The sequence below is a fragment of the Cyclobacterium sp. 10D3-21 genome (assembly GCF_055809755.1).
In genome coordinates this window covers 2,652,884-2,710,554 of record NZ_CM147924.1, presented here as the reverse complement: position 1 = coordinate 2,710,554, position 57,671 = coordinate 2,652,884, and the positions used below count along the sequence as shown (strand labels likewise).

The 57,671-nt window shown below is 37.3% G+C and carries 47 protein-coding genes (2 of these 47 running past the window's edge); 20 read left to right on the top strand and 27 right to left on the bottom strand.

The features are described 5' to 3' along the window. The 4 genes from AC0L7T_RS10960 to AC0L7T_RS10945 form a co-directional block, all read right to left on the bottom strand. Nucleotides 1-726, bottom strand: the 5' portion of a protein-coding gene (locus tag AC0L7T_RS10960; protein WP_473342676.1) for a dipeptidase. It extends 519 nt beyond the left edge of the window; 726 of the gene's 1,245 nt are visible here — the first part of the coding sequence; its start codon is at nt 724-726; its stop codon lies beyond the left edge, outside the window. 134 nt (nt 727-860) lie between these two features. After that, a complete protein-coding gene (locus tag AC0L7T_RS10955; RefSeq protein ID WP_473342675.1) occupies nt 861-2,228 on the bottom strand; it encodes a hypothetical protein in 1,368 nt (455 codons plus the stop codon). Between the two features lie 306 nt (nt 2,229-2,534). Then, nucleotides 2,535-2,747 carry a hypervirulence associated TUDOR domain-containing protein gene (locus tag AC0L7T_RS10950; protein ID WP_473342674.1) on the bottom strand — a complete coding sequence of 71 codons (213 nt, stop codon included), beginning with the start codon at nt 2,745-2,747 and terminating at the stop codon, nt 2,535-2,537. Nucleotides 2,748-3,056: 309 nt separating this feature from the next. Continuing rightward, nucleotides 3,057-5,186, bottom strand: a complete 2,130-nt coding sequence (locus AC0L7T_RS10945) for a catalase (RefSeq protein ID WP_473342673.1) — start codon at nt 5,184-5,186, stop codon at nt 3,057-3,059. A gap of 494 nt (nt 5,187-5,680) precedes the next feature. Here AC0L7T_RS10945 and AC0L7T_RS10940 point away from each other — a divergent pair, with 494 nt between their 5' ends. Further along, the gene (locus AC0L7T_RS10940; protein WP_473342672.1) at nt 5,681-6,685 is read left to right on the top strand and encodes a DNA topoisomerase IB; all 1,005 of its coding nucleotides are present in this window, start codon (nt 5,681-5,683) and stop codon (nt 6,683-6,685) included. A gap of 150 nt (nt 6,686-6,835) precedes the next feature. Here AC0L7T_RS10940 and AC0L7T_RS10935 read toward each other — a convergent pair whose 3' ends face one another. After that, nucleotides 6,836-7,711, bottom strand: a complete 876-nt coding sequence (locus AC0L7T_RS10935) for a DUF808 domain-containing protein (RefSeq protein WP_473342671.1) — start codon at nt 7,709-7,711, stop codon at nt 6,836-6,838. Between the two features lie 228 nt (nt 7,712-7,939). Between AC0L7T_RS10935 and AC0L7T_RS10930 the strand changes: the two genes are divergently transcribed. Next, nucleotides 7,940-8,101, top strand: coding sequence for a DUF1328 domain-containing protein (locus AC0L7T_RS10930; protein WP_473342670.1), 162 nt, complete (start codon nt 7,940-7,942; stop codon nt 8,099-8,101). Between the two features lie 447 nt (nt 8,102-8,548). Then, nucleotides 8,549-9,070, top strand: a complete 522-nt coding sequence (locus AC0L7T_RS10925) for a DUF421 domain-containing protein (RefSeq protein ID WP_473342669.1) — start codon at nt 8,549-8,551, stop codon at nt 9,068-9,070. A 194-nt stretch (nt 9,071-9,264) separates the two neighbouring features. Here AC0L7T_RS10925 and AC0L7T_RS10920 read toward each other — a convergent pair whose 3' ends face one another. The 5 genes from AC0L7T_RS10920 to AC0L7T_RS10900 form a co-directional block, all read right to left on the bottom strand. Beyond that, a complete protein-coding gene (locus AC0L7T_RS10920) occupies nt 9,265-9,717 on the bottom strand; it encodes a ferritin-like domain-containing protein (protein ID WP_473342668.1) in 453 nt (150 codons plus the stop codon). Nucleotides 9,718-10,112: 395 nt separating this feature from the next. Continuing rightward, nucleotides 10,113-12,647 (bottom strand): ATP-binding protein, encoded by a 2,535-nt coding sequence (locus AC0L7T_RS10915; protein ID WP_473342667.1) that lies wholly within the window; start codon nt 12,645-12,647, stop codon nt 10,113-10,115. Nucleotides 12,648-13,118: 471 nt separating this feature from the next. Next, nucleotides 13,119-13,556: a response regulator gene (locus tag AC0L7T_RS10910; protein ID WP_473342666.1), complete on the bottom strand. Its 438-nt coding sequence runs from the start codon at nt 13,554-13,556 to the stop codon at nt 13,119-13,121. Nucleotide 13,557: 1 nt separating this feature from the next. Further along, on the bottom strand, nt 13,558-14,073 hold the full coding sequence (locus AC0L7T_RS10905) for a pyridoxamine 5'-phosphate oxidase family protein (protein WP_473342665.1): 516 nt from the start codon (nt 14,071-14,073) through the stop codon (nt 13,558-13,560). A gap of 277 nt (nt 14,074-14,350) precedes the next feature. Next, nucleotides 14,351-15,175, bottom strand: coding sequence for a glucose 1-dehydrogenase (locus tag AC0L7T_RS10900; RefSeq protein ID WP_473342664.1), 825 nt, complete (start codon nt 15,173-15,175; stop codon nt 14,351-14,353). A gap of 184 nt (nt 15,176-15,359) precedes the next feature. On the opposite strand from AC0L7T_RS10900, the gene AC0L7T_RS10895 reads away from it, so the two are divergent. Continuing rightward, nucleotides 15,360-17,195, top strand: coding sequence for an alpha-amylase family glycosyl hydrolase (locus AC0L7T_RS10895; RefSeq protein WP_473342663.1), 1,836 nt, complete (start codon nt 15,360-15,362; stop codon nt 17,193-17,195). 133 nt (nt 17,196-17,328) lie between these two features. Here the strand turns inward: AC0L7T_RS10895 and AC0L7T_RS10890 are convergent, their stop codons facing one another. From AC0L7T_RS10890 to AC0L7T_RS10855, 8 genes are all read right to left on the bottom strand, one after another. Further along, nucleotides 17,329-17,790, bottom strand: a complete 462-nt coding sequence (locus AC0L7T_RS10890) for a response regulator (RefSeq protein ID WP_473342662.1) — start codon at nt 17,788-17,790, stop codon at nt 17,329-17,331. Nucleotides 17,791-18,614: 824 nt separating this feature from the next. Next, nucleotides 18,615-19,112, bottom strand: coding sequence for a ferritin family protein (locus AC0L7T_RS10885; protein ID WP_473342661.1), 498 nt, complete (start codon nt 19,110-19,112; stop codon nt 18,615-18,617). A gap of 242 nt (nt 19,113-19,354) precedes the next feature. Then, complete coding sequence (locus tag AC0L7T_RS10880; protein ID WP_473342660.1) at nt 19,355-20,383, bottom strand: helix-turn-helix domain-containing protein; 1,029 nt, start codon at nt 20,381-20,383, stop codon at nt 19,355-19,357. A 713-nt stretch (nt 20,384-21,096) separates the two neighbouring features. Beyond that, a complete protein-coding gene (locus tag AC0L7T_RS10875; protein WP_473342659.1) occupies nt 21,097-21,543 on the bottom strand; it encodes a response regulator in 447 nt (148 codons plus the stop codon). Nucleotides 21,544-21,552: 9 nt separating this feature from the next. Then, nucleotides 21,553-22,119, bottom strand: coding sequence for a helix-turn-helix domain-containing protein (locus AC0L7T_RS10870; RefSeq protein ID WP_473342658.1), 567 nt, complete (start codon nt 22,117-22,119; stop codon nt 21,553-21,555). Between the two features lie 280 nt (nt 22,120-22,399). After that, a complete protein-coding gene (locus AC0L7T_RS10865; protein WP_473342657.1) occupies nt 22,400-22,591 on the bottom strand; it encodes a hypothetical protein in 192 nt (63 codons plus the stop codon). A gap of 78 nt (nt 22,592-22,669) precedes the next feature. Beyond that, on the bottom strand, nt 22,670-22,831 hold the full coding sequence (locus tag AC0L7T_RS10860; protein ID WP_473342656.1) for a DUF1328 domain-containing protein: 162 nt from the start codon (nt 22,829-22,831) through the stop codon (nt 22,670-22,672). A 145-nt stretch (nt 22,832-22,976) separates the two neighbouring features. After that, nucleotides 22,977-24,260: a PQQ-dependent sugar dehydrogenase gene (locus tag AC0L7T_RS10855; protein ID WP_473342655.1), complete on the bottom strand. Its 1,284-nt coding sequence runs from the start codon at nt 24,258-24,260 to the stop codon at nt 22,977-22,979. A gap of 482 nt (nt 24,261-24,742) precedes the next feature. Here AC0L7T_RS10855 and AC0L7T_RS10850 point away from each other — a divergent pair, with 482 nt between their 5' ends. From AC0L7T_RS10850 to AC0L7T_RS10810, 9 genes are all read left to right on the top strand, one after another. After that, entirely contained in the window at nt 24,743-26,584 is a 1,842-nt protein-coding gene (locus tag AC0L7T_RS10850) for an FAD-dependent oxidoreductase (RefSeq protein ID WP_473342654.1), read from the top strand. A 44-nt stretch (nt 26,585-26,628) separates the two neighbouring features. Then, nucleotides 26,629-28,602, top strand: a complete 1,974-nt coding sequence (locus AC0L7T_RS10845) for an SGNH/GDSL hydrolase family protein (protein ID WP_473342653.1) — start codon at nt 26,629-26,631, stop codon at nt 28,600-28,602. A 45-nt stretch (nt 28,603-28,647) separates the two neighbouring features. Next, nucleotides 28,648-29,739, top strand: a complete 1,092-nt coding sequence (locus tag AC0L7T_RS10840; protein WP_473342652.1) for a sulfatase-like hydrolase/transferase — start codon at nt 28,648-28,650, stop codon at nt 29,737-29,739. Between the two features lie 196 nt (nt 29,740-29,935). Beyond that, the gene (locus AC0L7T_RS10835; RefSeq protein WP_473342651.1) at nt 29,936-30,190 is read left to right on the top strand and encodes a hypothetical protein; all 255 of its coding nucleotides are present in this window, start codon (nt 29,936-29,938) and stop codon (nt 30,188-30,190) included. A gap of 415 nt (nt 30,191-30,605) precedes the next feature. Beyond that, the gene (locus AC0L7T_RS10830) at nt 30,606-31,502 is read left to right on the top strand and encodes a diacylglycerol/lipid kinase family protein (RefSeq protein WP_473342650.1); all 897 of its coding nucleotides are present in this window, start codon (nt 30,606-30,608) and stop codon (nt 31,500-31,502) included. Nucleotides 31,503-32,116: 614 nt separating this feature from the next. Continuing rightward, the gene (locus AC0L7T_RS10825; RefSeq protein ID WP_473342649.1) at nt 32,117-32,476 is read left to right on the top strand and encodes a hypothetical protein; all 360 of its coding nucleotides are present in this window, start codon (nt 32,117-32,119) and stop codon (nt 32,474-32,476) included. A 131-nt stretch (nt 32,477-32,607) separates the two neighbouring features. Then, nucleotides 32,608-33,693 (top strand): efflux RND transporter periplasmic adaptor subunit, encoded by a 1,086-nt coding sequence (locus tag AC0L7T_RS10820; protein WP_473342648.1) that lies wholly within the window; start codon nt 32,608-32,610, stop codon nt 33,691-33,693. Between the two features lie 25 nt (nt 33,694-33,718). After that, nucleotides 33,719-36,946, top strand: coding sequence for an efflux RND transporter permease subunit (locus AC0L7T_RS10815; RefSeq protein WP_473342647.1), 3,228 nt, complete (start codon nt 33,719-33,721; stop codon nt 36,944-36,946). Beyond that, nucleotides 36,936-38,366 (top strand): TolC family protein, encoded by a 1,431-nt coding sequence (locus tag AC0L7T_RS10810; RefSeq protein ID WP_473342644.1) that lies wholly within the window; start codon nt 36,936-36,938, stop codon nt 38,364-38,366. The genes AC0L7T_RS10815 and AC0L7T_RS10810 overlap by 11 nt, the downstream gene beginning before the upstream one ends. A 337-nt stretch (nt 38,367-38,703) precedes the next feature. Here the strand turns inward: AC0L7T_RS10810 and AC0L7T_RS10805 are convergent, their stop codons facing one another. The 4 genes from AC0L7T_RS10805 to AC0L7T_RS10790 all read right to left on the bottom strand — a co-directional run bounded on the left by AC0L7T_RS10805 (nt 38,704) and on the right by AC0L7T_RS10790 (nt 45,982). Next, complete coding sequence (locus tag AC0L7T_RS10805) at nt 38,704-40,380, bottom strand: SusD/RagB family nutrient-binding outer membrane lipoprotein (RefSeq protein ID WP_473342643.1); 1,677 nt, start codon at nt 40,378-40,380, stop codon at nt 38,704-38,706. Between the two features lie 13 nt (nt 40,381-40,393). After that, nucleotides 40,394-44,065 (bottom strand): SusC/RagA family TonB-linked outer membrane protein, encoded by a 3,672-nt coding sequence (locus AC0L7T_RS10800; protein WP_473342642.1) that lies wholly within the window; start codon nt 44,063-44,065, stop codon nt 40,394-40,396. A gap of 189 nt (nt 44,066-44,254) precedes the next feature. Further along, complete coding sequence (locus AC0L7T_RS10795; protein ID WP_473342639.1) at nt 44,255-45,250, bottom strand: FecR family protein; 996 nt, start codon at nt 45,248-45,250, stop codon at nt 44,255-44,257. 60 nt (nt 45,251-45,310) lie between these two features. Beyond that, the gene (locus AC0L7T_RS10790; RefSeq protein ID WP_473342638.1) at nt 45,311-45,982 is read right to left on the bottom strand and encodes a sigma-70 family RNA polymerase sigma factor; all 672 of its coding nucleotides are present in this window, start codon (nt 45,980-45,982) and stop codon (nt 45,311-45,313) included. 607 nt (nt 45,983-46,589) lie between these two features. Here AC0L7T_RS10790 and AC0L7T_RS10785 point away from each other — a divergent pair. The 7 genes from AC0L7T_RS10785 to AC0L7T_RS10755 all read left to right on the top strand — a co-directional run bounded on the left by AC0L7T_RS10785 (nt 46,590) and on the right by AC0L7T_RS10755 (nt 52,576). Then, nucleotides 46,590-47,105, top strand: a complete 516-nt coding sequence (locus AC0L7T_RS10785; protein WP_473342637.1) for an RNA polymerase sigma factor — start codon at nt 46,590-46,592, stop codon at nt 47,103-47,105. After that, nucleotides 47,086-47,520, top strand: coding sequence for a hypothetical protein (locus AC0L7T_RS10780; RefSeq protein WP_473342636.1), 435 nt, complete (start codon nt 47,086-47,088; stop codon nt 47,518-47,520). Before AC0L7T_RS10785 ends, AC0L7T_RS10780 begins: the two co-directional genes overlap by 20 nt. A 34-nt stretch (nt 47,521-47,554) precedes the next feature. Then, the gene (locus AC0L7T_RS10775) at nt 47,555-48,055 is read left to right on the top strand and encodes a TonB-dependent receptor (protein ID WP_473342635.1); all 501 of its coding nucleotides are present in this window, start codon (nt 47,555-47,557) and stop codon (nt 48,053-48,055) included. A gap of 444 nt (nt 48,056-48,499) precedes the next feature. Beyond that, nucleotides 48,500-50,068, top strand: a complete 1,569-nt coding sequence (locus AC0L7T_RS10770; RefSeq protein ID WP_473342634.1) for an FMN-binding glutamate synthase family protein — start codon at nt 48,500-48,502, stop codon at nt 50,066-50,068. A 193-nt stretch (nt 50,069-50,261) separates the two neighbouring features. After that, nucleotides 50,262-51,191, top strand: a complete 930-nt coding sequence (locus AC0L7T_RS10765) for an NAD-dependent epimerase/dehydratase family protein (protein WP_473342632.1) — start codon at nt 50,262-50,264, stop codon at nt 51,189-51,191. Nucleotides 51,192-51,215: 24 nt separating this feature from the next. Then, entirely contained in the window at nt 51,216-51,824 is a 609-nt protein-coding gene (locus AC0L7T_RS10760; RefSeq protein ID WP_473342631.1) for an alpha-ketoglutarate-dependent dioxygenase AlkB family protein, read from the top strand. Between the two features lie 425 nt (nt 51,825-52,249). Then, complete coding sequence (locus AC0L7T_RS10755) at nt 52,250-52,576, top strand: DMT family transporter (RefSeq protein ID WP_473342630.1); 327 nt, start codon at nt 52,250-52,252, stop codon at nt 52,574-52,576. Nucleotides 52,577-52,588: 12 nt separating this feature from the next. On the opposite strand, the gene AC0L7T_RS10750 is transcribed toward AC0L7T_RS10755, so the two are convergent. From AC0L7T_RS10750 to AC0L7T_RS10730, 5 genes are all read right to left on the bottom strand, one after another. Then, on the bottom strand, nt 52,589-52,927 hold the full coding sequence (locus tag AC0L7T_RS10750) for a sensor histidine kinase (RefSeq protein WP_473342628.1): 339 nt from the start codon (nt 52,925-52,927) through the stop codon (nt 52,589-52,591). 36 nt (nt 52,928-52,963) lie between these two features. Beyond that, nucleotides 52,964-54,850, bottom strand: coding sequence for an IS1634 family transposase (locus tag AC0L7T_RS10745; protein WP_473342627.1), 1,887 nt, complete (start codon nt 54,848-54,850; stop codon nt 52,964-52,966). Nucleotides 54,851-55,003: 153 nt separating this feature from the next. After that, nucleotides 55,004-55,801, bottom strand: coding sequence for a sensor histidine kinase (locus AC0L7T_RS10740; RefSeq protein ID WP_473342626.1), 798 nt, complete (start codon nt 55,799-55,801; stop codon nt 55,004-55,006). Then, nucleotides 55,798-56,604 (bottom strand): alpha/beta fold hydrolase, encoded by an 807-nt coding sequence (locus AC0L7T_RS10735; RefSeq protein WP_473342625.1) that lies wholly within the window; start codon nt 56,602-56,604, stop codon nt 55,798-55,800. Before AC0L7T_RS10735 ends, AC0L7T_RS10740 begins: the two co-directional genes overlap by 4 nt. A 484-nt stretch (nt 56,605-57,088) precedes the next feature. Then, a protein-coding gene (locus tag AC0L7T_RS10730; RefSeq protein ID WP_473342624.1) for an FAD-dependent oxidoreductase crosses the window boundary here: on the bottom strand, nt 57,089-57,671 show its final stretch. The gene runs 1,442 nt beyond the window's last position; 583 of the gene's 2,025 nt are visible here — the last part of the coding sequence; the start codon falls outside the window, past its right edge; the stop codon is at nt 57,089-57,091.

Genomic DNA, 57,671 nt, shown 5'->3' with positions numbered 1-57,671 from the left:
TATCGGATGTTTACTCGCCTCGGCAGTTTGTAGGATGGCATCATTGGATGCATGGGCTATGTTAATAACCATCCCAAGGTTATTCATTTCAGCGATAATCTTTCTCCCTAGATCATTTATCCCCCCCCATCGACTTACATCGTTGCATGTGTCTATAAACGCATTTGTGGTATTGTGTGCGGTAAGTTGTATGGACCTTAAACCTAAGCGATAAAGTGCCCTAAGTAAATTAATATCCCCATCCAAGTCAAACCCACCTTCTAAGTCAAGAAAAGCAGCCATTTTACCTTTCTTATTGATTCGTTTAATGTCTTTAGCATTAAGCGCCAATTCAATTACCGAGTTGTTATTTTTTATCTGATCTAGCGCAAGATTTATAACACGGAATGTGTTCTTTATCTCAAACCGTCCAGGGTAATAATGCTCAGGAGTATAAACCGTGAAAAACATGGCATCTAACCCGCCTTCTTTAGCCCTTGGTAAATCAACTGTTCCGTCAGAATATCTTTGACCAATATCAGTATTCATCAGCAACTCACGGGTCATAACATGTACATGTCCGTCCATCACAAAGGCTTCACGATGCAACTTAGGCATAAATTTATCCTGAGGTGTCACTAGAAGCTTCTTACTTCTAGTAGAGTCTGCTAACAAAGAATGTAGTGGCAATACACTTCCTGCTATTGGCAGTAATGTTAAGCCTTTAATAAGATTTCGGCGTTTCATTTATATATGCTTTTATTATTTCTATTTTTTTTGCTGCAAATAATTACAATTGATTTCTCGAGAAAGGCAAACAGGCTGCCTTCAGGAAACACCTATTAAATAATTATGGTTCTTTAAATACATATGGCTCGTACCTATTGATCAAACCCTCGGATGTAGGGACGAGAAGGTGGTCGCTCTCCTGTATTGAATTGAGGGCCACGGGTTGTACGGTAGCTCATGTTCATGTACGGCGTTTCGATACGGCGACCGACTGCAGAATAGCGACCATTCTCCCAGTTGGATTCCACATAGTGGTTTGTTATTCCGGTTGACAGCAGCAAACGTTCTGCATTGAATGGTTCCTTTTTGGTCACCATCATCTCAGTAATCCAATGTGGTTGGGCATTGGAAGCATGATACTGGTCAAAAGGACCAGCCCAACCTAACATAGAGATAATCGTAGGTTCATTCTGCCCTTCGATTTCTCCGGCAAAAGTCCAACCGACATCTCTTCCTGAGATTACGGCCGCTTTCGTTCCATCGTTGTATTCTACGATACAAACATTTGCTCGATCGTTTTCTTGAAAGTGACCCGGTTTTAGTTCAAATTCTTCCGCTACTCCATCAAGCAACTGGCTGGCCCAGGAATTGCGCTCGACCCATTCCCATGTTTCTTTCCCACGAATGGACTGTACTGATTTAACACCTGTTTCGCCTCCCTTTCGCCGCTCTACAAAAGCCTGAAGCACATCAATACAATGAAAAATACCGCCCTCATCGGAAGCACCTCCAACCACGATTGAATGCTTCAATGGCGTATCCATATCGAGTTCTTTCTCAGGTTTCCGATAATAGATTGGTATAGAGGAGCCCCCATTCAAAGGGAAATTTAACTCCCGGGATTTGTCAAACATCCACTTTGCTTCATCCCAATCGTAGGAGAGATGCTTGTCGTTAAAAACTGGAACAGCGCGTTTACTCTCTTCGAACACCCTTACAACCTGTTGGTAGATCCTCCATCTTGGCAGGAGCCAACGCCCTTTAAGGTCTTTTGGGTAATCCCCATGTTCTGCAACAATGACAACACCATCCACAGCCAATTCTTTTCCGCCTAGGGTTACTGCTTCCCCAACTGTCTTAAATATTGGAATACCTTTCGCTTTGGCTACTTTCTGACCCAGAACGCTTTCATCATGTTGATCCAGGTATAAACCGACAACTTCAACCCGGGACTTGGTATATGCTCCTTGCCACCAATAACCGTCAATAAGCTTGGTTACGATCCAGTCTGCATGAGATCTTGTAGCACCCCAATAGCTAACAAGCACTGCAATTCGAGGGCGGCTTTGTGCAGGCTGCGCAAAAGAACTAATTGGAAAGCCAACCAGAGCCGTCAATCCTGCCATACTGGCCATTCCAAGCATTTCGCGCCTTGTATAGAGGGGATTAGCATCAATAGTATTTGTAATTGGAAATGAATCTCCTGTTTCGTCGGGAATTTCGACATTTTTCTTTGACATAATGTTTAAGATTTCAGTGGTTAAATCGGAATTAGAATTCCTATCATTAACGTTAAATCTAAACAATTAATTTAATATTGGTTTTATAGACTACTCCTTTGAATTGGATGTTTCGATTGAATAAATCAAAATTCTCATTTCAAAACTTGCTCCAAATACTTTTAACCCGAAATAAACAATAGCTAATTTACCCCTTGATAAAATCTAGGAATAAATTAGCTATTTCGATGTTAATAGTACTTTTAAGTCATTTTTTTGGTCCCACTGTATTGTATCACACTTTTAAAAGACCTTAAATATTGGTGTTCAGGTTTTCATTTTTAAAGCTTGCTCCTTATGGGCCGCAATATGATCCGTCTTGCTACTTTTTATTTCATATTGAGGTGCTTTCTCGCTGGCATGATGGGTATACCCCTTATAATCAAAATCAGCTGTATGCACTTTTATGATGGCCCCTGATACATGTCCAGCCTCCGAGTTCCATGTAACCTCATCTCCTATTTTAAATTTATGTCCCATTTTTAATAAATCTATATTAAATCAATCATTCGACACTATTTATCACGAACCAATGCCATAAAAATCAAAAAATATCCAATACAAGGTTGATTATTGAACCATATTACTACAATTGGATAAAGAACCAAGAAGGTAACTTTTCCATTCAGCCAACACCATTTAGCCCCTTAATTTATAAAGTATTTGGAATCAATGGTTAACAACCTTTAACAAAGGCAAAATTTCCCGAATAAGTATTTCCAATTTGAATAGAAGTGGAAAAACCCATCAGGAAACCTTGCCATTAGTACAATCTTAATCTCAAATGAACTAGACAGGAATTCCTTCAGTCTTTTTCATTCGGTCCCAATTTCTATGTTGAGCAATGGCCTTTATAAAGGCCTTAGGTTCAGCATTGATCAATACCGCTTTATCCCCCTTAAAATCCTTCACGAAGGTTTCGTTCAAAAACTTTTCCCCTTCGTTGTCTGCAGCAATGGCTTTACAGTGTTTTAAAGCTTCATTAATAAACTTTTTGAACTTGGCATTTTTCAACAAGGCGTCGACAGATGATTGCCCCCCTGGAATATAAACAGCATCATACAACACACTTTCAGTGGTGGTGATACTTGCAGCAACAGGATGATCCATATCGGAGTCACACTTGATTGTACCACCATGTGGCGCAACTATACTTACGGTAGCATTTCCAGCTTCCAAAGCAGTTTTCATGGCTTTAAAATCATCCATATTGAACCCATCACCTGCCAAAACAGCCACCTTGCGCGTAGCTATACTGTCAAATTTAGTATTGGCTTGGCTTAATGGAGCTGATTTATCAAGGTAATTCTTTTTAGGTCCCGGCTGATAATCTTCAACGTTTGCATCTGCTCCTATCGCTTGATTAATGGGTTGTTCTATTTTATCAGGGACGCTCAATCCTAAATTACCAGCAACTTCCTCAGCCAATTCATTATCAATTTGCGCAATCATCCACAACATCCTTTCTTGGATATGCTTGTGGTTACATTTTCCTAATTCGAAGGAATAGGCATTGGCCACATGACTTTTTTCCCATTCTGCTAAACTTCTATAGAAAAGAGCTGGCTGAGAAAAGAAATCATTGAAACTTTCACTTCTGGCCCTTATTTTTTTCCCATCTATTCTTTCCTCATAAGAAGAAAAGGCCCCTTCTGCAATTTTAGAGAGATGTGGACATCCACCACCTAAGGTATTGGGAAAATAAGCAGTTTGTCCTTTGGGTATTTCTGTTTGCATATGCCCGTCACGCTGGTTGTGATGGGTCTTGACCACTGGTTGGTTGATTGGTATTTGATGGAAATTAGGACTTCCCAATCTGGAAAGTTGTGTATCACGGTAAGAAAACAATCGTCCCTGAAGCAAGGGGTCATTGGTGAAATCAATGCCTGGAACAATATTTCCTGGTAGAAAGGCCACCTGTTCTGTTTCTGCGAAAAAATTCTCAGGGTTCCTGTTCAAAGTCATTTTACCGATGATTTTTACAGGAACCATCTCCTCCGGTATTAATTTGGTGGCATCCAACAGATCAAAATCAAATTTATGTTCATCTGCCTCTGGTACGATTTGAACCCCTAGCTCCCATTCTGGAAACTGTCCGGAATCAATCGCATCCCAAAGGTCTCTTCGGTGAAAATCAGAATCTGCCCCACTTATTTTTGTTGCCTCATCCCAGGTAACTGAATGCACACCTAACATTGGTTTCCAGTGAAATTTTACAAAATGAGCTTCCCCTTTTTCATTGACCAAGCGGTAAGTATGAATACCGAAACCTTCCATCATTCTAAGGCTTCTCGGAATGGCCCTATCGCTCATTACCCAAATCTGATTGTGTAAGGTTTCCGGCGTAAGCGATATGAAGTCATAAAAAGTATCATGGGCCGAGGCCGCTTGAGGTATCTCTTTGTTGGGCTCAGGCTTCACTGCATGAATAAGATCAGGAAACTTCATGGCGTCCTGAATAAAGAAGATCGGCATGTTATTGCCCACCAAATCCCAGGTTCCCTCTTCTGTATAAAATTTCACGGCAAAACCACGAACATCTCTTGCAAGATCAGTTGATCCTTTGGAACCGGCAACAGTTGAAAACCTTACAAATACAGGCGTTTTTCTATTTGTATCTGTAAATATACCTGCCTTTGAGTATTGGCTAATGCTGTCATACAACTCAAAATACCCATGCGCTCCACTGCCTCTGGCATGTACAATTCGCTCTGGAATTCGTTCGTGGTCAAAACTTGTAATCTTTTCCCGGATAATAAAATCCTCCAGTAGTGTAGACCCCCTAACTCCCGCTTTCAATGAATTGTTTGTGTCATTCACTTTTACTCCTTGCCTGGTGGTCAATGCCTGGTCTGTAGGGTCCTTTGTGAATTTCTTTAATTGTTCAGATTTTGCTGTTTGTTGTTCCTTATTTTTCATGATTGTATATTAAAAGGGTTATACCCGAAACATGCAATAAACAATCTATTTCATTCCAAAATATAATCTTGGAAAATAAGCTAGAAATTTTATTTCACCCCTCAGGTTTAAGAAATCAAATCTAGTATGGCAATAAGATAAAGTATAGCTCAAAAGATTTATATGTTAGCTCTATCAAAATCAATCTTTTGTTTTAAGTTAAATAGTCTTTTATTTATTTCAAAAAAAATTAAAAAAACAGCTTTGTTAAACAGTTTATGATTCCATTGTTCGAATTGATCTCTATGACATAAAACTTGAGAGTGGTCTTATTAAAAAGTTATTTACGTTACTATTCAATGATTTGTTTTATGATTAGTTTCCAAAAAAGGTGAGCCTATAAAAAAAATTAAATTTTAATAAACATAGTCTTCAAGAATAGGTTTTAAAATAACTGAAAAGTTAATTTCAGTTTCAATTACCCGTATAAGTTTTCAAAAGCGGAATTAATAAAAATGAAAGCAATAAAAGAAATAGACGATTCGGCCTTATGCATTTATCGAAAAAAATGGGCTAGAGGTTTCAAGTATATTGACGAGAAAGGAAATACCATTAAAGACCAGAAAAAATTAAAAAGGTTGAAAAATCTTGTTATTCCTCCTATGTGGGAAGATGTTAAGATCTGCAGGTTTGAGGAAGGTCATATACAGGCTACAGGAAGGGATAAAAAAGGAAGGAAACAATACATTTACCATTCTATCTACGAACAAAAATGCCAAGAAGAGAAATTCGATAAAATGGTCAAGTTCGCAATGGCCTTACCAGAAATACGTAAAAAAGCGTATAAGGCTTTGAAGACCAAAGAATGGAGCAAAGCGAAAGTCCTTGGGCTAATGGTTTTAATTTTGGATGAATACGGTATTCGAATTGGTAACAAGGTTTATCAAAACAGCAATGAAACGATTGGGCTAACGACTTTACGTAGAAAGCATATGAAAATTGAAGGCGAAGCGCTTACCTTTCATTTTAAAGGTAAAAGTAAAATTGATCGTAAAGTGTTGATAGACGACACAGAATTGATCACCCTGATCAAGGATTCAGCAGATCTTCCCGGATATGAGATTTTTCGCTACCAGGATGAATGCGGAAACTTTCAAGCGGTAGACAGTGATGAAGTGAACAAATTTATTACTGAAAACATGGGTGAAGATTATTCTAGCAAATACTTTCGAACATGGGCTGCTTGTCGCATGGCTGTAGAATATTATCCTAAAGCCTTTAAAGAACATCAGAAAGCCAAACGAAAGAAATTTAGTAACATCCTCATAAAAATAGTGGCTTCAGAACTAGGAAATACACCAACCGTATGCAAAAACTATTACATCCATCCTGAAATTTTCAATCAAATTGAGCAGCAAACTTTACCACAACCCAATCCATTTAAAGCCACAAGAAGCGCATACAAGCTTTCCGCAAGTGAAAAGCTCGCCTTACACATAATCGAAAAAGCCTCAGAATAAGTTTTACTAATAAAGCTTTCTGAATTTAAAATCAAGCTAAAATATTTAGTCAATAAGACGGGTTATTAGGTTAAATGCTTACCAAATTTTAAGACCCAAAATTATCCCTTAATGATAAATACCCCTTTGTTTAACTAAAATCCACATTCTTTATTTTCTAAAACGACTCCCTATTCTTTTTGCAAGAAATACAATTGGTAAAGTGATCGCTCCCACTATCAAACCGATTAAAAACTCCGTAACAATTGAAGGCCATGTTGGCATCAAATGATGAAGGAATTCAATGTTATGTGCAAAAATACCTCCTGCAACTAAAAGCAAGGCAATTGTACCAATTATAGATAGACTTTTGATTACAATTGGTAAAGCTTTCACCAACAGCCTACCGAAAAAATCAGAAATACTGTTTTCTCCCTCATTATAGGCAATCAACTTTAACCCAAAATCATCCATCCTTACGATAACAGCTACAATTCCATAAACACCCATAGTAGCTAAAACAGCAATAATAGTTACCACAGAAACTTGAATCCAAATTTGTTCCTGGACGACTGTCCCTAAAGCTATAATTATAATCTCAACCGATAGAATAAAATCAGTAAAAACTGCTGATTTAATTTTATCCTTTTCAGTCGCCAACACTTCCTCTTTGGTTAATTTTTTATTAGGGATTTCAGCTTTCTGGTGTTGGTGGCCTGCCAAATAACCATAAACCTTTTCGGCCCCTTCGTAAGCCAGGTAAAACCCTCCCAATAATAGCACTATGGTAATAACTTTAGGCAGAAATGCACTCAATAAAAATGCGGCTGGCAAAATCATTAATTTATTAAAAAATGAGCCTTTTGTGATAGCCCATAGCACTGGAATTTCGCGCGATGCGATAAAACCTGAAGATTTTTCTGCGTTGACTGCCAAATCATCTCCCAAAATTCCAGCTGTTTTTTTCGCTGCTACTTTACTCATGGTAGCTACATCGTCCATAAGTGTGGCAATGTCGTCTAGTAATGCAAAAAAACCTGAAGCCATGTATATTAGTAGTTAAATGTTATAAATGATGTATAATTAAATTTTTGATTTGATTTTTTGTACTCACCTAGTAATCAAGATGCATTCAATAAAGTTTTTAAATTCAACCCTCGATTCAATATCTAGGTTCCCACCTACTTGAATAAGGCAAACAAATAATTTTTTGAGTTCTTCCAAAAAAGGTTAACAAAGTATCTTAGCCAAAAATAACAACAAAAAAAATTTAGTATGCTTAAATGGACAATCATTTTCGTTTTGTTAGCAATTCTTGCCGCTATGTATGGCTTTGGTGGCTTAGCTAAAGGAGCAGCGGACATCGCAAAAGTACTGTGTTTTATTTTCACAGGAATGGTAATTGGATCATTGTTTTCAAATTTCAAAAGAGTTTAAATCCTAATTTGAAATGACCGAGTAAATTAAAGGTCTGTACGATTCACTTGCAACTATATAAAAAAATATGATGGAAACTTAACCAATTGAAAGCATGCAAACTTTAGTGATAATTTTTAGCTGGTAGCATGTTAATTATAAGGTGATTAATCTCATTTTAGGCAATAGAATATCTACTATGAGAAGGTATCAATTTCAGAGAAGCTCAAAAAAAACCTATTGCAAAATACGTATTTAAAGATGCTTAAGGAGTATTTCCAATTTCCAATGGGCAAAAAAGAGACATTTCTTGCTTATTCACTTGTACAATGTGTATCTTCAATTATATAACAAGTGGTTAAAAAAAGTTGGAGTATTTGATCTCAAGTAAAATCAATAACTCTGAACACCAACCCCTTTGATAGTGAAATGGTGAAATAAATTCTCTTAATCTAAAGAAAACCATAAATGGAAAGCTTGTTTGAAACTACCTGGACGTCCATTGCTTTAATGGCAATTACTGCTGTAGGAATCTATATTACCGTTATTTTACTTACTAGAATCAGTGGGAAGCGAAGTTTTTCTAAAATGTCCAGTTTCGACTTTGCAATGACGGTAGCGGTAGGATCCATCATCGCAACAACCATTCTATCTTCAACAGTTAATTTGATTGAAGGGATGTTTGGTTTAATGATCGTCTATCTTTTACAAATCTCCATAGCTCTAGCCAGAAGAATTCAATTTGTAGAAAAATTGGTGGACAATACACCATTATTGTTGATGGATGGTGAGAAGATCCTGGATTATAACCTAAGAAAAGCCAGGGTTTCTGAAAGTGATCTCCGATCAAAATTGAGAGAAGCAAATGTAACGCAATTGTCACAGGTAAAAGCAGTAATTTTCGAAACTACTGGTGACATTTCAGTTCTCCACTCCCAAGGAGACCATGCTATAGATTTGTGGTTAATGAAAGATGTAAAAAGAACCTGAATTTAAGTATACGGATAGCAATGCGAAAAGCTAACTTATTTTAGAATTATTGGCTTTGAAGAGATGTTATTTATTAAAAAGACCAAAATTAAATGTCCGTCTATTAAAAGCCAAACCAAAAAATAGAGGCCAAAAAAAACAGGCATATATTCAAATATGCCTGTATAAAAAAAATCACCCTAAATTTTGGATTGCTACTCCACTAAATCTTCCAATGTTTTTATTTGCTCCAAATCAGTTCGAATTTTTATCGCATGATTCTGGATTATTTGATCCAACATTATAGGTAAATGTTGTACTCCCAATAATTCTTCATACTCCTCCAATGCGGCTCTGTCACCTCGGATGGCTTCCTCAAGCATATCAGCATCTGTATTACCTGAAAAAAATGATTTTGCATCCATCCAGGCACGGTGTATCGTTCCGGTAAAACTACCCTCAGTATTCATTTCATCGAAATTAGCAGCCAATTCTCTCTTTAATCTCAAATTGAAATCCCTACGTTCATTTGCCCTCTTTAGAAAAAAACTTCTTAGTCCTGGATGTTCAGTATTCGCGGCAGCGGTTTCATAACCTTTCTCTGCATCTTTGTTTTTTTCTAAAATTTCTGCTAGTTGTTCGTTTAGTTTTCTATTTGTCGTTTCCATTATTTTATAGTTATAGGTTCAATACGTTTATAAATTTAAGCGTAAATACCGCATCAACTTAACTTAATAAGATACTTTATTAGCTTAGAAAAATGAAATGACATTGTATACAGTCAGAAAAAATGGCTATAAATATCAGACTTATTCTGTCCTATTGTAGTGACCAAACGATTCATTTTCTCAGTAGAGAGAATAGCCAAATGAAATGGAACTTATCGAAAAGATATGGAATTTCAATAATGAAAAAAATTATTATAAATTTAAAAAAACCAATAACTTGACTATGTAATTTGAGAAAAAAAAGCCGAATAGGTAATTGAACTCCTATTTGTAATTCCCGCTTGGCTATGATTGAATTATACCTCTAATGTAGGTGATCTTTTAAAAATGTTAGGTTAGGTGCATTTTTCAGGTAAAAACATAGTAAAGGTGGTTCCTTCCCCCTCCACGCTTTCAGTTTTAATTGCGCCATTATGGTTGTTTATTATTTTTTTGACTATGGCCAGACCAATTCCGGTACCTTCATATTCATGCCTGCTATGAAGTCTTTGGAAAACTTCGAATATTTTCCCATCCATACCTTTGGGTAGGCCTATTCCATTGTCAGAAACGGATATAGCAAAGTATCTTTTATTTTGGTTTAATTTTAAATAATGCCTTTGATTTGCCGGAACTTCCGAAGCGCTAATAACAATTTCAGGCGGCAACCCTTTCTTCGCAAATTTGATGGCATTGCTTATCAAATTTGTAAAGACTTGATGCATCTGGAATAAAATGGCGTCTATTTCAGGAAGATTTTTTACTGTGATTTTTGCATTGGCCTGCTCAATAATACTATTATTTTCCTCAATCACCTGCTTCAATATAACATTTAAATCTGTTTTTTCATATTTTGTAGCATCATCATTGGATCTTGAAAAAGCAAGCAGATCGTCAATCAGGGTTCGCATTCTACCTGCAGCAGATGTGATTTTATCAAAATGTTTTTTTCCTTTTTCTGATAGTCTTTCCTGCTCCTTTTCCATAATCACAGAAGTATACATTTGAATTTTGCGTAAAGGCTCCTGAAGATCGTGACTTGATACATAGGCAAATGATTCTAAACCCTCATTTGCATTTTCGAGTTTCGCTATCGAATCATGTAATTTTTCATTGGCATCTAATAACAAGTTGGTTCTTAAATCAACCTGACTTTCCAACTCCTTGGTGAAATTTTCTAATCTCTCCCTCGATAAAACCTGGTCAGTAACATCAGTAGCTGTTACGATTACTCCTGGAATGGCGTGGGCTATTTCTGGAAGAGGCAGGTAGTGGTAATCCATATAGAATTCTTGGTCCCTACCATCAATAGTGATGATCACCTTAGAGGCCTTGTCTTTTATAGCCAGACCTGTAGTCAAAACCTGCTGAAGTTCGCCTAGATATTTCTGATCCTTTAATTCTGGGAATACCTCCGCTAAATTTTTCCCGTCTACCTCTCTCCATTTTCTGCCCCAAAAATAATTGAGCATACGCTTATTGGCCATTTCTATCTTCAAATCTTTTCCTCTCAGGATTGCCATCGCTATAGGTGAATGCAGCATAAGATTTCGGAACTGACTTTCATTTTCTGCCAAAACATACTTTGACTCAACTAAATCAGTCACCTCATTGGTTACCAACATTACTTCAGCAACTTCTCCTTCACAAAAAGTAATGGGGTGGATAATAAAATTGAAATAGGCGTCTTTAATTCCTCCATTTATTTTGATATTGATTTTAACCTCTGTGCCACGTATCGCCTCTTGTTTACTAAATACTTCCTCAAACAAACGAGCAACCGTATTTCTAACTTCAGGCATTGCTTCAAATAATTTTTTACCAACAAAGTTCTTAGCGTCCCTATCCACAAATTTTAACATTGTATTATTAGCCATCTCGCTCACTAATTCCTTGCCTTTAAAAATAGCTATGCCTACAGGAGCTTTGAATACAATATCTCTAAAACGTCTTTCTTCTTTTTTTATCTGAGCATTGGCATGCTTTAACTTCTTTTCATAACGAACCTGCTCTGAAACATCTTGTAAGGTTCCATTGAAGCGATAAAAGACTTTGTCATTATTAAAACGTGTTCTTCCCAATGCACGCACTATTTTGACTTCTTTAGTTTTGTGATTAATTATGGAAAAGGTATCAGAAAATTTACTTTCCTCTGGGCCAACAAATGCTTTTTGAATATTATTCATCACTCGAGCTTTGTCTTCTGGGACTATGGCCTCGAAAGCATTTTCCATAGTAACGGAAGCTCCTTTTGAAATACCCAACCAATCCATTAATCTGTCATTCCCTTGAAAGGCATCAATAGCTGGGTTGTAATCCCAGGTTCCCATCTCTGCTGCATCTATTGCAAAGGCCAGTTGATTTTCACTTTCTTGTAATTTTTTTAGGTTCAATACCGCCTCGGTAGTTTCTATGCAGGTAATTAAAATCCCATCTGTTTCTTCCTTATCGCCAATCAGAACACTATAACTAAATGTCCAATATACATCTTCCATTTTCCCATTGCGGTAAATGGAAACAAGCTGATTTTCATGCCAGGTTGCTTTTCCTGTTTGCCATACGCTATCTACCTCTTTTTTTAAAGTTTCAATAAGTTCAGGAAAGGCATCTTCAAATTTTTGACCTACAATAAACGGATGCTTCCCATCTTTGCCAAGGCTAGGCCTGTACGCGTCGTTGTAAAAACAGTAATACTCTTTTCCCCAAAGAATGAAATTTGGAAAGGCCGTTTTAAGCATACTACTAACTGACATCCTTAAAGACAATGGCCAATCTTCGGGAATGCCTAATGGATGATTCATCCAATCTTTATCACAAATAACCCTACCCATCTCTCCTCCATTTTGTAAAAATTTTGGCGTAGATTGATCCTTTCTAAATTCATCTTTCATATATTTTGACATTAATAATTCATCAATTACTACTGACAAATCCCGATGAAAACTATTCCTTCAAAATAAATCTTTTAAATACATTAGCGCATTGTGCTGCTATTAAAAATAAGCGAATACATTGTAGAAATTTCATATAATTATTTCAAATGATGGGAGATGAAAACAAGATTCATACACTTGTTTACTAAATAATTTACAATCAGACCTCATTGAAATAAATTGCTGCTGCCACAATCTTTAAAACGTACAATTTGAGTCAAAACAAAAATGGTGTTTAACACAGGAGGTATATTAAATTCCAACTGATTTGGATAAATAGCTCTATTGCCAAAAATATAAATTATTATTTAGCAGACCCCAATTATCTATAATTTAGAATACTACCTTTAAAACTAATAATTTGCATGAAATTTATGGCTAAAGAGTTCTATTTTAATCGTTCAAATTGATCGTTGGCCTTGGTATATATTACAATATTATAACAAATTGGTCTTGAGCATTTGTGTTCCCTTTGGTGTCCATTATGGAATTCACAGACTTATCCAACAATTTTTTCAGATGATTGAAAGAAATAGGTTTTTGGATGTATTGGTTAGCGCCATTTTCTTTCAATAGATCTACTACATTGTTATTATACGTGGTAGAATATATTATAATTTTAATCTCAGAAAATTCAGGAACATTGCGAATATTTGTAAGACATTCAAATCCGTTTTTAAGAGGCATGTATAGATCGAGATAAATGGCATCTGGTAATGGAGTATTGGCATAGAGGCCTTTCATTAATTCAACTCCATTGTCAAATTGACTTACTAACTTTTCTATGGGTAATTTCTCCAAACCCTCCAAAAATATTTCCCTATCATCTCTATCGTCATCGGCAATAAATAGCCGGATTGGTTCCATATCAATTTTTATTTAATGGGATGTTTAAATCACCCTGTTCTCCTAAATCTGCATTATCACCCGTTATGGCACTAATTCCAATTTTCAATAAACTAATAAACTTCCCACTTTCCGTATCCCAATATTGAGCTTCTTTTGGAATTATTTTAATAGCTGTCAAATTGGGATCATCAACACCATCAAACCAGGCATCATCCACACTTTTATAATATTGCTCCAAAACTGCCTTATCTCTATAAATAACGGCTTGGCCAAATACCGTCAAAAACCTCATCTCATTCGGTTTGGCATAAATCAATTGTATATTATTGTTTTTACTAATATTCTGGTTGTGCACACTTTGGTCACTGCTCAAAAACCAAATGCATCCTGCCCTATCGACCTCCTTGGTACTCATTGGAACATTATGGGGAGGTAAGGATTTTAAATTTGTTCCCATTATAGCAAAACGTATGTCTTCCGCCAAATCTTTCAATTTGGATATGGCTTCCTCATTAAATAAGTTTTCTCTGCTCATATTTTTACTTTTTATTTACCCTAAATATAAAGCAGAAATATCTATTGGGATGCTACTATTGAATCAGAAATTAACTCAAAAAAGATAACCTTCTTAATCCTTTAAAGCTTTTAGCTCAAACAAATTTTGTATTGATAATAATAGTCTCTCAAAAGGTTATTTATGGTAATGTGGCCCTTCGATTCCAAACATAATTTGTGCGGCTTAATGCAGCTAAATCAATGACCATCAATTTCCTGAAAAATACAAGCCAATTTCAACAAAGCCGTTTCAAAGTTCATCCATTTGAAGAAAACCCAGGATAACAGCTCATACCCCCATCAACAAAAATCGATGTTCCATTTATATATTCGGATTCATCAGACGCCAACCAGCTTGCCACTTTACCGATCTCATCGGGCACTCCAATACGCTTGTAAGGAATGAGCTTAAGAAGTTTTTCCAAACCTTCTTCCGAGCTCCAGGCCTCTTCATTAATCTCTGTTTTTATTGCGCCGGGGGCAATACTATTGCATCTGATTTTGGAGGGTGCATATTCCTGGCAAATACTTTCCATCAACATTAATAACCCTCCTTTCGAAGCTGCATAATTTGAGTGTCCCGCCCAAGGGATTTCTTCATGTACGGAACTGATATGGATGATCTTGCCAAGCGAATTTGAAACATCAGGACGCATTCCCCTCCTTAAAAATTCAATTATGGCCTCTTTTGCACATAAAAATTGTCCTGTTAGGTTAACACCAATAACTTTTTTCCAATCTTTCAAAGGCATTTCGTGTAATTTGTGATCGATTTGAACACCAGCATTTGCTACCAACACATCCACTGTGCCAAAGTGGTCTATTGTTTTTTTAAAAAGATTTTTCACATCCTCTTCTTTACTAACATCACCTTTTAAAACAAGTGTGTCTCCACAGTCAGCATTATTATTGATCCAATGGGCAACTTCCTCGGCTTCCACTTTACTTTTCCGGTAATTGACCACCACATTTGCTCCCTCACAGGCCATTGATTTGGCTATGGCACTACCTATTCCCGCACTTGACCCTGTTACAATACATGTCTGATTTTCAAGCCTTTTATTAATTTTGTTCATGTTCATTTTACTAGGTGATTTTAAAAAACCAATTTACTTCAGTCCAACAAATTTTGTTGATCTTAAAAAGTAAAAAATGGACGCATTCCTTTCAAAGTAAAAAATATATTTTAGAGATAAAATTTTATCTTTTAGAAGCTTATTCCTCTTTAAATTAAACTTTATTTTACGTAGTTAATCTAATCAAATAATGGAAACAGCTACAATAAATAATGATAAGGCTTTATTGGACGGAATGGGTGCAATTCCCTCCCCCAAGGAAGGTACAACATTCCGTGTTTGGGCACCGAATGCAGATAATGTCTCCGTGGTAGGGGATTTTAATAATTGGGATGAGGATCAACACCCCATGAACGCTGAAAATAATGGCTATTGGGCCATTCAAATCCCATCGGCCAAAATTGGTGCAGAATATAAATTCGCATTGAAATCTAATGGCAATAGTGTGCTAAAAAATGATCCCTATGCGAGGCAAATGACCCATAGCAATGGCAATTCTGTGGTAGCAAGTAGAACCTTTAATTGGCAAAACAATTCTTTTAAAATACCCAGCCTAAACCAATTGGTTATTTATGAGATGCATATTGGCACCTTTCACCAAAAACTCAATTCAGGGGAACCAACCATTGGAACATTTAAAAGCGCCATTGATAAATTGACATTCCTCAAAGAAATGGGTATCAATGCCATTGAAATTATGCCAATAGCAGAATTTTCAGGAAGTATTTCTTGGGGATATAACCCTTCCTCTCCCTTTGCTATCGAGACGGATTATGGAACTCCTGAGGATTTCGCGTCTTTTGTAGATGCTGCCCACAAACATGGCATGGCTGTATTAATGGATGTGGTTTATAACCATTTTGGTTCCTCCGATTCTGATTTATGGCAATTCGATGGTTGGAATGAAAATGACAATGGTGGCATCTATTTCTATAATGATTATCGGGCAGAAACTCCATGGGGACATTCAAGGCCAGACTATGGAAGGCCAGAAGTTCGTCAATACATAAGGGACAATGCCTTAATGTGGTTGGAGGATTACCGCTGTGATGGTCTGCGGTGGGACGCAACTTCTTATATCCGTTTTGTAGAGGGAGGAACCGGATACGAAAGGAATGAGATTTTTGAAGGTAAAAAAATGATTCAGGATATTAATGGTGAAATAAGGGCCAAATATCCAGAAAAAATATTGATTGCAGAGGACCTAAATGCAGACACAATAATTACGCAAGACCAATGCTTTGATGGGCTTAATTTTAATGCTCAATGGGATTCTCATTTTGTCAACAAAGTACGGAATATTTTGATCCACCTGGAGGACGAATCGCGAAATTTACAGGAGGTTGTCAATGCTTTGACTTTTAAATACAACAACGACGTATTTGAGAGAATTGTCTATACAGAATCACATGATGAAGTAGCCAATGGAAATTCTCGAATACCTGAAGAAATTCAACCTGGAAAGGCTGATGGAGAATTTGCTAAAAAACGCTCTATACTTGGTGCAACACTGATATTTACATCTCCTGGAATCCCTATGATATTTCAAGGTCAGGAATTTTTAGAAGACGGTTATTTTAATGACAATCAGGGTCTTGACTGGAAAAAGGCATCTCATTTTGAAGGAATTGCAAAATTGTATCAAGACCTAATCAAAATGAGATTGAGCCAGGAAAAAGCGTTCCAAGGATTACAAGGTCAAGGCATAGAAATTATCCATTTTAACCAAGAAAATAATGTGCTGGCTTACCTCAGAAGCCATGATGAATACCCTGAAAACCCAGTTTTGGTTGTTTTAAATTTCTCTAATAGGAGGTTTGATCATTATGATATAGGTATTCCATTTGGAGGATCCTGGGAGACCAATTTTAACAGTAGTTTTTCAGGATACGATGAAGACGCTTTCTATACAGCTCACACTGATTTAAAGGTATCGCATGATGAAGATTATGACAACCAACCTCATAAATTGACCTTTTCAATTGCTGAATATGGTGCATTAATTTTTACCAGAAAAATGGAATAGACAATCTATTAATCGCTTAAACCACGTCAAATCAGCTATTTAATTGCTGTTTTCGGAGTGGTTTAAGCGATATTTCAGCCACAAACCTGCGCTCTTTAAGGGTTAAAATTGAAAGAAATGTTATTTTTTCAAATTATGCTTGAATAACGAAATTATGTCTTTTAAGCGCTGAACATGGGTCCTTCCAATCTGTGTCTAGGGTACTTTTTAGGATATGCACCATTTCCGATTGACTATATGGTTTTTGAATATATCCGTTTGCACCTAGATTATAAGATTTATCAACATCAGAAGGGTTAAAGGAAGTTGAAAAAATAATGATACAAATATCTTTCAAACGGACATTATTCCGGATATTTTCCAAACACTCAAAACCATTCATTAAAGGCATGTTGAGATCAAGAAATAAAATATCAGGCAATTCAGCGTACTCATCATTTAAGTATTCCATAAGTTGGATACCACCATTAAAAATAATTGTTCGGACATTAACATTTATAGAAGCTATCGCATCTTGAAATAGCTCGCAATCGTCTGAATCATCATCCGCTAAAATGAGCAAATTTTGATTGAATTTTTTTATTAAATCGGTCATTATAAATAAATTATCCCAAAGTTATTCTTATTAGAACAAGGTAATATCCTGAAAACAAATTTAACAATACTTTGGAGTAGCTTAACTTCAAAAATAAGACCAAAGTATAATGCCTCTTTGCGTTAAAAAAACACAATATGAAACTACCTTTTAACGATTGAATATCATAACCTTTCACAAATCTCGCAGAACAAATTACCTGTCAACTATTTACATTCCAAGATACCCTGCATGACATCTTAAGGGAACAAATGGTTAAGAAATACAATGGGTAATGTAAACATTAAATCCTTTTGAACTTCTCTACTCCTGTTTTTTAATCCGGAAGAACTTAGTAGAAATAGAAAAACAGCCTAAAGTTGCCTTCTTGTTTTTAGAAAAACAAAAAAGAACTACTGAAAATAATCAAATAGCAATATCCCAAATCCTTAAACGGATACCCATTCAATTTATCAGCGATTTTTTTTACGAAAGCTTGTCTTTAATCCGAAATATACAAAAGACCTTCTATTACCTGCTGAAATCACTTAAAAAAATCAGCCACTTCGTTGCAGTTTTGTATTCTACCTTACGGTAGACAGTTTCACCATAGCGATGTTATGCTGAAACCTCCAAACAACCTGATTTTCTAGCGATTACAACATTTCCCATAAACACGGAAAATCCTATTACATAATCCGGGTTTAATCTTGCATGCAGAAGACATTCAAGGTGCTGAGGATTAATTCCCTAGACTTTAAAAACATAAAAATTTGTGAATAAAAAATTAACCTAATGACACATTTCAATCATTTATTAAACTGAAAAATAAGTTATACAATTAATTATTTTGAATAACTAATATGGATTAAAAGATCCCTTAACAACCAAGTCATTTCAATATGAAGTTGAAGAATTTCAGCAATTAAATTTAAAGACTCGTTTGAATTAAGGTAGATAAAATCATCTTTTAAATATTTACGTATAGCTTTAATAATCAAATGATGATCTCCTAGTAGGTTTCTAACGAAATATTCTGAATTATTTTTATTGGAATCAAATTCATTTAAATGAGCATTTTTTAATCCTTTAGTAAGTGTGCCCTGAAAATTAAAATTTAGTTTTCTGATCTGTTTATTAATAATATTAATAGCCTTTTCTAAAACTTCAATATTTTTATAGAAAAAATTATTCACCTCACTTTTATTGGTTAAAACCATAGAAGAAGCGCCTAAAGTTTTGGCATAAAGAACAAGTTCATCAGCTAATAACTGTTGAAATATTTTAATATTAACTTTCACGCTTAAATCAGTAAGCTGAATATCAGTTTCTGTTGTTTTCATTTCAAATTTTATTAAAACCAATGAATAAACTTCTTCAACCCTATTTTTTCAATAGATTATTTTATCCTAAACTGACATAATTCCGCTATTATTTGATGGAATAATTTCCGTAGAAAGTCATGAAGTTCTGTGGTAAACCTGAGTTTAATCCGGGGTTTTATTGGCTCAAAAAAGCCGTCTAATATCTAGACGGCTTAAGGTTGGTTGTTCGTAATTATAATAGTTGGTCTGTTTTTAATATCTTAAGCCGACAGGCTCATCAACTGTTGTTTTTCCTTATACTCTTTTGGACTGCAATTGTATTTTTGTTTGAAAATTTTCGAGAAATAGCTCCTGCTAGTAAAGCCAACGCTGTACACCACTTGTGAAATATTGAGGTCTGAAGTTTTGATAAGCTCCTCTGCTTTCTCTACCCTTAACGCTCTGATATAATCGCTCACAGTAGTTCCATGCATGAGTTTGAAACCTTCTTGTAATTTCCCAGGAGACAATCCGGATTGATGACTTAATTCTGAAATACAATGTTGTGTTTCAGGAAAGCTTTGAATTGTTTTAGAAATTTCGCGCACCGCACCCAATTCTCTATTTGTTAAATTCCCTTTATTCAAGGCTTTATTTTTCAGGTCATCGGCATGCTGCTGAATTTCATAGGCAAGGATCAAGTGAACCAAACCTTCAATCATTAAACTTCTTACAATCCCACGCTGCTGTATGGCTTCGAGTTGTTGAATTTTATCAGCAATTTTCAAATTGTAGGACCCTATATATATTGAATTATGTGATTCCTTTTCTCCTAGAAATGACTTCTGAATCCTATAATTCAAATTGTGTTTTTTCAGAATCTTATGATTTGAAGAAGTCTTTACAACAATTAGAGAAATCTTAATATGTTCACCCTTAGAAAAATGCAGGACATTTTCTTCAAAAGCTTTATTCGTGAGAATACCTGTCTGAAAATTCTCGAGAACCTTTTTACCTGACTGACTACCGAAACTATGGATTACTTTTCCCCGCAAACAGTACGCAAAACAAATAGGGGGATTTTCACCTGTCCCTGCGCGTAAAACAAAGTCTTGTGAAAATTTTACATCAAATTCCAAAAGTGAAATGCCACTCTTGAAAGTAATACCTCTAATCCGGCCACGACCAAATTCATTGTCAATATCCAGAATATGTTCTTTTACTTTAATACTGAGATTTCCACTAAAATTTTGTTGCAATTGATCGAACATATTTTTAATGGCTGTTGAAGAAAGGGATATAGTAGTCATAATGTCATTAATAGGGTTAAACATTAATTTTTTGAGCCTCGACTCAAGTAAATTGGTTTATCAATTCAAACAATGATCAAGTGGTAAACTCCCCTTAAATCAAGCTCTATTTAGGATAGTAAAAGCATTTATTTTTTGACCGCTCTCAATCACAAATAGATCCGTTGATTGTTTATCTCAAATCCTTCAACAAATATCACAAAGTCGGCACAGAATAAGTTACACAACTTTGGGTTTGCGTTACAAAATTTCATGTTCCAAGTAAAAATTAGGTAGTTCTCAACCTATTGCAGGTTTAAAAACCTCATGCTTCACGAGCTCAAACCGACTAATAAACAATTAAACATCAATACATTAACACCTAAAAAAATAATATATATAGTGCTTTAGGCAACCCAATTTATTCAAATCTCTGAGCAGAAAGTTGTATCTCTAGAGCTATACTAAATCGAAACATGCCTGTCCTTACTATATCTGTTTCATCACAACGGATCTGTAACCCTATCGACAAATGGTTTTAATTTTTGATGCAATACTTTCTGAAAAGGAAAGGAGATCTAATTGAATAAGTCAAGTTTTAGGCTTTAACCGTTTTATTCAATCTGATTGTTCCAAGAGAATATTAAAAAATGATTTCAGTATGGTTGGTAAAAAAATCAAGCAATATATCCTTTAAAATCACTGCTTACAAGATCTTTGTTTAATCTTAAAGGTTAAAACCTAAACAAAAAAGTATTTCGATTCATATTAGAAGTATGGTACTGCCAATTTAAATGCAACACCCTTTCAATCACTTCCTTAAGTTTACTAAAGCTGGTTGGTTTATTTATATAAATATTGGCTCCATTAACAAAGGTTTCTTCAATATCCTGTTCAGAGGAAGAGGTAGAATAAATGGCTATAATAAGGTCTTTCAATGCCGCATTTTGTCTAATTTCCTGCAAACACTGCATGCCATTCTTGGCAGGCATATTTAAATCTAGAAATATTAAATTTGGTTGCACAACATCAGGCAGAAAAAGATAATCCATTAATTCCTGACCGTCTTTAAAAAGGGATAGCTTTGTTTTTATAGACAGCTGTTTAATTGCCTCATCAAAAAGCATTCTATCATCTTCATCGTCATCAGCAAGTGCCACACTCAGATAGTTCGTTTCCATTGACAGAATTTAAGATTTGATACTTTGAAGTGTATTGGTTTTTTTTCGACGCATAATACGCTGAAAACTACTTGGAGTAAGCCCTGTTGTTTTTTTAAATTGACCAGACAAATGGGAGACACTGCTATAACTCAAACGATAAGCGATTTCCGTAAGCGTCAAATCTTCGTCACATAATAATTCCTTTACAAGGTCTACTTTTCTTAAAATCACATAATTCTCAATGGATGAATAGGTGTTTTCTGAAAAAACGGAAGACAAATAGGAATAGGTATAATTGAGCTTATCTGACAAATAACTGGAAACTTTTAATATTCGTGCATTCTCATCATTCAACATTTCGTCAATGGTGTTTTTAATACGGTCTACAAGTGTTTCTTTTTGGTCATCCAAGATTGTAATGCCATATCTTTTCAGCGCATTATTAAGTGCTTCCTTTGCTTCAACTGATAATACCTCTAAGGTGTTTACTTCTCCTAATTCTGTTGCTGAGTAGGGAATTTGAAGCTTCTCCAATTGCTCTCGCACGATGGTTTCACAAATTACCTTAAAATTATATCTTAGATAAATTTTCATTAAAAATGATCCAATTATTGTTTGTCCTCATGAATTGAAGCAAGATAATCACAAATTTCATATTAAAACGGTGAAATTTCAATAAAAAGCGATGCCATCAACTTTATGTACTCAAGTAGGTAGATATCATTTTCCATAGATTTACTACTGTTGACAGCAGAAATTAGCAGCTTGGGCTCAAAAAATCAGCACCTTGACCTTTTCAAGAGACAAAATCAAAAAAAGCGGATTCTCCATTTAAGGAAAATCCGCTTTACAAATGCGTTTTTAAAACTGACTTTTAATTGTCATCGGTTGCGTCATCAATTTCATCTTCTACTTCTTCAGCACCTTCCTCAATGGCATCACCAGTATCTTCAACTGCTTCCTCTATTTTATCGCCTGTCGTTTCTTTTTTTTCTCTGCAACTTGATAGCGACAGAAAAGAGGTGGTCATTAAGGCCAATAGCAAAATATTAATATAACGTTTCATAAATTCTAACTTTAGTTTAAGTGATTACAAAATAATATAACTTCAAAATTTGGTTTGTTAATCTTAAATAACTTTTCGTTAAACACCTTTTCGTCCAAAAATCAAGGAAATCAGGAATAAGACAACGAAAATAAAGAAGATTACCTTGGCGATAGAAGCTGCTCCTTCGGCAACACCGCCAAAACCGAATATCGCAGCAATAACTGCGATAATAATGAAAATAATTGTCCAACGTAGCATAGTGATTTTTTTAGGGTTGTTAATACTAAATGAGGCAGTTTAATACCTTCGGGTCAAAATTATCAATTAAGATTCAACACTATTGTCTCAATAAATTCAAATCTTGCTTCAATCCATTTTCAGAATATTAATTTAATTTTAATAGCTATTCTGCATTCTCGGTAACCTTAGGTGAAACTTTCCAAATAATCCCTCCATCATCGTCATTAACCAAAAGCGAGCCGTCTGGGGCTACAACCACGCATACAGGCCTTCCAAAAACTTCACTCTTCTCTTCGTTTGCAATAAATCCCGTAAGAAAATCTTCGGCCTTTGTCGGCTTCCCATTTTTGAAAGGAATAAAAATAACTTTGTATCCAGAAAGGTTCGCGCGGTTCCATGAGCCATGTTGTCCAACAAATGCCCCATTTATATATTTCGAAGGGAACTTATCAGCAGTATAAAAAGTCAAGCCCAATGATGCCGTATGACTTCCAACAGGCACATCAGGTACAATGGCCTTTGCAACCATTTCATCATGGGGATCATCTTTCCATCGGGGATCTTTAACCTGACCGTAATAACTGTAAGGCCAACCATACCACCCACCATTTTTTACACTGGTAATATAATCTGGCACCAGGTCATCTCCCAACTTATCGCGCTCATTTACAGCCGTCCAAAGCTCTCCAGATACAGGATTGAAATCCATTCCTACAGGGTTCCTAAGCCCATTGGCATAAATAATTTCCCCAGAACCATCTGGATTAACTTGTAAAATATTGGCCCTTCGCTCCTCTTTTTCCATTCCCTGCTCGCCCACATTGCTTGCAGATCCTACAGAGATAAAAATTTTATCTTTTTCTTTACTGGCAATGATATTCCTTGTCCAATGATTATTGTAGCCACTTGCAGAAAGTGAAACTATTTTCTCGGCTTCTGCTGTCAATTTTGTATCCCCTTCCTTATATGGATAGCGGTAAAGGCCATCTGTATTCGCCACATAGAAAAAATCATCAAGAACCAGCATACCAAAATTTTGGTTTAGATTTTCCAAAAAAATGTGCTGTTCGTCAACAATTCCATCGCCATCATTGTCCCGCAAAAGGGTAATTCGATTTGCGCTGTTTTTAGTATTTGATTCCGCTACAAAAATATCTTCATTGGGAGCAATATAAGTCCATCTGGGATGATCAAGGTTTTCAGCAAATCGGGTAACAACAAATCCTTCCGGGGCTTTAGGTGTCACACCTTCAGGCCAGTCAATCATTTTACTTTGATTGGTTACCGATTCCGAAACGAAAGGTGCTTCCAAAATTAAGTCACCTACAGTAGTTTCAACGGTAACACTTCCATTGTCAGCGAATTCTTTTTTTTCAGTTTCGGATAGCTTTCTTTCCTGACACCCTAAAACACTTACCATTAATATAACCAACAACCATCTTTCCATTTTTTTAATTTTTATACTTCAATTAATCGGTTCCGTTTCGAAACAGGATATAAATGTTAACCTAGATCGATTTCATTAATACGAAGAGTAACCCACCTAACTCAAAAATGTTTTGTCGATAGGTAGATCCACCATTTTCTTACACCTAATTAAATTTTAATAATTCTCAGGTCAAATAGAACAAATCGTGTACCATAATTTATGATGACAATAAATACTACAGAAAATTTAGGTAGGTTGTAGGGTCTGAAATGGTTTTAATATTTTGAGAGAATACGATGAAATTCAAAATTGATTTTAATGAATCTATAGATGGTTATTAGATAAATCGTTTAATTATGTCAGTAAAAAAGATTGATTTCGGAATGGGTTGAAATGGAATTCAATTTTCAGTACCAAGTACATGGAATTTCTTAATGGAACCTATTTATAAGCCATCATAAAAACTATCTTTGAGTTGACAATAGAAAATATCTTTGAAGATGAAACAACTTAATTGCGATATTTTAATAGCCGGAGGAGGTCCTGGAGGTATACCTGCGGCATTAGCTGCGGCTAGAATTGGTGCAAAAGTAATCCTTTGTCAGGATAGATCTGTTTTAGGTGGCAATGCTTCTAGTGAAGTTCGAATGCACATAGTGGGTGCAGATTGTAGTGGTAAGCGAGGTGAATATTTATCTGTTGAGGCCCGAGAATCCGGTATTATAGAAGAGATCCGTCTTGAAGCAAGTGTAAATAACCCCCAACGGTCGCCATCAGTTTTCGACTTGATTTGGTATGACAAGTGCCGAAATGAACCCAACCTTGAGTTAATGCTCAATACCAGGGTCTATGCAACTGAGGTACAAGACAAAACCATCAAAAAGGCTTTCGCAAGAAGAGAGTCTACAGAAGATGAATTTGAAATTGAGGCCCAGATATTCATTGATTGCACGGGAGATGGCACTATCGGTGCATCCTCTGGAGCACCCTATTTTGAAGGTAGAGAGGCCAAATCTACTTTTGGTGAAAGTTTGGCGCAAGATAAAAGTGATAAATTAAGATTGGGCTCATCGCTCATGTTTCAGGCTAAAAAATATGGGCAACCTATGCCTTTTACCCCACCAATCTGGGCCCGGAAAATAACAGAAGAAGACCTCATTCTCAGACCGCATGCTACCCCAGCCATGGACATGGATTTGGGATTAGAATATGGGTATTGGTGGCTGGAATGGGGTGGAACGCTGGACACCATTAAAGACAATGAGCTCATAAGAGATGAATTACTCGCAATATTACTGGGAGTTTGGGACCACGTGAAAAATGGGGGCGAACACGGGGCAGACAATTGGGCCTTAGAATGGTGTGGATTTCTGCCTGGAAAAAGGGAAAGCAGAAGATTTATAGGACAGTATACCTTAACGCAAAACGACATTCAAGAGGCAAATGCCTTTGAAGACGCCATCGCTTTTGGTGGATGGCATATTGATATTCATCCGCCTGCTGGGGTAGATGCGATCAATGAATCCCCTTGTATTCATCATGATGTGCCCCACCTCTATCAAATACCATTAAGAACTACCATCAGCAATACCATCTTCAACCTGATGTTTGCAGGGAGAAACATCTCCGCAAGCCACGTGGCATTTGCGTCAACGCGTGTGATGGCTACCTGCGCTGTGGTAGGACAAGCAGTTGGCACTGCTGCGGCTTTGGCCGCAAAGGAGCACATAGCTCCGGCGGATATTGTATCCAATAAGGAATTGCTAAGCAGTATCCAACAACAGCTGTTAAAAGACGATGCATTCATCCCTGGTATATCAAACGAGGATGAAAATGACATGGTGAAATTGGCTCAGATTAAAGCCGAATCCGAACAGAAAGATGGACAAGCGGTAAATATCATTAGTGGTCAGAACCGCAGTGTTCACGGAAAAAGGGGGGTTCGGTCAGATATAGCTGTCCCTGGAACCCACCGATGGATGAGTGATCCTGAGACAGGCCTCCCAGCGACCATTGAATTATACTGGAATACTTCAAAAAAGATTCGTCAGTTCCAGATAACCTTTGATACTGGAGCGCATAGAGTGCTCACTTTCAGTCTTGCCGATGAATACACAAAAAAGATGCATTGGGGAAGCCCCCAACCTGAAACCGTGAAGGATTACCAAATTGACACTTACTTAAATGGTCAGTTAAAGGAGACTTTATCAGAATCAAATAACTACCATAGACATCGCAGACATACGCTAAACGGTGAAGCTATAGACACAATTAAAATCAAGGTACTGGCCACTCATGGCATAGATCATGCCCGAATTTTCGAAATCCGGGCTTATGAATAGTTCAGAAATATATTAGCAAAAATTCAATGATAACCCCATAATTAATGTTGAAAATCTTTTCTTACCTCGCTTTTTTTGGCTTCTATTTCCTCATTTATCAAGTTTATCCACAATCCCAGCTCTCAAGTCCTATAGACAGTGCTGAGCAGTCTAACTGGAAAGGATTTGAACGTTATGATTTTAGTTTTCAAGGAAGAAAAGCTCGGTTAATTCTCCCCAAAAAGCCTCTTCAAGGAAACCCTTGGATATGGCGTGCCCGATTCCCCGACTGGCATACTGAAGCAGACAGCATTTTGGTATCCGAAGGGTTTCACCTGGCCTATATCAACACCGACAATTTATATGGGGCTCCGGAGGCCGTTAAGGTATGGGATGATTTTCACACATTTTTAACGGAAGAGAAAAAGCTACAATATAAAGTATCCTTAATGGGGGTCAGCAGAGGCGGACTATTCATATACAATTGGGCAAAGGTAAACCCAGATAAGGTTGCCTGCATTTATGCCGAAGCGCCTGTATTGGATTTCAAAAGTTGGCCTGGAGGCTTTGGGAAAAGTGAGGGATCTCCAAAGGATTGGGACAGACTTAAAGAAGTGTACAACTTTGCTGATGATGCCGAAGCAAAAGCATATAAAAATAACCCTATCGACAATATTATAGACTTACCTGCCCACAGGGTGCCTATAATGCATATGATTGGGCTTGAGGACCAGGTTGTACCTGTTGACGAAAACACCCTCCCACTTGTTCAAAAATATATAAAATCAGGTGGAATTGCCACCGTAGTAACATCGGTGGATGGAGAACAAAGTCTAAAAGGCCACCATTTCCCTATACAAACACCCCGTTTAGTAGCTGATTTTATCAAATACTATTCAATAGAAGCTTTTCCATTGGCCTCAGAAGATTACCACCAGACCATTGGAGGAATAAAGAATTCTTTGATAAAATTTTCGCATAATAAAAGTGGACGGGTAGCTTATTTGGGAGGCTCCATCACTTACAATCCCGGCTGGAGGGACAGTGTCAGCAATTACCTGCAAAACCGATTTCAAAACACGGAATTAGCATTTATTAATGCGGGTATCCCTTCGATGGGAAGTACTCCATCTGCCTTCCGATTAGAAAAAGATGTTCTATCCAAAGGGAAAATTGATCTTTTATTCATAGAGGCAGCTGTGAATGATTCGGGCAACGGTAGAACTTCCACAGAGCAACAGCGTGCTATGGAAGGCATCATTAGACATGCGAGGGAAGCAAATCCAGAAATGGATATCGTCATCATGCATTTTGTAGATCCAGGGAAAATGGCTTCTTATAACCAAGGCATTGTACCTGAAGTAATCAAAAATCACCAAGCGGTAGCGGAGCATTATAATATTCCTACGATAAATCTGGCAAAAGAGGTAACAGATAGAATCAATGCTGGAGAATTTACCTGGAAAGATGATTTTAAAAACCTTCATCCTTCACCATTTGGCCAGGGAATTTATAGCAATTCTATTATCACCTTTCTTAAAAATAACTATGATGCCAACCAAAGCCTATCGGTTAAAACTACTAACTATCCATTACCAGAAAGAATGGATGCTTTTTCCTATGATAAAGGAAAGCTAATCGATATAAATAAGGCAAAACCAGCGAAGGGATGGCACATCGATCCAAACTGGACCCCAAATGACAATGAGAAAACAAGACCTGGTTTTGTAAATGAGCCTTTTTTGATAGGAGACAAAGGCGCTAAAACCCTTAAATTTAGATTCGAAGGCAATGCTGTGGGAATCGCAGTGGCAGCAGGTCAGGATGCCGCCATTATTAACTTTAGAATTGATAAAGGTGAATGGCAGCAATTAGACCTGTTGACAAAATGGAGTGATCAGCTTCATCTGCCATGGTATTATACTTTGGCGAGTGAATTACAAAAAGCCCCTCACCTACTAGAAATAAAGGTACCTGATGGTCTAAATGACAATCACCAGCGTAAAGCTTGTAGGATTCGATACTTTTATGTGAATTAAATTGCTAATTCTGGACTAATGTTATTCTAAAAAATCTACCAAAAGATGAAAAAGACACCAATACTGATATTATTTGGATTAATTCTCAACATAACCCAAATCCAGGCACAAAAAACAACCCAAACGGAGAACATTTTATTAATAACGGTGGATGGACTTCGCTGGCAAGAAGTATTTAAGGGTGCTGATTCTCTATTTATTGATGATACAGGAATGGTCGAGAATACAGAGGAGCTACTAGAAGAATTTTGGGACAATGACCCACACAAGCGAAGAGAAATGCTGATGCCTTTCTTTTGGGGAACATTACAATCAGAAGGACAACTCTATGGCAATAGGGTTTACGGGAATTTTGTTGACAACAGCAATAACATGCTGTTTTCTTATCCTGGCTACAATGAAGTATTGAGTGGTTTTGCAGACGATGAACGCATCACTTCAAATTCAAAAACAAACAATCCAAATACAACCTTATTGGAGTATTTAAATCAAATACCCGAATACAAGGACAAGGTATTGGCCTATGGAAGTTGGGACGTTTTCCCCTACATCATTAATGAGGAACGCAGCAAGGTCCCAGTTAACGCAGGTTTTGACCTGGCTGAAGGCGCTAACCTGACCGATAAAGAAGTCATGATCAATCGTCTTCAAAATGAAATCAGAGGCCCTTGGGGAGGGGTTAGACTAGATGCTTTTACACACAATTACGCTTTGGAAGGAATAATCAAAAATGCCCCAAAAATAGTTTATATAGCTTATGGCGAACCTGATGATTGGGCACATGACAATGAATACGATCAATACTTATATTCCATCCACCAATTCGATGCCTACCTGAAAGAACTTTGGGAATATCTCCAAAATACCCCTCAATACAAGGATAAAACAACAATGATCATCACCACCGATCATGGAAGAGGAACAAATAATAAATCTTGGACAGGTCATGGATCTTCCATTCCAGAAGCCAAAGAAATATGGATGGCAGCCATAGGTCCCGACACCCCTGCAACAGGTGAAATGAAAATGAAAGGATTGTGGCATTCCTCAATGATCGCTCGTACAATTTTCAAATTATTAGGGAGAGAATACCCAGATGATAAAGCAGGTCAAATCATTGAAAAAATGATAAGGTAAGGCCTTGGTAAAAGCCTTACTATCATAAAATAACAGAGAGAAGCCAAGTGACTAAAAAGATTGAATCTTAAACGTAACTTTTCCAAATATTAGAATTCGGTAAATATTTTGACCAAAAAATATTGGCTATGGTTTCCAATAAAAACTCAACCAATCAAATAACCGTTAATTCTATTATCATAAAAGTTATTGGGTCATGCATAAATATCAAAAATATGTTCCTATCAGTTGTTCCTTTTTTGACAGATTGCAGGATTGGGCAACAAGGAAGGTAATAGTGGAAATCGTTTTCTTAGATGAAAACTTTAACAGCAATACTTTAAATACCCGAATTTGTGACATTTTCACCAAGAATAGCGAAGAATTTATTGTTTTGGAAAACGGTGAAACATTCCGGCTTGATCAACTCATAAGTGTAAACGGGTATAAGGTCACAAGTTGTGAAATATGATCTCTCAAAATGGTGCGGTTCTTTAAAATACTTTCAGTAACCGAAAGATTTCAGAATAATTATTCATGTAAGACCTTTCCCTTTTAGCTTATTTGTAATCAATACAACAATGCTATCCTCAATGGCTAAACTATCTGATTGTGGGCTACTTGTACAAGAACACTTTATTTCTTATTTACTCCTAAGTTCAAATTCCAGATTTTAATTGAGACATTTATTTAACTATATTTTGAGCTTAAATTAGGGGAACTTAGCTCCTCTCCTATTGCATATTTCACCTGTATTTTTTCAATTCATTTGCGAAAAATAATTATTTTCAAACTAAAACTAAAATTAATTGTTTGACGTTGATGAACACTAAATAACATTAAACCGAACCCGGATTTCAGCAACCTAAATAGCAAACCAAAACAACATGAAATTACTATTTATAGTCAATCCCATTTCTGGCGATGTGGACAAAGAACCCTTTATAAAAAATGCCAAAGAATTGTGCCTTAAATATGGAATTGTGAATCATTTTTTTAAAACAACTGGAGAAAATGATGAAGAAAAGGTAAAGAAAATTATTGCTGATTTTGGTCCTGATAGAGTAGCCTCTGTTGGGGGTGATGGTACGACTTTGTTTTCGGCTATTGTTTTGTTGGAGGAAAAAATCCCTTTGGGTATTATTCCGCTAGGTTCGGCAAATGGTATGGCTGTAGAATTGGGGGTCAATTCAAACCCTGTTGAAGCTTTAAAAGACCTGATAATGTCTTCCATGATCAAGGACTTAGATATGTTGAAAATAAATGACAAGTATTATTCTCTCCACATTGGGGATGTGGGAATTAACGCAGAAATCGTAGCCTCCTACGAAAAAGATTCTAGTAGAGGAATGACCACCTATGCCAAATACTTTTTGGATGAGTTATTGAAAATAGATCCTTTCGAAATTGAAGTAGAAGCAAATAATGAAAAAACGAGGGAAAAGGCGGTGATGGTAGGTATTTGTAACTCCAGAAAATACGGAACAGGTATCCCGCTGAATATTAACGGTAATCCTATGGATGGCAAATTTGAAATTATCCTGGTCAAAAATTTGAACACACAATTTTTAATCAATGCAGGTCTTTCTAAGTTCAATGATGTTTTTTATATGAAAGAAAACATCACAGCAATAAGTACAGAAAAGGCCATTTTGAAATTTGACCAACCACGATTATTGCAACTGGACGGAGAAGTAATTGGAAAATTTGATCGACTTAAAATTGAAATAATTAAAGGGGCCATTAGATTAATCACTTCGAGGGAGAATCAATATGTAGATTAAAGGCACCTTAAAAGAGAACAAATAAAATAGTGTATTTAAGATTGAAGCTGGAATGGCTTCCATCTGTAGTACATAAATCCTTTTAACCTTACTTATTCAATTTTGGAATTTTCTTCTCCTAAAGGAAGAAAATCCGCCATAAGCTTGCTGAATATTCAGTATTTATCAGAATATTTGAAATTATGGTAATTTTTTGGGTTGATTTTTTTTCTTTAAATTTTTATTGTTAATCCGCACAATTGTCTTAAAAAAGATCAACAAACTTAAAACTTAAGAGCGTTAGAGACTGAGTAAAACCCCTGGAAAATCAACTTATAAATTACTGATTATTAAATTTTTAAACAAAAAAACAATACAATTCGGCATGTATAAATTACAAAAAAAAATACTGGGCTTCACCTCATCCTATTGACTCTAAAATTTTAAAATAACCCTGTTCTATTGGCATCTTATTCATTTTAACCAAATATCTTTTCCATAAAAATTTGGTAAAAAATTAAAACATTTAAAATTTTTTTATAGGTTTGTTGATCTAAATGAAAAGTAAGAGACATTTTATAAAGGATTCTATACAGAACTCATTCCTAATAGGGGCCTCCCTAGCATCATGCTTTTTGATGCTATTTTTGAGTCCAACCTTGTGGGAAGCGGATTCTTCCGTAAAGATTTCAGAAAAATCAAATCAACAAGTCTCTTTTCTTTCCGCGAATGATATTCTAAATGATATTCACTACTTTTTACATTTACCATCTGAAGGAGATGCTCCTGAAGAACAGGAAAATGAAAGTGAAAATGAATCCAACAAAACACTAGATGAGGACAGTGAAAATTCTTGTTTAAATACTGCCTTTTATTCCAAAGCGGGTTATAATTTGAGGAAATCATTGTTTTCCCAATTTAACCTATCCATTCATAATAGATCTAAGATTTCACTCGTTATTCTCCACCATTCCTGGAGGAGCTTCCTCTCATAATTTTTTAAAAAAAATCCAAATACTTCATTAGGGTCTATACCCATGATTTATTCCAATCCCTTCGTATAAGCAGATTTTAATCTGCACAAGGGTAATTCATTTCAATTTTTACAAAAAAAATAAAATTTATTATGACGAGGATATTAATTCTTCTCTGTTTAGTAGCAATACTAGGCACCACTGCGTGTCAGCATAAAAAGGAAGCTGTACATCCAGAATCCACCTACCGTGTAACAAATCCCATAAAAATTGATACAGTAGTTTTTCAAGAATACGTTAGTCAGGTTCACTCCATACAACACATAGAACTTAGAGCACTTGAAAGGGGATATTTGCAAAAAGTGTTTGTAGATGAGGGACAGCACATTAAGAAAGGGCAACTAATGTTCCAAATTATGCCTCTTATTTATGAAGCTGAAAAGCAAAGAGCATCAGCAGAAGCAGATTTTGCTGAAATAGAATATAACAATACACAAAGTCTTGCCGACAGCAATATTGTTTCCTACAATGAATTGGCCATGTCGCGTGCAAAACTTGCCAAGGCAACAGCCGAACTAAATCTAGCAAAAGCACACCTGGGATTTACTGAGATCAGAGCGCCATTCGATGGTATTATGGGACGTTTTCAAGTAAGGTTGGGAAGTCTTTTAGACGAAGGAGAATTATTGTCAACCCTTTCCGACAATAGTAAAATGTGGGTTTATTTCAATGTTCCTGAAGCCGAATATTTGGATTATGCCTCCACAACAGGTTTAGAAAACATGCCTGAAGTGCAATTCAAAATGGCCAACAACAAAAACTTTAGCCATTCAGGGGTAATTGAAACCATTGAAGCTGACTTTAACAATGAAACGGGAAACATTGCCTTTAGAGCTACATTCCCTAATGAAAAGGGTGTTTTAAGACATGGTGAAACGGGCAATATATTAATGCCTGTACCCTTTGATGACGCATTGATAATTCCTCAAAAAGCTACTTTCGAGATTTTGGATAGAAAATACGTCTATATCGTAGACGACACCAACACTTTAAGAACAACAGAAATAACTATTGCTCACGAAGTTCCGCATTTATATATGGTAAGTGGTGGACTGAAACCGGATGATAAAATTCTAATTGAAGGACTGAGAAAAGTTAAAAACAATCAGGAGATAAAATATGATTTTCTTGACCAAAGAGAAATTTTGAAAGATTTAAACCTGCTTCATGCAGAGTAAATTTAACCTTTAAATTACTTTAGACATGTTTAGCAAGTTTATACAAAGGCCGGTTTTAGCGATAGCTATCTCCCTGGCCATCATATTCCTCGGAATATTAGCCATTACGACCAGGCCAATTTCGCAATTTCCAGAAATCGCACCTCCACGGGTGAATATTTTCATTGCCTATCCGGGATCTAGTGCAGATGTCTTGGTCAAATCAACATTGATCCCTCTGGAAAGAGCGATTAATGGTGTACAAGGTATGCAGTACATCATCTCCGATGCAACAAGTGCAGGAGAGGCTACTATACAGATAATATTTGAACCTGGAACGGATCCAAATGCGGCAGTAGTTAACGTAAAAACCAGGATAGACCAGGTGATGAACAATCTCCCGCCCCTGGTGCAAAGAGAAGGTGTAATCATTACGCCTATACAACCGAGTATGTTGATGTATGTCAACCTTTTCAGTACAGATAAAAATGCTGATGAGAAATTTCTATACAATTATGCCAATGTCAACATTCTACCGGAGCTGCAAAGGATAAGTGGAATGGGTAGGGCTACGATTCTCGGTAGCCGCCAATATGCGATGCGGGTTTGGCTAAAACCAGATAGAATGAGGGCATATAACATTTCCACAGAGGAAGTGCTGGCTGCCATTGATGAACAAAGTGTAATCGGTAGACCAGGTAGACTGGGGCAGAGTTCTGGTAAAACAGCTCAATCCATTGAATATGTATTGACCTATAAAGGTCGATTTAATCTTCCAGAAGAGTACGAAGACATCATCATTAAGGCAAATCCTGAAGGGGAAATTTTAATGCTCAAGGATATTGCAGAGGTTGAACTTGGTAGTGAATTCTTTGATATTTATTCGAACAAAGATGGCTATCCCGCCGCTTCAATGGTATTGAAGCAAAACTTTGGTAGTAATGCCAGTAAAGTAATTGACAAGGTAAAACTGAAATTAACTGAACTCGAACAGAATTTTCCTCCCGGCATGTCTTACGAGATCAATTATGATGTTTCGACATTTGTTGATGCTTCGATTGATAAGGTATTGCATACATTAGTAGAGGCATTTATTCTAGTAGCTTTAGTTGTGTTTCTTTTCCTAGGGGATTTAAGGTCAACCATTATCCCCGCCATTGCTGTCCCCGTATCTTTGATAGGTGCATTTGTTTTTATGCAGTTATTCGGTTTAACAATAAACATGATCACACTTTTTGCCCTTGTTTTAGCGATAGGTATAGTGGTCGATGATGCGATTGTAGTAGTAGAGGCGGTCCATGCCAAAATGGAAGAGGAGAATCTAAGCCCATTCAAGGCGGTTAAGAAAGTGCTCGGTGAGATCAGTGGTGCAATTATAGCCATTACACTCGTTATGACTGCGGTATTTATACCTGTTGCTTTTATGACAGGACCGGTTGGTGTTTTTTACAGGCAATTTTCCATTACAATGGCCAGTGCAATCGTCCTTTCGGGATTGGTAGCGCTTACGCTAACACCAGTCTTGTGTGCGATGATTCTTAAAAACAACCATGGAAAAAAACGAAGGAAATCTCCTATCGATTTATTTCTGGATTGGTTCAATAGGAAATTTGAAAAAATCACCGATAAATATGAAGGTTTACTAAAGCTAATAGTGAACCGAAAGGTCGTTACCTATGGTATTCTTTTGGCTTTTGGTTTTGGAATTTTTGCAGTCAATGAAAACCTACCTACAGGATTTATACCCAATGAGGATCAGGGAATGATCTATGCGATTATTCAGACACCTCCAGGATCTACTTTGGAAATCACCAATGAGGTATCGAGAAAACTCCAGGAAATTGCTGAAGAAATTGATGGTATCCAATCTGTTTCTTCTTTGGCAGGGTATGAAATTCTTACGGAAGGAAGGGGATCAAATGCAGGTACTTGTCTCATTAACCTCAAAAACTGGGAGGATAGAGAGCACTCTGTCAAAGAAATAATAGAGGAACTTGAGGAAGAAACCAAGGATTTAGGAGCTGTTATTGAATACTTCGAACCACCAGCAGTACCAGGATATGGGGCATCAGATGGTTTTTCCTTAAGAATGTTGGACAAAAACAGTACTGTTGATTATCAGGAATTTGATCAAGTAAACCGTGATTTCATGGATGCCTTAAGAGAGCGACCTGAATTAAGCGGACTGTTTACTTTCTTTGCTGCCAATTATCCTCAATTTGAGTTGACCATTGACAATAAACTAGCCATGCAAAAGGGTGTATCCATAGGTAAGGCCATGGAAAACCTGGATGTACTCATTGGTAGTACTTATGAACAAGGCTTTGTTAGATTTGGGAATTTCTTTAAAGTCTATACACAATCAGCTCCAGAATACAGGAAAATGCCTTCGGATATCATGAAATTATTCATCAAGAATGACCATGGAGAAATGGTCCCTTACTCTGCTTTTATGAAGATGGAGAAAAAACAAGGGCCTAATGAAATCACCAGATTCAACCTATACACTTCCTCCTCTATCAAGGGCGTTCCAGCACCAGGATACACTAGTGGAGATGCTATAAAAGCTATTCAGGAAGTAGCAGAACAATCCCTACCCAATGGATATGACATCGCTTGGGAGGGACTTTCCTACGATGAATCAAGGAGAGGTAATGAGGCCATTTACATCTTTATTGTCGTTTTGATTTTCGTGTATTTGGTATTGGCTGCTCAATACGAAAGTTTCATAATTCCATTGGCTGTTATTTTCTCTTTACCAATAGGCGTTTTTGGATCCTTCCTTATGCTAAAATTCATGGGACTCGCCAATGATATTTATGCACAGATTGGGTTGATAATGCTGGTTGGACTCTTGGGAAAAAACGCTGTGTTGATTGTTGAATTTGCCATCCAGAAGCACCAGCAGGGTTCCACTATACTTGAGGCAGCTATAATTGGTGCCAAGGTTAGATTCCGTCCTATTTTGATGACTTCATTTGCTTTTATCGCAGGACTTATTCCTTTGGTAATGGCTACAGGAGCTGGAGCTATTGGTAACAAAACCATTGGCTCTTCAGCTATGGGAGGAATGTTATTCGGGACCCTATTTGGTGTAATAATCGTCCCAGGGCTCTACTATATATTCGGCAGTATTGCTGAAGGTCGAACATTGATCAAAGATGAAGATGAAACACCGCTTAGTGAAGACTACGTAAAAAGGCAATCCGATTCAAGATTACTTAAGAAACTAAAGAAATTATTGTCGAAAAATGAAATAGAAAATGGTCAATAAATTCCTAATAAATACGACAACCCTGTTGCTTTGCATGCTCCTTGTTTGGGGATGTAAGATACCTCAGGCGACGACATTCGACGAAAGCAATTCAGTTCCAGATAGTTTTAACCAATCTAAAGACACTACTAACAGTGCCAATACCAATTGGAAAGCATTCTTTACTGATCCTCAGTTAATCACTTTGATAGATACCGCTCTTGCCAATAATCAGGAGTTGAACATTATGCTTCAGGAGATTGCTGTGGACAATAACGAAATCCTAGCGAGAAAAGGAGAGTATTTACCTTTTGTTAATCTAGGAGTCGGCGCTGGATTGGAGAAGGATGGCGAATATACCCGACATGGGGCTGTGGATGAAAGCTTGAATATCAGGGAAGGTCAAGCCATCCCTGATCCATTGCCTGATTTTATGGTAGGCGCCTTTGCTTCCTGGGAATTAGATGTTTGGAAAAAACTTCGCAATGGAAAAAAGGCAGCAGTAGCAAGGTATTTATCAAGTGTTGAGGGCAAAAATTTCATGGTCACTAACCTGATCGCTGAAATTTCAAGTTCCTATTATGAGCTAATGGCACTTGACAATCAGCTGGATATTATTCAAAAAAACATAGCGATACAAAAGAATGCGTTACATATAATTGAACAACAAAAACAAGCTGCTCAGGAAACGCAATTGGCGGTAAATCGCTTTGCTGCTCAGGTGCTCAACACCGAGAACCTGCAATACAAAATCAAGCAGCAAATTGTGGAAACGGAAAACAAGATAAACTTTCTAGTTGGTCGTTTCCCACAGCCCATCGAAAGAAGCTCTTCAGGTTTCAATGAAATTACGGTCAATGAAATTCATTCTGGGATTCCATCCCAATTGTTAATCAATAGACCGGATATTAAACAAGCTGAACTGGCTTTGGCTGCAACCAAACTTGATGTCGCCATTGCCCGCGCAAATTTTTACCCTTCATTCAGTATTGAAGCTGGTGTAGGATTCGGGTCATTTAACCCTAAATACCTTGTCAATCCTCAATCCATACTGTATAATTTGGGTGGTGATTTAGTGGCTCCACTGGTAAATAAAAATGCGATAAAAGCGACTTATAATAGTGCCAATTCAAGGCAGTTACAGGCTGTTTACAGCTATGAACAAACCATTTTACAAGCTTATATAGAAGTAGCCAATCAACTTTCGCAAATAGCCAATACAAGAAAAAGCTATGAGACAAAGTCTAAAGAGGTTGATTTACTCAATCAATCTATCACTATTTCAAATAGTTTGTTCCGCTCAGCAAGAGCAGATTATATGGAAGTTTTACTTACCCAAAGGGAAGCATTAGAATCCAGAATGGAGCTAATAGAAATAAAAATGAGCCAGATGAATGCTAAAGTAAATATTTACAAAGCACTCGGTGGTGGCTGGAATTAATAAGATTCATCGTTCATCTTTAATAAATCCAGTATAAGAATTAAAAAGCCACTTGAATTATCAAGTGGCTTTTTTGCTTTTTAGAAGATTAAAATCGGCTTCGGAAACAATGATAAGTCGAGATTTTATCAGCATTGTTGCAGAAAAATAAGTGACAATACCGCCAAAATCAAGTCTTCGTATATCAATAGCCATGGGTTAAAAACCCATGGCTATTGATTTCATTGTTATAATTTGAAAGAAGTAAATGGAAATTTGCAATAGGAATTCCCCACTCAAAAAGAATTCTCGGGATCACATTTCAACCGACAACTCTACCCATTATAACTTCGTGTTTTTACCAGGGTTTTGCTGAGTTCTGCAATAGCCACATTTTGGCATACGGGTGGTCCTTACTTTGTCCTGCAGGAATAAATTGGGTATCCTCAAGTGAGGAAATTGCCTGCTCATAATTGGTTAGATAATTTGGATCCAGGTTAGGAGTAGGATACATGTACCTGACCGGAATGGCCGCACCAAACTGGGTTACTGGCCCTACCTCCAGAACTGGATAACCAGTTCTTCTCCAATCAAACCAGGCTTGAGGATTTTGCCAGTTGGCTATCCATTTTTGTTCTATGATCCGCTGAGCTTTATTCGAGCTTTTAGCATAGGAAACTGCTTCCTGCTCGTAATAAGTTTCAAAATTGAAGCCCCCTGAATTCGATAAAATACCATATTTCTCCATTGAAGCAGCTATTGCTTCTTTGTAATGTGCTTCTGGATCATTGGCCCCAAGGCCACCTAAAAGAGCTGCCTCAGCCATCAGAAACTTTATTTCACTATAGGTAACAAGGTTCATGCTTACATAGCTGTCCTGGTTTTTTCTATACCTCTCGTGCAAATAGGAAATATAAGGACTTCTCTCTGGATGATACCCTTCTTCGTCATCCCCCTTATTGTATGACATGGCCTCCACAATAGGGAGTCCAACCGGTAGGCCTACATATAAATTGGTATTCACTTCTACTCCTTCAGGAGCTGGTTTAAACCTAACCGTAGCAGATTCACCAAGAATATTGGTTACCACTGAATCCATTTCTACCGTCACTTGATCATCCCATTTGTACTGCACCGGTAATACCCAACGGTATAGTCGAGGATCATTTAAGTCAATGAGCTTGTCTACAAGTGTTTGTGCAGGCTTTAACAATAAATTAGGGTTTGGACTGTTTAATGGCCCTCCTGGAGAAGCATTGTTTTCATCAGTTCCGAGAAAATCAACTTTTGCATCATCACTGTTGTGCATAAAAGTAAACTGTGAAGCCTCATTGAATTCTTTATCAAGGTCAATTCCTAAAGAACTCATATCAGATTTTTTATTAATTAACCGCATGCTGTATCTCATTCGCAAAGCATTGGCAAACCTTCTCCACTTCTGGGCGTCACCTCCATACATAATATCCGAAGTTGCATTTACTACATCTTTGGAAGGATCTAGATTTTGGAGAATAGCATCTGCTTCTTTCAAGTCTACCAATATGCCATTATAAACATCTATCTGAGGATCGTAAATAGGGAAAAACACATCGTTATTGGCCTGTAAAGCGCTGGAATAAGGAATATCTCCATAGAGATCAGTCATGAGACCATAATGAAAAGAACGAATAATCAAGGCTATTCCTTTGAAGAAGGCATTGTTTTCTTCTACTGCATTCTCATAGATAACTTGATTGTTCCTGAGTATATCAAAATAACTGTTCCAGGATTCGTGTCCCCAGCCATAGAAATTAACAACTACCGCCCCCTCATTGGTCCCCCGCTGTACATATTGCATTGCCCCAGCAATTTTTGAATTTTCATATCCCAGGTTGTGATAGGTTTTGGCTGTATTTGACAAGACATAGGTCAGAATATAATTGGATGACACCTGTTCGGGACTATTCGGGTTCATGTTTACCTCGCTGAGGTCTTCACAAGCCCAAAAAGTCGTCATCAACCCAATACAAAGTATATTTTTTAATAGATTTTTCATGGCTATTGTTCAGTTAAAATTCAGCATTTAATTTCAGTCCCAGAGAACCGGTCCATGGCATTACATTGTAATATTCCACCCCCTGTATCCATCGGTTACCAGTTTGCCTAAAGGCTCTTTCAGGATCTACCCCATTTCCTGCTTCGGTCCAAATAAAAAGATTGTTACCTACGACTGATATTGAAGCACTCCTCAGGCTAATTTTATCCAACCAACTGGTAGGCAACTGATAAGTAACAGCTACTTCCCTTAATTTGACATAAGTGGCACTGTAAAGATTTCTGTCCGGAAAAGGTCTGTGGGCATACCTGTAAGCTTGGAAAGGATTAAGCCATTGTGTAGTAGATCCACCCAGATTTTCTATATAGACGATGTTTCCTTCTGCATCGCGGCTTTCCCGTACACCCACATTAAAACTCGCATCTTGCTCTCTGAAATTGGCTTCATCTCCAGGCCATGGAAGACCTCCATAAGCTGCATTTCTTCCCCCTATCCATTTTCCAAAATAAGCTTCTGGGTTTTCTTTGACCTGGTCCTCTATTGGTCTTCCAGCATCATAGGAAACACCTGAAAGTGTTTCTTCCAGCATCCCATTGTTCCCTAAAAACATCATCGTATTGGAATAAAACTCTCCCCCCTGTCTCCAGTCTATATTGGCATATAAACTAAATTTCTTATACCTAAATGTCGGTTGGAATGACAACATGAGATCGTGATTGAAATTCCCAATCTTCACTAAATTATTAACATCCTGATCTTCCTGGTACAATCCACTTCCAGTAAGCACTGGATATCCGAAATAGGCTGACTCCTGGTCTTTAACAGTAAGCACCGGACGCATGTAGATGTCACCGATATCTCCACCCACATAGGTCCGCAATTCGGCACCACTGTAGGAGGTGAAATTAAAATAGGTTATTCCATCTGCCAGCTCCTTGATGCTTGTTCGATTTCTGGAGAGGTTCACATTTAGGTCCCACCTGAAATCTCCTGCAATGATCGGTGTAGTGCTAATTCCTAATTCGAAGCCACGGCTTTCTACCAAACCAGCATTGATCAACTTACTGCTAGCGCCAGATTCTATAGGAAGGTCTATTGGTAATACCTGATTTTTATTGGCTCGGACGTAATAGGTCGCTTCTATTCCCAATCGGTTATTGAAAAGAGAAATATCCAAGCCGGCTTCTGATGAAGTTGATATTTCAGGCTTCAAGGAAGCATTTCTTAATAGCCCTCCCATGTACATGCTCTTTGCTGTTCCCCAGTCCAATGCTGTTCCAAAAGTTGGCACCAAACTATAAGGTGCTACATCATTACCTACTTGTGCTATGCCTGCCCTAAATTTAAAAAGATCAACAAAAGAAGGCATCTCGACCATTTCTGAAACAATGGCACTTAAAGAAACTGATGGATAGAAATAAGAACGATTTTCAATTGGCAAGGTGCTGGACCAGTCGTTTCTGGCCGTAATGTCCAGGAATAACTTATTTTGGTAACCAGTAGATACAGAACCATAAATACCATAAATAACTTTCCAGAAATGTTGACTATCATAAGACACAGAACCAGGTGCCCCATTTGCTATAGTATACAACATAGGGATTACCAACTGACCGGCATTATTGTCCACATGGCTGTACTTTTGTTCCATTCTATTTGCCCCAGCCAATGCAGTTATGTTCCAATTTTCATTGAAGATTTTCTGGTAATTCATCATGAAATCCAGGTTATTCTCTTTATTGAAATTATTCCTTATATGATAACCTCCATTGATCTGATCATAATTATTATAGGCAATGATCGCCTCTTGTTGTTCTTCATAGGAATCCCTCGCATAACGCAGCAACATGCTTAAATTATTGGTAAGGTCATAGTCAAGCTGTAGCTTACTTACTGTTCTATTTCTATCAAAACCGGTAGGGTTTTCATTAACGACAAAATATGGATTGTTTTGCTTTTGCTTGTATTTCCGCTGCAGTATCCCCTCAGATCCCGGAATCCAATATTGTTCCAAATCTAAAATATTCACTTGAGGTCCCGTTTCAAAAAGACTTCTTACCGGGGAAGTTCTACCGCCGTCAATAATCGGCCGGTTATCAGATCCGGATTCTGTGATATTAATCGTTGCAGTAGCTCTTAATTTGTTGGTAATATTATAGTTGGTGTTGAGTCCTATAGTAAGTCTGGAAAAATCTGTATTTGGAATAATTCCTTTATTTGACATGTTCCCGACTGACAATCGAAAACTACCTTCGTCATAATCTCCATTGACGGCTATATTATTGGTATTTGTGTAGCCTGTCTGAAAGAAGTCTTTAAACCGATCAGGATAGGATACAAGTGGTGCAGGTTCACCATTACTATTCCATTGCACCCACTCCTCTCCTACATCCAGTTCCGGTCCCCAACTCTCATTTTCACTTTCTTCAAATACATGTGCGCCACTTTTTCCAGAAGCAAACTCATTTTGAATTGGAAGGTAACGAAATGGAAAATCCATCACCACTGATGAGTTTACAGCCACTCCAATACCTTTTCTTCCTGACCCAGACTTAGTTGTAATCAATACTACCCCATTACCAGCCCTTGAACCATATAAAGCAGCTGCACTCGGGCCTTTAAGAATAGATACATTTTCTATATCGTTGGGATTAATATCTGAGATGGGATTACCCATGTCAGCACCGCCAAATCCGTTGTTCAGCTTATTGGCTACCGGTACTCCGTCGATTACAAAAAGTGGTTGGTTGTCACTGTTGAGGGAGTTTCCGCCTCTAATAATGATATTCACAGACGATCCAGCAGCACCATCCATTTGAGATATTTGAACGCCTGCAACTTTTCCAGCCATGGCATTCAAGACATTGTTTTGTGGGGTCTCCGTGAGGTCTCTTCCATCTACACTACCTACTGAGTATCCCAGGGATTGTTTTTCTCTTTTCACACCCAAGGCAGTAACCACCGCTTCTTGAAGGGATTTCATATCTTCAAGCAAGACAACGTCAATTATTTCCCGGTTACCAACAGTTACCTCCTGTTTCTCAAAACCTATAAAGGAAAAAACCAAAACTGCATTTTCTCTATCAAACTCCAAATTATAATTTCCATCCTGATCAGTAATTGTTCCGGATGAAGTTCCTTTTAACAATACGGTAACTCCCGGAAGCCCCAAACCATCAATATCAGAAGTAACCTTACCCCTAACCTTCTGATTGACAACCACTTGGTATTGACTTGAGTGAATAGCGCTATTGTCAAGGGAGGCAATCTGAATTAGCTCACTGTTTTCAGAGACAAGCCTGGCCAATTCTGCCATACTATTGCCCGACTGTTTGTTTTTAGGCACAATCACATAGGATCCTCCTTTTTGTTTTACAAATGAAAGTTCATAGGGACTAAGAAGTCTTAAGAGATTTTTCTCAAGTCCTTTTTCCCAATCGATTAATGTACTGTCTACCGAAAGGTCCTTTATCATACCATCGGCGAATAATATATCAGCTTTGTAAAAAACTTTAAGCTTATCAAGCGCATCAGCCAAAGCTATATCATATTGATTTTTGGCCATTGAGAGATGTGCCAATTGCATGGGCTTTGTGCCTGTGGCATGGGCAATTGTGAGTGGACCAATTTGCAAAAGGTAGCAAAAAGTCCAAACCAATAGCGAAAAGGGTAAAATCTTTTTCATATCAGATTTAGGTTTAAAGTTATTAACTAATTGTTTTGATTAATCTTGTTTATACAATTGGGTTCCTATTTGTGTAGTCACTCTAAGAAATGACATCATTTAAGGTTAGGTTCTGATTCGGTAAAGTGAAATTGAAAAGCATTCTCGTTTTGATGTATTTTTTGATAATAAAATTATTCGTCATTAATGCTAGTCCAATTCAACAAACCGGAAGCCTTTTTCTTCTATTTCCATAGAAATACCCAACACCTGAGCTACTGCATCGGCAAATTCTTTGGCATCTTCAGATCGGAAAGAACCAGATAGGGTTCGTTTCCCAATTGAATCACCAGTGATTTCTACCTCAACACCATAATTGTCGCTTATTATGCGGGCAATATCAGTAAGGCTTGTTTGATCAAATACATATCGGTATTGCTTCCATGAAGCGAATTCCTCTGGTACGCTTACTTTTTCTTTCTGAAGAATCCCATCAACTTCCATCCGTACTTTTTCGCCTGGCTTCATTAGGACGGACTCGTCCCCAGTAGCATTATGTTTGATCAATTCAACTTTCCCTGATTTTAATTGTACCTCCGTATTGTGTCGACGGTTATACACCGTGAATTCTGTTCCATGGACGACTACATCCAAGTCATTCATTGTTTGGACAATGAATTTGTTTGTTGGGTCGTGAGTGACATTAAAGGAGGCTTCACCTATTAATTCCACTTTTCTCGAATTTGAAAGAAAAGCAAATCTTGAAGTCTTTAATTCGCTATTCGCATTCAAATACACCACAGTACCATCGCCTAATGTCACAGTGGCCAATTCCCCATAGCCGGTACGGTAAGTCTTCACCGTAATTTCCTCAAAAGTCCCCCAAAACAATAGCCCAAAAAGGGTAAGTGATGCCACTAAAAAAAGCTTTAAAGAGGGTCGCTTTTGAGGTTTAAGGGTAGACCCTGAAGTTATATTTGAGCTAGTATCGGACTTACTTTTGTTTCTAAAGGTTACCAATGCCTGTTCCGTATCTGTAAGGTATTGGGGGTTCTTTCTTTCCCATTCCTCCAGATAGGCATAAAATACTTCCTCATTCGCAGGGGATTCATTCACCCAATCGTCTATCCATTTCTTTTGGATCACGGAGACTGAACCCTTGAAATAATTAAGCAATAATTCCTTTATCGTATCTTTATCATGCATTGTTGATCGTGTTATTGGTTAGCTGCTAAGGGCTGTTTGCAATTAGTGGGCAATCAAGCCTTAAAGCAGATGGGTAAATACCAGTGTGAAAATCAACCATTTGTCTTTTAACAAATGTCGAATAGCTATTTTTGACCTATACAATTGCGTTTCTACCGTCCTTACAGAAAGCGCCATACCCGTTGCGATCTCTTTCATAGATTTCCCTTCAAACTGGAACAAGAGATAAATTTTTCTCCGTTGACTTGGTAGGGTCTCTATGGCCTTTTCAAAATCCTGATAAAGCTCTTCATATTGGGTTATGCTATCTGGTTGATAGGTCTCAGCAATTCTAGGTTCAGGTGATGTATCCAAGTCTACTTTTCTAGCCAAATCAAATTTTAGGTAATTGAACCCTCTATTTCTTACCGCCTTAAATAAATAGGACCGAATGGAAGTTGTAATGGTCAAAAATAATTTTTGGTCGTAGAATTGGGCGAGCAAGTCTGAAACAATGTCTTGCGCAACTTCTTTTGATCCCACAAACCGAACGGCATGGGAACATAATGGCTGGTAATACCTCCTAAATACCAGCTCCATACCTTTAGATGGCGCTTCATTTAACGCATGCCATATTAGCTGTTCGTCCTTTTTTGCTTTTTCAAAGGACTTTTCAGGAGGCCTAGGTTCCGAATTTTGCCTGGAAGGTGACAAAATGCGCATAACTTTTGCATTGGATTTGGATTGTGGCATTGGTATTTGGGTTTTTTATTGCCTGTCTTTTAGTAAGACAATTAAATACCCTTGTACTACTTACAAATTCAAAAAAAGATTATTCGTTTTATAATAATTTCTACCATTATTTTAAGATTTTAGAGAAGGTTATCCCACTATTAACTTATTGTTATATAAAAATTACCACAATTAAATTCTTTAATAAATTGTTCCTTTTGCCTTAAAAACATCCCTGTTAAGCTTGTAGAATAAAGTTGAAAAGTACTTTAACTAACTTACGTCTTTGCTCCTTAAGCCTAAAACATAATATTAATTCTCAGCATTTTATTGATGAGGCTTTAAAAAACGGATGTGTTTAAGGCGTAATTCAGTAATGAAACAACTATAATTGTTATCTAGGGTTGGATTGACTTGCTAAATTTAACATGCTCATCAAAAAAGAGCCTATCTTTTCCCTTAAATTGAATAGGCTGAAATTATAACCTAACAACCTCCTTTAGAAACTGTTATGGTTTTGCCTCAAACGCGCTGACCAAAACTTTCAAAAACCAATAGGATACCTATTTTCAAGAAAAATGTCCTTTCCTGTTATGAATTTCCCAGATAATCGTCATTTAAGTACAAGATGAAAACGAAAGAATTTAAAGAAAGGGTAATTTCAATGTCTGAGCGGTTGTACCCAATGGTAGCAAGAATGTTAGGCAATAGCACCAATGCTGAAGATGCCATTCAGGAAATAATGATCAAGTTATGGGAGCGACGTAGACAAATTAAAAACCATCCCAATCTTCCAGCCTATATTTTCCTGACGGCAAGGAATTATTGCCTCGATTCGATCAAAAAGAAAAAGCCTCCAGAGGATTCATATGATGTTCAAACGCAGTTATTGGCTTCGGATCCTGAACATGACACTTATGAATGGAAGGAACTGAAGCGCAATATAGAGGAGGTATTGGAACGTCTTCCAGAACAACAGAAGGAAGTCATGATCATGAGAGATTTAGACGGCATGGAATTTATAGAGATTGCCGAATTGACAAAATTAAGAGTGGACCATATCAGGGTTCTTTTGTCCAGAGCAAGACGACAAGTGGCGATAGAACTCCAAAAAACATACAGCTATGGAAAAGGGGGAAATTAAAAATTTGATGAAAAAGTATGCTGCAGGACACAGTACACTTGAAGAAGAGGAATTACTTATCAAAAATTCAACTGATAATGAGTCAATAGAGACACAATGGTTCAAATATGTAAAAGGAAAAAAGCAAAATCCAAGGACAGGTTTTAACGATAAAATTTGGGAGGCCATTAAGAAAAAAGAAAAAAAGAGGCTAACCAGAAAGCTTATAATTGGCGGTATGTCGATAGCAGCGTCCCTTCTATTTCTGTTGTTTTACTTAAGGCCAGCGCCAATCCCAGAAACGAAAAGCCTTGCTGAAAAAGAGGCTTTATTAAAAGAGGCTTTGGCTATGTTTGAAAATAACACCAATAAAACAAACAATAAAAAGTTGCTCTATGAAGACGAAATAATCATCATTTACAGCACTTCAGAATAATTACCTCAAAATTTAACTTTAAAAACAAATCACAATGAAATACCTTCTATTAGTTGTCGCCCTAGCGCTTGTACCATTTTCTAGTATCACCGCTCAGGAAACCAGTAAAGATGTTAAGGAAAAGCTAGAAATCACTATTAAAGACAGTGACAACCCAGATGTTTATATCGATGGTAAAAAATACGATCATGCTATCATTGACCTATTGGACAAAGATAAAATTGCCTCCATAGATGTACTTAAAGGAGAGAAAGCAATAAAAGAATACAATGCGCCAAATGGGGTAATCATAATTAAAACAAAAGCAAAGGCCAATCAGATAAGAATTAGAAACAGTAATGGCAATGCGGATGGGGCACAACCTTTAATTATTATTGATGGAACTACGGCGGGAAAAGGAGATCTTGAAAGGCTTAATCCTGATAATATAGCTTCTGTAGAAGTATTTAAAGGAGAAGAGGGCATGAAAAAATACAATGCTCCAAATGGTGTGGTGATAATCACTACAAAAAAAGCGCTAAAATCGAAGAAATAACAATAAAATTAAACAATTAGGACAAGCTAATCTTTGAGCTCTTAACCAATTTATATTTAAAATATCTAATAGCAGGTCAGCAATGGCCTGCTTTTTTTTGATTTTTTCCTATTGCCTAATACGGGGTCTTTTTCCATTATTTTTCCTGAACAAGACTGAAAATTAATTGTTGTGTTCCTGTATTTTAACTAAACAAAATTCTTGAAACACCTGATAAACAGAAAAGTCCATTGGTAGTCCTACTAAAAAAATTCATTGAATTGGAAAAAAAATAGTAAATTAGATTTATTACCCAAGAGAAAAGTTAATGTTTTTATCAAATGAGTTTACTTGATTAACTAATTTGAACTCCTTTAGCAACAGGTTCGTTGTGCAATTTGTGACCCGCAAAAATAACGTGTCAATGATAAAAGACATTGACTGAATCCTTAGAATTAAAATTAAATGAAGCCCAAGCACATTTTTATCATTACCTCCTTAATCGCTATTATTTGTATTCCTGCAATTTACATCTACATGCCATCTATTTTATGGATTTTATGTTTGGTTGTACCCATTATTGTTTTAGGATTGGTGGACATTTTTCAGACCAAACACGCCATTAGAAGAAATTTTCCAGTAATCGGAAACTTCAGGTACCTATTAGAAGACATCAGACCGGAAATCATGCAGTATTTTGTAGAAACGGATACTGAAGGGAGGCCTATCAACAGGATATTTCGTTCATTGATCTATCAAAGGGCAAAGAAAGCCAATGATACAACGCCTTTTGGTACGCAAATGGATGTATATGCGGCTGGTTATGAATGGATGGACCATTCCATTTATGCCAACAACCATGCTGATGTACAACGGGAGTCCAGGATTTTGGTAGGTGGGGAAGCCTGCTTACAACCCTACTCTGCCAGTATCCTGAATATTTCCGCCATGAGTTTTGGTTCCCTTAGTAAAAATGCAGTTTTAGCCATGAATACAGGAGCTAAAATTGGAGGATTTGCACACAATACCGGGGAAGGTGGCATAAGCCCTTATCACAAACAACCTGGAGGAGATCTAATATGGCAAATTGGCACCGGCTATTTTGGATGTAGGACAGATGCAGGCAATTTTTGTGAAGAAAATTTTCAGAAAAATTCAACCATTGACAATGTAAAAATGGTCGAAATTAAAATTTCACAAGGTGCCAAACCAGGACATGGTGGAATACTTCCTGCCTCCAAAAATACCGAAGAAATTGCTGCTATTCGCCATGTAAAACCGCATACAGATGTTCATTCACCCCCCAAGCACAGCGCATTTGACAGTGCTGAAGGGCTGATGCATTTTATTCAAAAGCTAAGGGATCTGTCTGGAGGAAAACCCATAGGATTTAAAATCTGTATAGGCAAGAAAGCCGAATTTATAGATTTATGTAAAGCCATGGTTGCTTTAAATATTAAACCTGATTTTATCACCATAGATGGCGGTGAGGGTGGTACAGGTGCCGCTCCAATCGAATTTTCAAATTCTTTAGGGATGCCTTTAAAAGATGGGCTTTCCTTTGCAATTGACACCCTTCGCGGATTTGATTTAAAAAAAGACATTAAGGTTATCGCCTCAGGTAAAGTTTTAAGTGGGTTTGATATCGCCAGGGTCATAGCAATGGGAGCGGATATGGTGAATAGTGCCAGAGCAATGATGATGGCAACAGGCTGCATTCAGGCTTTGCAATGCAATATCAATACCTGCCCTACAGGGGTTGCTACTCAAAATAAAAGCTTAATGGAAGGCCTGGTGGTCGAAGACAAAGCCCAAAGAGTAGCCAACTTCCATGAAGAAACGGTGAAAAGTTTTATTGAACTTATCGCAGCTTCGGGTATTCGAAAAACAGAGAAACTAAACAGAGAACATATTAATCGAAGGATTGGAATGAATCAAGTTTTAAAATACAGTGAAATTTATCCTGAAATCCCTGAAGGTGCTTACTTAAAACAAAAGAAAAATGGAGTAAAAGAAGTGGTAATTGAAAAGTAAACCGATCTCATTAACTCCCTAATTTAGTTTGTAATTAATACGTCAAAGTTGTTATATTTATTCAAGAATAAAGGTTATACACGTAATTAAGTAGTATAATCTAAGGGAAACCAGGATTGTTATTAATTCGTAAGAATGGATACTATACCGTAATCATGCAATATTTCAAGGGCTATTAATAAATCTTTAAATTATGCAAACGATACTAGGTTCAGGTGGTGCTATAGGTACTGAATTGGCAAAAGCCCTAAAGGCTTACACCAATGAGATAAGATTGGTTAGCAGAAATCCAATGAAAGTAAATGATTCTGATGAAACATTTACCGCTGATCTTTTAAACCCTAAGGCCTTAAACGAAGCAATTCGTGGATCATCAATAGTTTACGTTACGGTTGGATTTCCTTATAGCTACAAAGAATGGGCTGAAAAATGGGTCCCTTTTATTGAAAACGTGATCAATAGCTGTGAACAAGAAAATTGCAAATTGGTGTTTTTTGACAACATCTACATGTATGATCCCAGCTTTCTCAATGGCATGACCGAGGAAACACCAGTAAACCCGCCAAGTAAAAAAGGAGTCATTAGAGCTAAGATTGCTCAAATGATTCTGGATGCCATCGCTTCTAAAAAAATCCAAGCCCTTATAGCCCGGTCTGCTGATTTTTACGGCCCCTCCATCCCTAACAATAATATTCTTACTGAAACGGTATTTAAACCTTTAAGCAAAGGTAAAAAAGCAAATTGGTTGGTAAGCGAACATTTCGTACATTCATTTACCTATACTATCGACGCTGCTGTTGCTACAGCATTATTGGGCAACACGGAAAAGGCCTATGGTCAGGTATGGCATTTGCCAACTGCCTCCTCACCTTATACAGGCAAGGAATGGATAGAAAATATTGCTAAGCAATTAAATACCCCAGCAAGAATACAGCTGGCGCCTAAATTTCTGGTCAAAATAATGGGATTATTCAATCCAATTATGCGAGAATCTGTGGAAATGCTCTACCAATATGACAGGGATTATATATTTGATAGCAGTAAATTTGAAAAGGCTTTTAACTTTACTCCAACCCCCTACGATATGGGAATAAAGAAAATAATCGAGACCGATTACAAGTAATCGGGAGAAGTGTACCAAATAAATATGGAATTATTTGAACGCAAAATAGATCCAACTAAAAACCTTTTACCATATGGCGGAAGTGTAAATTATTATGGGAAAGTATTTGATCAAAAAAGAGCAAATGATTTCCTGTCTATTTTGCTACAAACCATCGAATGGAAAAATGATGAGGCCATAATTTTTGGTAAAAAAATCATTACCAAAAGAAAAGTCGCATGGTATGGTGAAGAAGCATTTGAATACACCTATTCTAAAACTACCAAATTGGCATTGCCCTGGACGCAAGCCTTAATTGAATTGAAAATTACCATAGAAAAGCTTACAAGTGAAACCTTCAACTCCTGTCTTCTAAACTTGTACCACAATGGCAGTGAAGGAATGGCCTGGCACAGTGATGGAGAAAAAGACCTAAAAAAACAAGGTGCCATTGCTTCAATGAGTTTTGGAGCAGAAAGGAAATTTTCTTTTAAGCATAAAGAAACGAAAACTAAAACAGAGCTGGTTTTAGAAAATGGAAGTTTGTTAATAATGAAGGGAGATACGCAAACCAACTGGTTACATCGTTTGCCACCAACCAAACGGAGTTTCGGTCCTAGAATAAACCTGACCTTTAGGACCATTGTAAAGTAATCCTTTGTTAAACTAAATCAATACTCAAACCATGAAGATTCCCCATCAAAATAGATTTTGAATTGGTGGTTCCCATTGGGCTTTTATTCCACTGGGTATCTTATAAATTGTATATCAACCAAGTTTGGTTGGATTCAATTGTCATGCTTTTGATCATCAACCTACATATTTATGGATGTTTTGGTACGCATCAAAAAATCCCAATTAAGGATATTATAAAAGTTACTGAAACCTATAACCCCTTAATTTCAGTAGCAACTTTAATAAATTGATTGAAAATATTATACAATAAACACGAGAATAAACTTGTCTCTCCAAAAGACAAAAAAAATCATTGACAAGTTGCTTTAGTAAAATGCTTAAAGTAAGGTTATTAGCAGAATAAATGAAAAAAAATTAACAAAAACCTAAAATAAAAATATCGCATGAATTGGATCCTTTTAATTGTTGCAGGTCTTTTTGAGGTGGCTTTTGCTTCCTGTTTGAGTATGGCAAAAGATTCTACTGGTAAAGAAATGTATGGCTGGTATGGAGGCTTTCTAGTTTGCCTGACCATAAGTATGGGATTATTAATACGTGTGACACAAAGCCTGCCAATAGGTACAGCTTATGCGGTATGGACTGGAATAGGCGCAGTAGGAACCGTATTGGTTGGTATATTTGTCTTTAAGGAACCAGCCCATTTCTGGCGATTGTTTTTTATTTTCATGCTTATAAGCTCCATCATCGGTTTGAAGGCAGTGTCACATTGAAACTAATAGGGTTTAATAATTCTGTTTTCGACCGATTTTAGGCAATGTAAAATAAAAGGTACTTCCCTTTTCTGGTTCTGACTTTGCACCGATTGTCCCTCCATGAATTTCAAGAATCCGCTTGCAGGATGCAAGTCCTATACCAGTTCCAGGTATACTACCATGCGGGTTAAGTCTTTTCATAAAACCAAAAATTTCCTTGGTTGATTTTTGTTTGAAACCTATCCCGTTGTCATTGACAAAAACAGTGATTTCATCTCCTTTTTCTTCATAGTCTACCGAAATTATCGGATCTGCTTCAGAACGGTATTTTATAGCATTACTAAATAGATTTTGAAATAGTCGAACCATCTGGATTTTATCAGCCACTATTAACCCATATTGCAGCTAACCGCTCAGAAGTATCTGTTTTTCAGGTCTTTCAATTTTTTCGATTTCCGTTTTGTGTACTACGGATTTTCGTTTGGTAAATGGCTGGTATTTGGTTTGGAGGATATCGTAGATCTGCTTTAGATTTTTGTTGGGTACTGTGCATTTTCGGGTGGTGATGGTTTTGTTGTATGTGTTGGTCCCCGAAGTAGTGATTACCTTCTGGGTATTGCCTATTCTGACAATTTCTCCCCAGCAGTTTTTTATGCCATTGTGTTTTAATTGATGCCTTACCGTATTGACCAGCCAGTAAGCCAATATCCCCAGATGGAGGTGTGCCATGGTGGCGTCGTCGTTTTTGTGGTAGATAGGCCTTAGGTCCAGGTCGGTTTTCAGGGTACGGAATGCGTTTTCTATCTCTCTGATGGTATTATAAATATTCCAGACCACATACTCTTCCTGTACATTCAGGTTGGTCCGGAGAAAATAGACGCCCAGGCTTTCATTTTTTTCCTGATGCCTGTCCGGGTCTTTTTTCCATGTGATTTCTGTGGCCAGACCTGTTTTCGCATCACTGCTTACGGTAATGTCATAATAACGCTGGACAGACGGGTATTTTTCTTTGGCCCTGCCTATACGCTGGTGGACTTTGTCAGCTTTCTTGGTTCCTCCCTTGCTGTGCAGTGCGTTGTGTATCTTTTGGAGTTCCTGCTCAAACCTACTTTCAAACTGGAGCTTCATCCCTTCCTCTTTTTTTTCCTTGGAAGGGCTTTTGACCTCAAGGTAATAATCGGTGTTTTTTTCTGTATTGACTGATCTGAGTCTGATGGTCTGCTTTGATTTTGTATCCAGCAAGGTGGTAAGCCTTCCGGGAACATAGCTGTAATCTTTCAGCCGGGTACGGCTTACACAGAGATATCGGTACCCTTTACTTTCGATAAGTCTGAGGTTTTCCTCTGTGGCGATGCCGGCATCAAGTACCACTACTGCAGGACCACGGCAGGTATGGGACGCGAGTTTCTCGATCATTGCCGATAGGGTATTGCAGTCGGCAATGTTTCCTTCCAGAATGGAGGAATATTTTATGAAGCCTTCCACGTTGACCACCAGGGCGAGCACAATGAGCTTTGCGTCGTTTCTCTTTTCCTTGCTCCTTCCGAATTTTGCGAGTTGGCTGTTCCGCTTTTCTCCCTCAAAATAGGTGTTGGTCAGGTCGTAAAGAATGATCTTATCCTCCAGGTCAAACAGCTCGTTGGTACGTCTGGACAGGTGCTTTTCGATTGAATCCTTGGCCTTGTACAAGTCAAGGGCACTTTTGTAAAGCCTGTCTTTTGTCACTTTGTCTGCCTCGTACCCGGTAAGTTCGCACACCGCAGAGTTTTCCTTTATCCAGCGCACGGTTTTCAGCTCTGAGGCCGGGTATACCGCACGGCTTACAACCTGTGTGGCCGCAAGCTTGGCCTGTTCGGGGCTGAAGCCGACCGAAAGCAGCAACGGCGTTAGGTTCAGCTTCTCCCATGTCTGATAAGCTATGTTCTCCGCTCCGATCTCCCTTGCATTGCTGTGCTGAAGTGTGTCCATGTTGACCATGCGCGACAGTTTCTCTGCTGACTTGATGTCCAGCTTTTTTGATAATAGGATACGCTGCCAAAAATCTTCAACATATCGTGTGACCTCAGGATCTTCTTCCTGATCAAATAGAGATGTCTTTTGCTCATATTTATCGGTAAGGTGCTTCTGGATCTTATTGAGCTGCTCTGGGGTGGTGTCCTCAATGAATCCTACATTCAGAATGGTACGGTGGCATATCCTGTTGTCCGCATTACGGTAACTCTCCACCAGACGGTAGTAACCGCATAGCTTTCCTGATTGGGGGTGTTTTCGTAAAGAGAACTTGAAATACATCCCGTAAAGTACTGATCTTTAGATCCCAAATCCAATACCCTCTGTGTACTACAAACCAAATGAAGGCCCCGTGGAGAGCGTAAAAAAATTTGATCGTAGGGGGGTACGAATAATTTGCAGATTAAAAACAGAAAATAAACTGAAATTTCTAATTTAACGACCAAAAGCTGCAATGTGGGTTAAAGGTAATGCAGGTATAGTGAAAGTAGCATTGTTTTCTTTCACCTGATTTTTAATCATCTCAAGCGCAAACCTGCAAACTTCATTTAACGAAACCTCTTCGAATTCCTTTTCATTCCCTTCAATTTTGGAATAATCTAGAAGGTCTTTGATCATAAGTTTCATCCTCTGGGTATTGTCTAAAATTAGGGAATAATACATTTTTCCGTCGCTGTCAGGTGGGAGATACCCTTCTTTTTCCAGTAATCCCACCAAACTGGAAATTGTATTCAATGGGGCTTGCAAATCATGGGAAGCTGTATAGGCGAAATGTTCCAGTCCTTCATTGACCTGTCTGAGCCGTTCGACAGTTTGTTCCGCCTGTTTTCTGGCCTTTATCAACTCCACCTCATACTGTTTTCTTCGGGTAATATTTAGCACTGAAAACCTAAAAAATGGCGCTATGCTTGAGCTTTTTAAAATTCTCATCCCGTTTAGCAAAACGGGCAATTTCCTTGAGTTCTTTCCTTTCAGTTCAATGTTGATTTCAGAAATTTCTCTCTGAATATGCAGCATGGGCAATATGTGGGTTTCGAAATAAATTTTCTCGCCCATACCCAACAAATCCTGAAAGGATTTTTGAAGAACAATCTCTTTTCTTTCATATCCCAACCACTTTAGCAATGTACCATTGATGTTGACGATTTTTCCGTCAGCACTCGTAGTCATATAACCAAAAGGGGCATTTTGGTATAGGTCTTCAGAATCCTCTGTATAGGCTTGTTCTATCAATTTGTGTTGGCTAAATAGGATTGTATACTTGAAATAACCTGATCAGGGGCAGTCAGGTGAGGACAATGCCCTGAGGAATTCAATAGCACATAATTACTTTCTTTAATCTGTTGATTGACAAACTCTCCAACCCTCACAGGTGCAATTACATCGGGATGGCTTTGAAGAATCAAAGTGCGTGTAGATACATTTTCTAAATCCTCTCTATTGTCCCCCATAAAAGTCACCTTGGCAAAATGCCTGGCTATATCAGGGTTCATTGAGCAGAAACTATTCTTTAATTCTTCGGAATATTCAGGCAACTCAGGATTCCCTATAATTATTGGAGTGATAAAACTGGACCAACCTAAATAATTACTATCCAATGTTTCTACCAATTCATCGATATCCGTTTTAGTAAAGCCTCCAAAATAATCACCATCATTGGTGTAGCAAGGTGACGGCCCTATTAATACCAAATTATCAAATAGATCAGGCCTTTCGGTAGCAGCCAGTATACCAATAATACAATTTACAGAATGACCAACAAATATCACGCTTGAGAGATTAAGTGCAACAATCATTTCAATTAGATCCTGAGCATACCCTGTGAGAGAATTGTATTTTTCAAAATCATAAGCGCTTTGATCTGAATTCCCAGAGCCAACAAGGTCAAATAAAATAACCTGATAATCTTTCTCGAAAGCAGGCGTGATAAATCGCCACATATTCTGATCACAACCATACCCATGGCCAAATACTATAGGCTGCTTGCCGTTACCAAAAATTTTTATATTGTTTTTTACTATTTTATTTATACTCATAGTCTTTTAAGCATTAATGAAACCTGTTCATTAATAGCTGATTAAGAATGAATTTTACTAGGTGATTTTTATTAAAACGGATTTATTTTTTGTTCGGTTAAAAAGTTACAAGTAAGGTTTTCCATTGTATTTTTATCAGTGTGTATAACTTGAAACATTCAAAAAAACACACTTGATCACAATCCTGAAACCCTAAAAAAATTGAACAGGATAAATCAAGAATACAGAATGCAAAAATTAAACCACATTTCTATTTCCATACCAGCTATTGAATACATCTTACCTTCATGCTGAAAAAAAATTAGCCCTGAAAATTTAATGGAATAGTATTACCTGATGAGAAAAGCCACAAAATCAGCAACTCCGGTCATATTCCAGCTTTGATTCCAACACTCCAAATAGAGTTAAAAAATCCAGTTTCAAAAAGTTTTAACTTTTTGAAACTGGTTAACTAAGTTTTATTCAATAAACAGTAGTGAAAATATTATTTTTCAGGCACCCACAATACTGCATCAGCTACAACAGTGCCATCGGCACCTTCTGTACTTACAGTAACAAAAGGATTAGTACCTACTTCCAAGGTAAAAGCACCTACATTTACCCATTCTCCTCTCGTCTGGCCTTCAACTCTAATATCGCTTTCTTTTACAAAAACCTCTTTTTCTGCTTTTCCATCAGAAATGATGATTTTCGTCTGACTGGTTGCGTCCTCGGTTCCAGAGAAATAGACATAAATGTCATATTTACCATTTTCTACCACCTTTGGACTAAAACGTACTGTATTAATTGAATTGTCCTTTCCTGCGTTTTTCAAAAGTGTAGGGCCATATCCATGTCTATTTTGAATTTCCCAATCTCCAGTAACGACTACACCCTCATCATCGTTATCCACTAATACCTCTGCTGTACTTCCATCTGCCAATGGATTTGAACTGAGTTCTCCTTGTAGCTTTTTGATGGAAACCTGCTGAACAGCTTGCCCCTCATCCAAGGCCAGACTAGCCGCAACTGCAGCAGATTGTCCTAAGACCATAAATACTGGTTCCATTCGGATAGACCCATAGGCA

Coding starts and splice junctions, on each gene's coding strand:
- AC0L7T_RS10955 (WP_473342675.1), bottom strand. CDS start 2,228: ATGTCAAAGAAAAATGTCGAAATTCCCGACGAAACAGGAGATTCATTT.
- AC0L7T_RS10950 (WP_473342674.1), bottom strand. CDS start 2,747: ATGGGACATAAATTTAAAATAGGAGATGAGGTTACATGGAACTCGGAG.
- AC0L7T_RS10945 (WP_473342673.1), bottom strand. CDS start 5,186: ATGAAAAATAAGGAACAACAAACAGCAAAATCTGAACAATTAAAGAAA.
- AC0L7T_RS10940 (WP_473342672.1), top strand. CDS start 5,681: ATGAAAGCAATAAAAGAAATAGACGATTCGGCCTTATGCATTTATCGA.
- AC0L7T_RS10935 (WP_473342671.1), bottom strand. CDS start 7,711: ATGGCTTCAGGTTTTTTTGCATTACTAGACGACATTGCCACACTTATG.
- AC0L7T_RS10930 (WP_473342670.1), top strand. CDS start 7,940: ATGCTTAAATGGACAATCATTTTCGTTTTGTTAGCAATTCTTGCCGCT.
- AC0L7T_RS10925 (WP_473342669.1), top strand. CDS start 8,549: ATGGAAAGCTTGTTTGAAACTACCTGGACGTCCATTGCTTTAATGGCA.
- AC0L7T_RS10920 (WP_473342668.1), bottom strand. CDS start 9,717: ATGGAAACGACAAATAGAAAACTAAACGAACAACTAGCAGAAATTTTA.
- AC0L7T_RS10915 (WP_473342667.1), bottom strand. CDS start 12,647: ATGAAAGATGAATTTAGAAAGGATCAATCTACGCCAAAATTTTTACAA.
- AC0L7T_RS10910 (WP_473342666.1), bottom strand. CDS start 13,556: ATGGAACCAATCCGGCTATTTATTGCCGATGACGATAGAGATGATAGG.
- AC0L7T_RS10905 (WP_473342665.1), bottom strand. CDS start 14,073: ATGAGCAGAGAAAACTTATTTAATGAGGAAGCCATATCCAAATTGAAA.
- AC0L7T_RS10900 (WP_473342664.1), bottom strand. CDS start 15,175: ATGAACATGAACAAAATTAATAAAAGGCTTGAAAATCAGACATGTATT.
- AC0L7T_RS10895 (WP_473342663.1), top strand. CDS start 15,360: ATGGAAACAGCTACAATAAATAATGATAAGGCTTTATTGGACGGAATG.
- AC0L7T_RS10890 (WP_473342662.1), bottom strand. CDS start 17,790: ATGACCGATTTAATAAAAAAATTCAATCAAAATTTGCTCATTTTAGCG.
- AC0L7T_RS10885 (WP_473342661.1), bottom strand. CDS start 19,112: ATGAAAACAACAGAAACTGATATTCAGCTTACTGATTTAAGCGTGAAA.
- AC0L7T_RS10880 (WP_473342660.1), bottom strand. CDS start 20,383: ATGACTACTATATCCCTTTCTTCAACAGCCATTAAAAATATGTTCGAT.
- AC0L7T_RS10875 (WP_473342659.1), bottom strand. CDS start 21,543: ATGGAAACGAACTATCTGAGTGTGGCACTTGCTGATGACGATGAAGAT.
- AC0L7T_RS10870 (WP_473342658.1), bottom strand. CDS start 22,119: ATGAAAATTTATCTAAGATATAATTTTAAGGTAATTTGTGAAACCATC.
- AC0L7T_RS10865 (WP_473342657.1), bottom strand. CDS start 22,591: ATGAAACGTTATATTAATATTTTGCTATTGGCCTTAATGACCACCTCT.
- AC0L7T_RS10860 (WP_473342656.1), bottom strand. CDS start 22,831: ATGCTACGTTGGACAATTATTTTCATTATTATCGCAGTTATTGCTGCG.
- AC0L7T_RS10855 (WP_473342655.1), bottom strand. CDS start 24,260: ATGGAAAGATGGTTGTTGGTTATATTAATGGTAAGTGTTTTAGGGTGT.
- AC0L7T_RS10850 (WP_473342654.1), top strand. CDS start 24,743: ATGAAACAACTTAATTGCGATATTTTAATAGCCGGAGGAGGTCCTGGA.
- AC0L7T_RS10845 (WP_473342653.1), top strand. CDS start 26,629: ATGTTGAAAATCTTTTCTTACCTCGCTTTTTTTGGCTTCTATTTCCTC.
- AC0L7T_RS10840 (WP_473342652.1), top strand. CDS start 28,648: ATGAAAAAGACACCAATACTGATATTATTTGGATTAATTCTCAACATA.
- AC0L7T_RS10835 (WP_473342651.1), top strand. CDS start 29,936: ATGCATAAATATCAAAAATATGTTCCTATCAGTTGTTCCTTTTTTGAC.
- AC0L7T_RS10830 (WP_473342650.1), top strand. CDS start 30,606: ATGAAATTACTATTTATAGTCAATCCCATTTCTGGCGATGTGGACAAA.
- AC0L7T_RS10820 (WP_473342648.1), top strand. CDS start 32,608: ATGACGAGGATATTAATTCTTCTCTGTTTAGTAGCAATACTAGGCACC.
- AC0L7T_RS10815 (WP_473342647.1), top strand. CDS start 33,719: ATGTTTAGCAAGTTTATACAAAGGCCGGTTTTAGCGATAGCTATCTCC.
- AC0L7T_RS10810 (WP_473342644.1), top strand. CDS start 36,936: ATGGTCAATAAATTCCTAATAAATACGACAACCCTGTTGCTTTGCATG.
- AC0L7T_RS10805 (WP_473342643.1), bottom strand. CDS start 40,380: ATGAAAAATCTATTAAAAAATATACTTTGTATTGGGTTGATGACGACT.
- AC0L7T_RS10800 (WP_473342642.1), bottom strand. CDS start 44,065: ATGAAAAAGATTTTACCCTTTTCGCTATTGGTTTGGACTTTTTGCTAC.
- AC0L7T_RS10795 (WP_473342639.1), bottom strand. CDS start 45,250: ATGCATGATAAAGATACGATAAAGGAATTATTGCTTAATTATTTCAAG.
- AC0L7T_RS10790 (WP_473342638.1), bottom strand. CDS start 45,982: ATGCCACAATCCAAATCCAATGCAAAAGTTATGCGCATTTTGTCACCT.
- AC0L7T_RS10785 (WP_473342637.1), top strand. CDS start 46,590: ATGAAAACGAAAGAATTTAAAGAAAGGGTAATTTCAATGTCTGAGCGG.
- AC0L7T_RS10780 (WP_473342636.1), top strand. CDS start 47,086: ATGGAAAAGGGGGAAATTAAAAATTTGATGAAAAAGTATGCTGCAGGA.
- AC0L7T_RS10775 (WP_473342635.1), top strand. CDS start 47,555: ATGAAATACCTTCTATTAGTTGTCGCCCTAGCGCTTGTACCATTTTCT.
- AC0L7T_RS10770 (WP_473342634.1), top strand. CDS start 48,500: ATGAAGCCCAAGCACATTTTTATCATTACCTCCTTAATCGCTATTATT.
- AC0L7T_RS10765 (WP_473342632.1), top strand. CDS start 50,262: ATGCAAACGATACTAGGTTCAGGTGGTGCTATAGGTACTGAATTGGCA.
- AC0L7T_RS10760 (WP_473342631.1), top strand. CDS start 51,216: ATGGAATTATTTGAACGCAAAATAGATCCAACTAAAAACCTTTTACCA.
- AC0L7T_RS10755 (WP_473342630.1), top strand. CDS start 52,250: ATGAATTGGATCCTTTTAATTGTTGCAGGTCTTTTTGAGGTGGCTTTT.
- AC0L7T_RS10750 (WP_473342628.1), bottom strand. CDS start 52,927: ATGGTTCGACTATTTCAAAATCTATTTAGTAATGCTATAAAATACCGT.
- AC0L7T_RS10745 (WP_473342627.1), bottom strand. CDS start 54,850: ATGTATTTCAAGTTCTCTTTACGAAAACACCCCCAATCAGGAAAGCTA.
- AC0L7T_RS10735 (WP_473342625.1), bottom strand. CDS start 56,604: ATGAGTATAAATAAAATAGTAAAAAACAATATAAAAATTTTTGGTAAC.